Origin of the sequence: Candidatus Erwinia haradaeae (assembly GCF_900698965.1) — a bacterium.
Classification (GTDB): domain Bacteria; phylum Pseudomonadota; class Gammaproteobacteria; order Enterobacterales; family Enterobacteriaceae; genus Erwinia_E; species Erwinia_E haradaeae_A.
This window is the reverse complement of record NZ_LR217725.1, coordinates 1-57671: the sequence shown is the minus strand read 5'-3', so window position 1 is coordinate 57671 and position 57671 is coordinate 1. Positions and strand designations below refer to the sequence as shown.

Here is a 57671-nt window from a genome sequence, read left to right as displayed (position 1 = left end):
GATAAATATCGCTTTTCGCCTCTATATGTGCTTGCGTCCATCCTGAGATAAAAGCATACTTTTAAGGCACTTACAATTCCCGATCTTTACAATATTTTCTTGTTATACTATAATTAACGCTCTATACAATCTGACTCATACCTGTCTTATAATAATACAGTCAATTTTTATAAACCGACTACCTTCAAAGTTATAGCCAAAGTTTCGATGCAATGTCATTAGTGTGATATGCCCACACAAAATCTTTAAATATAACAACATATTATATGTTCAATATATAATAATGTATAAGCAAAAAGAGCTACATAAATAAGTTTTTATTATACTCTGAGTCTTATTGTCAAACTCTATCGCTTCATCAGATAATATAAAAATCTAATGCAATCTGCTAGTATGAGTTAATCATTAGTGTTTACCTAAACCCCATAGCACCATAATCAATATAGAAGTACTGAATCTTTGTTAATTTTTTCTTTATTCTGAATGTTACTTATTTCATTCCTTGTAAGAAAAAACACCCCATCACCACCATTATTCAACTCTAGCCAGGTAAAAGTTACATCTGGATATCTAGTAATAAGAGCTGTCTTGCTATTACCAACTTCACAAATAAGAACCCCATTTTTGTTTAAATACTGAGCTGCATCGTTTAAAATACGAAGCAATAATGTTAGTCCATCATTACCACCAAACAAACCAAGTATAGGTTCATGATGGTATTCTTTAGGTAAAATCTTTATATCATGAGCATTAACATATGGTGGATTTGTTACAATTAAGTCATATTGCTTGATAGGTAAGTCATCAAATAAATCAGAACAGATAGATGTAACACGTTTTTTGACATCGTGCGTATAAATATTTTTATCAGTTACAGCTAATGCATCTCTAGAAATATCTACTGCATCAACCCTTGCATCCGGAAATACCAATGCAGAGGCAATAGCTATACAGCCGCTACCGGTGCACATATCAAGAATGAACTGAGGTTTATCGTGAAGAATCCCAAAAAATTTTTGACTAATGAGTTCAGCAATAGGTGAGCGTGGAATCAGTACACGGGCATCAACATAAAACTCATAACCACAGAACCAAGCCTTATTTGTTAAATAAGACACCGGAATATAATCATTAATTCGACGTACTACAAGATCAGCAATACTTTGTCTTTCACTATATGTTAATCTACAAGACAATATCGTATCTGGAACCTCTAAAGGTAAATCTAGCGTAGGAAGAATCAGGCGGATCGCTTCATCCCAGTAATTGTCAGTGCCATGACCATAATATAAATCAGAAGACGCAAAGTAACTAATTGACCATCGCAACATATCACTAATCGTTCGCAGTTCGTTCACTGCCTCATTCATAATATACTTTTCCATAGTTCCCTTCATCAAAGATGATACACTAGTGCATGTAGTTTATGATTATGTCCAGAGTCTCTATTCTGAGCGCCATCAGTGATAACATGAAATAGATTTAAAATTAACACTACAAGGTGAGAGCGCTATGATATACACCATACGATTTAACATTAAACCATCAGCCATGAGAACACCATATATATAAATAACAATCTATTTTCTCTATAAATAGACCGAATATATACATAAAACTTATTGTTTCAGTAATTACAGCTAAAACCCTACCAATAAAAAAGCACTTAACCCTAAGCTGAATCCAGCAGATTAAACTACATATCAAAACCATATATATCAAACCATAGTATATAGCTATTGTTCTTGATTAGCCTTAATTAGAGTAATTTCTGCATGTACTATTATCAATATTATAGTTTGTCCCATCTTTCTATAAATTTAAATACAGGAAAATTCTAAAAAATCCTGATAACACTATTAGTTATCAAAGATTGAGCAGGAGTGAACCTACTTAAGGTATGAGCGAAATACAAAATTCATATAGATATTTTTTCATATATATCATATTCTAATACATGCAACTCAATACGGTTATCGCCACCACATAAAAACACTAAGCATAGGATCAAATAGATTCAGTATCTAATCAAATAACAACACAGAAAAGTACTAATCAAAGATTTAAAACTAGCAGAATACTCATATATATTCGTCTATATAGTAAAGCATATACTAAGAACCTTATAGTAAAGCATATACTAAGAACCTTATCGCCTATAATTTACTAGTACTTTAAATATATAATACAATGTTTTTATCTAAAATAGATAAACACACCTTGTATTAGACTTTTTACAAAACCTTTATAAAACCTTGTTATGTACATTCAATATTTTCTAGAGCTAATTACAGGTATGGATTATCAATCCTGATGGGGCTTTTATTAAGTATTAGGGTATTAGGGCCCAGCAGCGTAGAGATAATGCCTGCTACTCCACTGAGAATTTTTTCTACTGCAGAGAACCAGTAATAATGGAGGTAGATAAATAACGTTTAGAAAAGTATTATCTATCTATTGATTGTAGTTGAGGGTAAAGCATACATCATGGCTAACTACCTGTTGCTTTTTATTGGTACAATTTTAGTAAATAACTTTGTGTTAGTAAAATTCCTTGGTCTATGCCCTTTTATGGGGGTTTCTAAACAACTAGAGACCGCAATTAGTATGGGGCTTGCCACAACATTTGTAATGACCCTTGCCGCAATTGTATCCTGGATGGTAAATCTTCTAATCCTGTTACCACTGGATCTAATATACTTACGCACCATAACATATATTCTTATTATTTCTGTTGTTGTCCAATTTACTGAAATGGTAATGCGTAAAACTAGTCCTCACCTATACCAACTTTTAGGTATTTTTCTTCCATTGATTACCACAAACTGCGCTGTTCTCGGTGTACCTATTTTAAGCATACACCTTCATCATACATTTATGCAGGCTGCTCTATATGGATTTAGTGCCTCTATTGGATTTTCACTAGTGATGGTTTTATTTTCTGGTATACGAGAGCGCTTGTCTCTGGCGGATACACCATCGCCATTTAAGGGCTCATCTATTGCTTTGATTACCGCTGGGTTAATGGCAATGGCATTTATGGGTTTTACTGGGCTAATTAAAATATGATTACTTCTCTCTGTATATCAGTAGCTGTGTTAAGCACAATTAGTTTTATTTGCGGTTCTTTACTAGGGTACACAGCATACCGTTGTGCAGTCACGAAGGATATCATTGTTGATCAAATTGATGCGGTTTTACCACAAAGTCAATGTGGGCAATGCGGTTACCCTGGCTGCCGACCTTATGCAAACGCTATTGGACACAATCATGAAATGATAAATAAATGCGTTCCTGGTGGAGATCAGACAATGCTAAAAATAGCCAAAATAATTAATGTGCATCCACAACCCTTAGATAATCCAAATAGGAGCCAACCGGAACGTACAATTGCATGGATTAATGAGGACCATTGTATCGGTTGTACTAAATGCATTCATGTTTGTCCGGTAGATGCTATAATTGGGGCAAAACGAACCATGCACACAGTCTTAACCGCGATCTGTACTGGCTGCAATCTATGTCTCGCACCATGCCCAACGAACTGTATTGAGATGCGTATAGTTTTCTCGACTCCTAATCTATCTCACTGGGATAAAAACAATAGTATTTCGGAGCGAATAATTTCGGTAAATAGCCATGTTTCACATCTTTAAGAAAAACCTTAAAAAAACCCAACTCTGGGATTTTCACGGTGGAATTCATCCGCTAGATATGAAAAGTCAGTCCAGTCACACCCCGGTGCGTAAAATACCTTTACCGCCGCAATTGATTTTACCACTGCGGCAGCACATTGGAACTGAAGGTGAAGTAAAGATACAACCAGGTGACAGAGTCTTGCGCGGTCAAGCTCTTACACATGGAAATGGTAGTATGCTGCCAGTGCACGCACCTACTTCTGGTATTGTAACAAAAATTACACCACACGTAACAGCTCACGCATCTTTATTAGAAACGTGTATCTTTATTACTCCAGATGGAGAAGACAAATGGCTCGATAGAGAAACATTTAATAATTATCGTTATATGCATCGCTCTGAAATATTAAAAATTATTCATGACGCTGGCATAGCTGGACTAGGTGGAGCTGGATTCCCAACTGCATATAAGCTCAAATCTGGACTCCAAAAGATAAATACATTAATTATTAACGCTGTCGAATGTGAGCCATACATTACAGCTGACGATCGATTGATGCAAGACCACCCTTTAGAGGTTCTAGAAGGAATTCGTATTCTAGCATGGATTCTTCGGGCACATCACATCATTATAGGTATTGAGGATAATAAACCAAAAGCTATTCTGTCATTGCAACGAGCGCTACAACATGATATGAACCTATCTATATCCATTCGTATTATCCCTACTAAATATCCTTCTGGGAACTCTGGACATTTAATAAAAATATTAACAGGCAAAGAAGTTCCACATAATCAGCATTCTTCTGAAATCGGTGTTTTTATCCAAAATGTTAGCACTGCCTTTGCAGTAAAACGCGCTATAATTGATGGAGAGTCACTGACTGAACGCGTAGTAACGCTCACTGGCGCATCCCTAAGTCATCCTGGCAACGTGTGGGCACGATTAGGTACCCCAGTTAATTATCTGCTCAAACATGCTGGTTTTAATCCTGAGGATAAGCAACTTATACTGATGGGTGGCGCCTTAATGGGTTTACCTTTACTGTCAGACGCGGTACCAGTAGTGAAAATTACTAATTGTATTTTAGCCCCCACTTCTAAAGAAGGTGGGATAAATAGAGTAGAAAAAAACTGTATTCGTTGTGGCATATGTTCTGATGTTTGTCCAGTTTCTTTGTTACCACAACAACTATATTGGTTTATCCAAGGCGGTGATCACAACAAGGCTCGTGCGCATAATGTCATCGACTGTATTGAATGTGGCGCATGCTCATACGTTTGTCCAAGCAATATTCCGCTCGTACAGTATTATCGAAAAGAAAAAGAAATAATTCAGGCGCTTGATGCCGATAGTCAACGCTCTCGTATTGCTAAAACTCGTTTTGAAGCTCGGAACAAGCGATTATTACAGAAAAAGAATCACACTCAGAAGAAGCTTAGTCCAACTGTAAATCACCAGCCTAATGTGATTTTCTCTCAATCTTTAGCTGGGTCAGCTGAAATTACACACGATTCGGATACCCAGACATAACAGTTAGACGCCAGAAATCATTCAATATATAGATTCTATTTACATCGTTTGTACTCGAGCAATGTATAGATTTTTTACCAAAATTATAAAACTAAAATGCTATCAAAGACAAGAAAACTGATGACAGAACAAATTAGAGAAAGGATCTCACGTAATGCATGCACTAAATACCAACATATATAGGAGTAAGACATGTAAAATTATGCAATCAGATGCATGACAATACTATAGAGATGATCAAGTGAATATATTCCTATACCTTAACTACAGTGTTAATCTAATTTTTTGTATTTGATGCATCAGAAGATATAATCTATACCTAAAATACTGGAGTAACGGTCATATGACTGTTTATATTGCGAATTACCGCGGTTTGAATAAACCGCGAAACACTAATCGAATTATGTTTTTAGTCTTAATTGCAACCATACCAGGTTTAATTGCACAATATTACTTATGCGGCTGGGGAAATCTCATACAAATCTGTATCGCTATTAGCGTAGCTCTTGCAACTGAAGCTATCGTTCTATACTTGCGTCACTATCCGATATTAAGAACTTTACAAGATAACTCAGCGCTACTTACTGCGGTATTACTAGGTGTTAGTATTCCCGCATTATCTCCTTGGTGGGTAATAACAATTAGTACATTATTTGCTATTATAATCGCCAAGCAATTGTATGGAGGTCTGGGACATAACCCATTTAATCCGGCCATGGCTGCCTATCTATTGCTACTAATATCCTTTCCAGTACAAATGACTACATGGTTTTCTCTTAATGATTTTAAAAACGTTAGACCTAGTTTTTTGAATACTTTGGAGATAATTATCCACCCAGAAGTTCAGTGCAACTTACCCCTGAGAGCAAAAATCTCACCAGATATTGATGCTATCACGCAAGCCACCCCGCTAGATCATTTCAAAACCAGCCTACATGAAGGGTTTACAACAAACTATATTCTTACGCAACCGATGTATAATAGCATGCTTATATATGCTCCTAGTTGGCAATGTGTGAATGCTAGTTTTTTGCTTGGCGGAGTCTTCCTCTTAATGACGCGTATAATTCGTTGGCATATTCCTTTAGCATTTTTAACCTCTCTAGTAACCTGTGCAAGCATAGGTTGGTTTTTCTCGTCTGATCACCTACTGCCACCTATCGTACACTTATTTTCTGGCTCTACCATGTTAGGTGCGTTTTTTATTGCCACGGACCCTGTCACTTCTGCAACTACTAATCATGGTCGTTTGGTTTATGCTGCACTCATTGGATTTCTGACATGGCTAATTAGAAGTTATGGTGGCTATCCGGACGGTTTGGCCTTCGCAGTGTTATTAGCCAATATGTGTGTACCTGTAATTGATTATTACACAAAACCACGTGTTTATGGGCATGCTACTAAGAGAAGACCATAATGTTGGATATTATACGGAAAAATGGGATAATCCTTGCTATATTTGCTGCCATAACCACAGGTTTGACGGCAATGATTCATGAAGTGACAAAACCTGCAATTCAAGCTCAAAAAGCCCTAACACAGCAAAATCTCTTAGATCAAGTACTACCACCAACACTATATAATAATGCTCTTCAATCATCATGTTATATTGTCTGTGATCCCGCGCTAGGAGATAACAAAGAGCATCGATTATATATAGCAAAAAAAGATACACAACCTGTAGCAGTAGCGTTAGAGACTACTGCCCCAGATGGTTACTCTGGAAATATTCAAATAATTGTTGGAGCTAACTTTAATGGTCTAATTTATGGTGTACGAGTCATCGAGCATCATGAAACACCAGGACTAGGTGATAAAATTGAATTACGCCTGTCCAATTGGATAAATGACTTTTTTCATCAAAAAGTAGATAAATACTGTAACGGTAACTTTGCGGTAAAAAAAGATGGAGGAGATTTTGATCAATTTACGGGCGCAACAATTACTCCAAGAGCAGTAGTGAATGCAGTAAAACGTAGTACATTATACATTCAAACTCTACCCGGACACATCTCTCATTTAAAAAAATGCAACAACAAGATTGAAGAATAACACTAATTATGAGCTATCACAGACTTAAAAATATTTAGTTTGAGTTAATAGAGAGAATAATTCGATACTTTCTATAATTACTATACGATAACTACATAAGAAAAGACCGATCAAACTCAAAAGTATAGAGTTCTACATGGAAATTATGGAGTGCCTCATGAATTGAAATCTGTTCAATCACATGAATAATTAAATAAATACAAATACAGCCTATAATTACTTCAAGTCATCCACACAAATTATATAATATCATATATATGTGATATGAAGGATATTAAAAAGCTTGTTATACAGGCTATACACTAGTATAGCTGACATCTGTATAGCGCATTATCCATGTCGAACACAATAGAAAACTATAGTAATAGTGTAAAATATTGGTTTTGATAACAAATTTTAGACAAAAAGCATATGATTATCATCAGGATCACTGCATCTTAGTCTATAATTTATACAGTAACGCTATAAATATCACCAGAGATCTTTTGATATTCAGACTAAAAACCTGATAAATACTGGTCTATATCATATATTTTTCTTTTGCAAATTCTGCAGAGAAAAATCATCATATAACACATCTATACCGGTTCCTGCTATTCCTAATATATTACTATCTATTATAATATCTGATTATAATATAATCTCATTATGACTCTATACGCTACCAAGTTATCCTCTACGTCTAACCACTATATTAATTAACAAAATTAAAGACAAGACATTATCTTTATTCAAGACTAAATACATAGAAAATTCCACTAGCTATACTGAACTAAAAATTATATCATTAGACCCTATAGAATTAAATTGTCCGCCTGAAACAATATTATAATTTTTTCTTTTAGCAATATGCTAATAGCTTAAAAGCTACAATCCCAATTACACCCCCTACACTGCCTAAAATAGTTTCCATTACAGTCCATGTTTTTAATGTCTGAGATTCTGTAGCAGCAGTAAAACGACTGAATAACCAAAAACCAGCATCATTCACATGACTTAAAATAATTGAACCACCAGAAATACACATTGATAATGCTGCTAATTGTGCTCCAGAATAATGCATCGGCTCAATGATTGGAGTTACTAAACCAACTACTGTTAAACAAGCAATAGTAGCTGATCCCTGAATAATACGTACAGCACCAGCCAGTAAAAAACAAGCTATTGCAATTGGCAAATCTGATCCTATTAATAAACTTCCCAAGGTTGAGCCAATACCTGAATCTACTAAAACCTGCTTAAATACGCCGCCAGCACCAATAACTAAAAGGATAATCCCTGCTGGATGAAGTGATGAAGCACAAATCTGCATTACTTTTTCTTTATCCATGCCATAAGGACGCGCTATACCATAAATAACTAATAAGCAAGAAATGAGAATAGCAATAAATGGATGACCAATTAACTCTAAAAATCTATACATGCTCGTATCTGGGGAGGTAAAGCATTCACCAATTGTCTTAAGACATACTAAAAGCAGTGGACATAGAATTAACGACAGACTCACAGGAAATGATGGAAGATAGCTCGCTTGAAATTGAGTCGAAACATCTTCATTAATCTTCGGAAATTGCACATATTGACTAATAAAACCACCAAATATAGGGCCTGCAATCAACATTCCTGGAATAGCTGAACAAAGCCCTAATAATATCATCCATCCAAAATCTGCATGCATCTGCAAAGCTAACAGCATAGGCGCTGGACCAGGCAACAGAAAAGCAGAAGCGGCTGCCATCCCGGAAAACAATGAAAGCAATAACTTGACTAAATTTTCTCCAGTGCGATGCCCTACCGCAAAGGCAATACTAATCAATAAAACTACTGCTACCTCAAAAAATAATGGCAGAGCACAAATTAGTCCGGCAACCCCCAGAGCATAAGACGCATGACGTTCACTAAAGGTTTTTAACATAAAAAAAGCAATTTGATTTACTACACCAACTTCTTGAAGTATTTTACCAAACATTGCCCCTAGCCCAACAATAATAGCAAGAAACCCGAGTGTCCCGCCCATTCCCTTTTGCATAGTAGCAGCAATGCTTTCTAGTGGCATACCAGACATGACACCTGCGCAGATAGAAACTAAAATTAGCGCTATAAAAGCATGCATACGTTCTTTCATAACCAAAAATAACAACAGAAATACTGAACCAACTGCTGTTAATATCAGCGTTATGATATCCATTAAGACCCCCCTGTATGATACTGAATAATATTCTCAATAGTTTTGATACTGGTATCGATGACACACTGTAATGATTGGTTAACATTAACCAGACAGATATCTTTTTCATCATTTCCTGGATCTTCTAAAGTCAAAAACTGTGCTCTCAACATTTGAGATTGAAAAAAATGCCCTTTACGCTTTTGCAGACGTGCCTGTATAATCTCAAAATCACCTTTAAGATAAATAAAAGATAGACTGGGATGACCCATGCGCAAAATATCGCGATAACTCTTTTTAAGCGCAGAACATACAATGAGTGATAGCTTATTTGTACGTTTCATAGCAAATATCGCATCATTAATAGCTTGTAGCCACGGACGACGATCACTGTCACTTAACGCACGTCCCGATGACATTTTTTCAATATTATCACGCGGGTGCAAAAAATCCCCATCCAGAATGGCAGCATGCAAGCGACATGCAACTGAATTAGCAATAGTTGACTTACCACTGCCAGATACGCCCATGAATATAAAAACATGGTAAAAAGGAACAGAGTAATTCATCATTGTTACTCCATCATAGATCAGAAATCTACAGTGTTATGACTATGAAAATAACAGCCTAAAATAAAATGAATATGTTGATAACAATTAAAATAGTATTTATTAGGTAAATTCATTACTGGAATCTCTTATCTAAATTGCTCATATCTCTTGTATTAGATAATTAATCATATAGATAATTAATCATATTGAAAATTTTATTGCCAACATAAAAATAGCCTGACCTTAAATAACACCTATTGGGATATATCTTTTTGATCTCAAGTAATGACTAAATTCTGACAATTAAATAAAGAAAATCATAATAAAAAAGCGCAAGTATCATATGTTCGCTCAACATTCTATGTTATAATCAATTATATGTTATAATAACCAACAATTAGTTCAATAGGTTGTTAGAGGTTGTTAGGTTATGAATGATAAAGGTTGTTAGGTTATGAATGATAATTAGTTGATCATTAGTTAATAATTAGTTGATAATTAGTTTAATATTCAAAAGTTTCATATTCAAAGTTTCAAAGAGGTTTAGCAAATCGATTAATGTAATAAACAAATCTACTATAACTATCATTATAGTATAGCGATAGCAATAAAAACTCTATATAATTATAATGGTTCTACGTGCCATGAGATACTCGTCTTGGTCCTCTGAGAGTGCATGTTATTGACACATTGCAATCTCTAAAAGAGTATAAATATCGATATTATTCAATAAACTAGCGAACCCGTTCTGGGTTATTCTTTTAAGTGATATTTAATCTAAATTACAATCTAAGTTACGTCTGTTTATTATATGATAATGTGTTTATTCTGTTTATATGATAATGTGTTTATTTAAAATAATTGATTACAAATCTTCAATTTACATTGAAGAACAGTAACTGTAATTAAAGATTTATATATCGTTTTAAAAATAATGCAGAAAGCATGATGACAGTTTTTAAATTTTTTGACATCCGCTCACTCTCAAGTTTTGACAAGTTTTGTTATTAACATCATAAAATAATAAAATTTCAGAGATATTTAGATACACTGGCATCACACAATATGTGGCGATCACTGATATAGTTTTATGTTTTAATTGTAATTTTTAGAGCAAATATCGTAAATATTTTATGTATTTCCACAAACTGACGCAATCGAATACCATGTAATCAGCTGTACTTGACAAACGATCTAAAGGATCTCGATCAATGTTTTAATATTATAATCACAACAAGTTACTTTATACTTACGCTTGTAATAGCGTTATTTTGTCAGGATAGAAAATCCTATGGTTATATATTGTAAAGTATTCAAACTACTATATAAAATATTTAGTAGAACTCTATTTCCAGTAGTTTTTAGAATAGCTTGATTCTTAAGCTGACACTATTAGGAGCTACTAAGTATCCAAATCACTACTATCACTACTAAGCATTAAATACGAAATGCTCAGACAGAAACATTCTGATAATTTATCTGTTTCATAGTTTCATATCTGTATATGTATCTGTTTAATATCTGTATAAAAGCTCAAGAAAATTAAATAATAATTCAATTGTATATATTTCGTAATGTTAATTGCCTAACTCCACTACTAGTAGTAGCAATCTACTATAGTTTTTACTATACTGTAGAATTTTAAAATTTCTGTAATTATTACATGCGCATTATAACATAATGATCAACATAGTGCGTAAACCAATTATAGACCTGTTTATTATTTGAATATATTAAGGGTGATATATACTATGGCCGTAGGCGAAACATCGACACTACAAGAGTATATTACTCATCATCTGCATAATCTTCAGATTGATTTGAGAACTCTTCAGTTCGTCAATCCAAATAACCACCCAGAAACATTTTGGATTTTAAATATTGACTCTATATTTTTCTCTGTCGTACTAGGCTGTATTTTTTTAACTTTATTTCGTGTAGTTGCGCAATCCGCATCTAGTGGTGCTCCTGGGAAATTACAAACCGCCATTGAACTAGTGATTCAGTTGGTAGATAATAATGTTCGTGAGATGTATCATGGAAAAAGTAAAATCATCGCGCCTCTAGCCTTGACAATTTTTGTGTGGGTTTTTCTGATGAACCTTATGGATATTATTCCTATTGATTTTTTTTCATATATCGGAGAACATTCTTTATTTAAATTCCCATCCTTACGAGTAGTGCCATCTGCTGATGTGAACATTACGTTGTCTCTGTCTCTTGGGGTATTTATTTTAATACTTTTTTATAGCATTAAGATGAAAGGAATAAGAGTATTTAGCAAAGAGCTAATACTTAAACCATTTAATAATCCTATATTTATTCCAATTAATCTTATTCTAGAAAGTGTTAACTTGTTATCTAAACCAGTTTCTCTCGGTCTAAGATTGTTCGGAAATATGTACGCAGGCGAATTGATTTTTATCCTTATTGCTGGTCTATTACCATGGTGGTCGCAATGGATACTAAGTGTTCCATGGGCTATTTTTCATATCTTAATTATCTCTCTACAAGCATTTCTTTTTATGGTATTAACAATTGTCTATCTATCCATGGCCTCTGAAAAACATTAAGATTTTCTTACGGTCATTCTTTAATAACTGAGTAATAATTGAGTAACTTGCATTTATATTTTACTAAAACGGAGAAAATCATGGGGCATCTCAATATAGATATACTTTACATGTCTGCTGCCATAATGATGGGGTTAGCAGCAATTGGTGCAGCAATTGGGATTGGAATTCTAGGAGGTAAGTTCTTAGAAGGTGCCGCGCGTCAACCAGATCTAGTACCTCTGTTGCGAACACAATTCTTTGTTGTGATGGGTTTGGTCGATGCAATTCCTATGATCGCTGTCGGGCTAGGGCTATATCTCATGTTTGCCGTTGCATTATAAATAACCACTAACTGTTTATAAATTTACAAAATAAGATAAACAAAAACATATATACCTTTTATTTATTAAGTAAGAGTAATGAACGTTATATTATAATGAGGTATCGTATTATGAGCATTAACGCAACTATTCTTGGACAAGCTATTGCATTTATTCTGTTTGTCTGGTTTTGTATGCACTACATATGGCCCCCACTGATAGGTGCCATTGAGAAACGTCAAAGGGCAATTACAGACAATCTTGTTTTTGCAGAAAACACCCGAAAAGAAATTGAAATTATCAGATCTAATGCAAATAATTTCTTAAAAGAAGCAAAAAAAGATGCTCAAGCTATTATTGAGATAGCTAATACCCGTTACTCGCAGATCCTAGAAACAGCAACAATCGAAGCTGAAAAAGAACGCAAAAAAATAGTAACTCAAGCCATTGCTCACATTAATATTGAACGTCAAAGAGCAACCCAAGAGTTATGCGCACAGCTCGCAATATTAACTGTATCAGGTGCTGAAAAAATTCTTGAGCGCTCCATAAACGAATCTGATCACACAAATATCATTAATACGTTGATTACTAAACTCTCGAAAGGCATCGTTTAATGTTTTCAACTATAACCATTGCTCGTCCCTACGCACGAGCGGCTTTTCATTTTGCCATAGAGAAACAAAATATAGACCACTGGCAAAACATGTTAACACTTGCTACTTTAGTGTCACGCACTGCACAAATACAACATTTAATTAACAGACCTCTCTCACCGACCTTGCTTTCTGAACAATTCATAGCACTATTGAGCGACCAAATTGACCATGAAACGCAAAATTTTATCAAGATAATAGCTTATAATAGGCGCTTACCTATATTGCCCGTAATTCTCAATCAATTTATTCAATTACGTGCTATGCATGATAATGTAATGAAAGTAGAGGTTATTTCCTCGACCATGCTAAGTCAGAAGCAACTTGATAACATAACAATCGCTATGGAAAAACACCTTTTATGCCAGATTACACTGGACTGTAAAATTGACCAATCTATAATAGCAGGCGTTATTCTTAGAGTAGGAGATATGACAATTGATGGAAGTGTGCGGGGTCAAATTAAAAAACTAACCGGTGCCATACTATCTAAAGGATAAAGCAATTATGCAACTGAATGCCACTGAAATTAGCGAAATCATTAAACAACGCATTGCGCAATTTGATATAAGTTACACAAATGATAATCAAGGTACGATTATTTCTGTAAGTGATGGCATTATTCGGATATACGGATTATCTGATGTTATGCAGGGCGAAATGATTGCCTTACCTGATAACCGTTATGCTATTGCACTAAATCTAGAACGTGATTCCGTTGGCGCAGTTGTGATGGGTCCATACACAGATCTGACGGAAGGAACGACAGTAAATTGCACCGGTCGTATTCTTGAGGTTCCAGTTGGAAAGTCTTTACTAGGTCGCGTAGTAAATACTTTAGGATCCCCAATTGATGGTAAAGGCATAATAAATTATGAGAAGTTCTCTCCTATAGAGGTGATTGCACCAGGCGTTATTGATAGAGAATCCGTAAATCAACCTATGCAAACAGGTTATAAAGCAATTGATGCTATGATCCCCATTGGTCGAGGTCAACGTGAGTTAATCATTGGTGATCGTCAAACTGGTAAAACAACTCTGGCAATAGACACCATTATTAATCAAAGACACTCTGGTATTAAATGTATATATGTAGCTATTGGGCAAAAAGCTTCTACCATTGCTAATGTTGTTTTAAAGCTAGAAGAGCATAATGCGCTATCTAATACTATCGTAGTTGTTGCCACTGCATCTGAACCAGCAGCTCTTCAATATCTAGCGCCTTATGCTGGATGCACAATGGGTGAATATTTCCGAGATCGTGGAGAAGATGCGCTGATTGTATATGACGATCTATCTAAGCAAGCTGTTGCATATCGACAAATTTCTTTACTGCTCCGTCGACCACCCGGTCGAGAAGCATTTCCTGGTGATGTTTTTTATCTACACTCTAGGTTACTAGAACGTGCTTCTCGCGTAAATAAGAATTACGTGGAACGCACCACCAACGGAACAGTTAAAGGAAGAAGCGGTTCGCTTACAGTTTTGCCAATTATAGAAACTCAAGCAGGTGATGTTTCTGCATTTGTGCCAACGAATGTTATCTCAATTACTGATGGCCAGATTTTTTTAGAAACTAATCTATTTAATTCTGGTATTCGTCCAGCCGTAAACCCAGGAATTTCTGTATCCCGAGTAGGAAGCGCGGCTCAAACAAAAATCATCAAAAAACTATCTAGTGGAATCCGTACTGCCTTAGCACAATATCGTGAGTTAGAAGCATTTTCTCAATTCTCTTCTGACTTAGATGAAACCACACGCAAACAATTGAATTACGGCGAAAAAGTTACAGAAATTTTAAAACAAAAACAGAACGCACCAATGTCTGTTGCAGAACAAAGTATAATATTATTTGCTGCTGAAAATGGTTTTTTAAATGATATTGAACTCGTCAATATTAACACCTTTGAATCAGAGCTATTATCTTATGCTCAGAATCATTGCCCGGCTCTTCTCACAGAAATTAACACGTCTAATGAGTACAGCAATGAGATTGATAAACAACTAAAAGAGCTCTTAGAGACATTTAAAGCCACACATCTTAGTAATATTTTACATTAAAACCTATTAAGCTATTAAGAGATATAATATTACGGGGAAGCTTATGACTGATGAAAAGGGGATACGTAGGAAAATTCTCTGTATACAAAATACGCAGAAAATCACTAAAGCGATGGAAATGGTATCTGCCTCTAAATTACGCAAATCTCAGGATCGCATTGCAATTAGTCGACCATATACAGAAACATTACGTCAGGTCATTAATCACATGGCTATAGGTAACTTAGAATATAAGCACCCCTATTTAGATCAACGTCACGTTCATAATATTGGATGTCTAGTCATCGCAACTGATCGTGGGCTATGCGGAGGTTTAAATTTTAATTTATTTAGAAAAGTGTTAAAAAAGATGCAAACCTGGTCTAATTTAGGGATGAGAGTTGATCTAGCCATTATAGGTTATCAAGGAGTTCTATTTTTTAATTCTATCCGAAGCAATGTAGTAGCACAGGTACATGGTATAAAGAATCAACCAACCTTATCAGATATAATAGGACCCATTCAAGTGATGTTGCAAGCATATGATGAAAATCGTATCAGTCAGCTTCACATCGCTAGTAATAAATTTATTAATACTATGTCTCAATGTCCTATAATTCAGCAACTTCTACCTTTTATACCTGAACATGATCCCGCCAATACTGCTATAATGCACAATTGGGACTACTTATACGAACCGGATCCAAAAACAATTTTAAACTTAGCACTAAAGCGCTATATTGAATCGCAGGTATACCATAGTGTTATGGAAAACTTAGCTAGCGAACAAGCCGCCCGCATGTTGGCAATGAAAATGGCTACTGATAATGGTGGTAATTTAATTACAGAACTACAGTTAGCATGCAACAAAGCTAGACAAGCTAGCATTACTAGAGAATTAACTGAAATAGTAGCAGGTGCCTCCGCAGTTTAATTATTATAGCTAAGCGATATACATGAATTTTATCTATAACATCCCAACGTAAGATACTCACTGCAAAAAACACATTCAATGATCATTGGATGCCAAAAGTAGTGAGATGCTAACAATGAGAATTCAGGCCATGCTAGGATAATTTGATAAAAAATCTAGGGTGGCCATATAGGAGCAGACATGACTATTGGAAAAATTATTCAAATTATCGGCGCTGTTATTGATGTTGAATTTTCTCAGCATGCTATACCAAAAATCTATCATGCTCTTGAGGTAAAACATCAAAATATTAATCTCATCCTGGAAGTGCAACAACAGATAGGTGGCGGTGTAGTGCGCACTATTGCAATGGGCTCTTCAGACGGCCTAAAACGTGGTTTAACAGTATATAACTTACAGCGCCCTATTACAGTACCAGTAGGACTTAAAACACTCGGCCGAATGATGAATGTTTTAGGTGAACCAATTGATATGAAAGGCGAGATTGGCGAGAAAGAGCGTTGGGCTATTCATCGCCCCGCCCCTTCTTATGAAGAGCAATCAAGCTCAAAAGAATTGCTAGAAACTGGTATTAAAGTTATAGACCTCATGTGTCCATTTTCTAAAGGAGGTAAAATTGGCTTATTTGGCGGAGCTGGTGTAGGTAAAACCGTTAATATGATGGAGCTCATCCGTAATATTGCTGCTGAACATTCTGGCTTTTCAGTATTTTCTGGCGTAGGTGAACGCACTCGTGAAGGGAATGACTTATATCATGAAATGATCGAATCAGGTGTTATTGATAAAGTTGCTTTAGTGTATGGGCAGATGAATGAACCACCTGGAAACCGCTTGCGTGTTGCATTAACCGGTCTAACAATAGCCGAAAAATTTCGCGATGAAGGACGAGAAGTTCTATTATTCATTGATAACATTTATCGATATACCCTCGCAGGGACAGAGGTGTCAGCTCTTTTAGGTCGAATGCCTTCTGCAGTAGGATACCAGCCAACTCTTGCAGAAGAGATGGGTGTATTGCAGGAACGGATTACTTCTACAAAAACTGGATCTATTACTTCTGTACAGGCTGTATATGTTCCTGCAGATGACCTATCTGATCCATCTCCAGCGACTACTTTTTCTCACTTAGATGCAACTATTGTACTCAGTCGGCACATTGCTGCCCTTGGAATCTACCCTGCGGTAGATCCATTGACTTCAACGAGCCGTCAATTAGATCCTAATATAGTGAGTCAGAGCCATTACGCTACAGCACGAGCCGTGCAATCTACCCTGCAACGTTATCAGGAACTAAAAGATATTATTGCTATTCTTGGTATAGATGAGCTAGCAGAGGAAGATAAACTCGTTGTTACTCGAGCTCGTAAGGTGCAACGTTTTCTTTCTCAACCATTTTTTGTTGCAGAGGTATTTACAGGATTTCCTGGAAAATACGTACCATTAGTTGATACTATCCGTGGTTTTCAAGGAATTATTAATGGCGAATTCGACAAGATTCCAGAACAAGCTTTTTACATGGTTGGCTCTATTAAAGAAGTAATGGAAAAAGCTCAACAACTAACATAGAGCTCAAGAATTAACGTAGTAACTAATAGAGTGATAACAGTGTCAATCTATAGGAAGAGGTAACTATACCATGACTTTCCACTTAGATGTTGTTAGTTCTGAACTGAGAATATTCTCTGGAAACGTAAAAAGTATTCAAGTCTCAGGTAGCGAAGGGGAATTAGGTATCTATCCAAAGCACACCCCTCTTTTAACTACCATCAAACCTGGTATGGTGCGTATACTAAACACAAACAATGACAACGAAATTATTTACCTCTCTGGCGGTATTCTAGAAGTGCAACCTTTCGTAGTTTCTATTTTAGCTGACACTGCAATTCGTGGTAAAGATCTTGATGAAAAGCGCATTCTACAGGCAAAGAGCGCAGCCATAGAGCGTGTAAACAATACACATAATGCAATAGATTTTGAAAAAGCATCTGCGGAATTAAAAGAACTGCTTGCTAAGCTACGTGTTATTCAGTTAATACGAAATATGCAATAGACTCATATTCTCTTTAATTATATTTTTATTAAATATTATAAAATTTAATATTATAAAAATGTTTTTTTATAATATTAATTGTTAATGATGATATAAAAATATACATAAAACTTGGTCCTTACATAAAACATGTCTATGCACTAGTTAAGGACACACACATCCTAATAATACAAAAGTAACTTAAACTAAAATGCACTACATAAATAATTTTTTTAAAAAGCTATATCATACAGTTCCAGCTCTTATTACATATTAGAATAAAACGAAGAATTATCTACTGAATCAATATAAAACACCAGTACAGAAAATTAAGAAAGTGTTATAGCATTAATGCATGCTCTATGTTTTCTATATAACGTAAGATTCTCATTAAAACTCTAAAAAGACCCTGAGTAGCATAGTTATTCAGACTAAAAATCTTTTGATGTGCTTTAAATAAAATTTAAAATAACAAACTAGAGACCACAGATATATCAAATAACGTAGAATAAGTTTATAGACTTATCTAGAACGATATCTTAATCTTTATTAAACTAAGTTGAGATACCTATTCTACTAACAATCTCTAATATAGAGATATCGTAAATTCTACTGAATATGGCAAAATATTAAAGTTAACGCATAAAAATTCTAAATTGCGAAAATAGGACAAGACTCTTTTTATGTATCTATCTTGAAAAACTAAAAGCATGATCATTATTTCAAGTATGAATGCCTTGTAATAAAAACAGAGAAGGAAGTATATATAATATTTTAATCATCATTATGATGCTAAAAGTACCATAATCCATCGTATCAGGTAACCTGGTCTTTAACGTTATCTAATGCGATATACTGTAAAACATACTATACATACTACCCATTGAAAAAAGGGGGTATTACGAAAAATATTCAGAAATAAAGCTAACGCTTTAGAATCTACTATAAGATTTGTAAAAGAATCCAAAAGATATCACTCTTCACCTTACAAGCATTATGCAATCCTTTCACAAATCAATTACGTATCTATATATTTTTTGTGGTAGAGATTTTTAAAAAATTAACTGTAATTTATATTATTACTAAGTCTGTCGTTCGCTCTTATCATAGATAACTATTAAGTTCAAAATAACCTTATATTAATTCATAGTAGTAATCAGTTGCTAATTATCATAGTTAATTACTTAGTTATTTAACTTAAAAAGTGATGTGAATAGTGAAAGCTCAAACAATAAAAAAGTATTTATATTTTAAAATTTAAGATAACAGAAGATATACGAACCTATATATATAAAGCTATTCTTTATAAGAATATAGTATCAATCTTCAAAAGATATAATTTATTTTATTAAAAAGAATATTAAGATATTATTAAGATATTATTGAGTATTAACAAGTTAACGGATTTTATAACCATAATACTAAAACTAAGAACTCTACATGCAGTGTCTTGATTCAGCATAGATAAAACTTGTAGATTGCTACATATCACTGAAGTTACATCTATATAATATATAATAATGAACTAGCAATAAACTTGAGAACATACAGAATAAAAAATGACAAAGTAGTTACCTCTAAAGTTCATAATATATATGGTACAAGCCAGACCGCTACCGTCGTATTTATCTTGTCTATAATAAAATACTGCTTCTAAAACAACCATTTTAGATTTACAGGACAAGATTAATCAAAACTTGTTCCAGCTGTTGAACTTTGAAAATACAAAATACTTTATTTTGATGTAAAAGTTTTGCGTAACTTGAAATGACCACCCAACAGCATAATATACTGCATATTAATTACTAACAAGAATGCACAAGACGGAAAAGATCTTGTTTCTCCTGCAAAAAACCTACAGCAAATCATATCTTTAAGACAAAAAGAGAGATAATAGAAGATATAAAAACAATCTTAGTGAGATCGCCTATCCAATACATCTATTTAACTAATTAAATCTCTAATAGAGATGTAAATCTCTATTACTGCTATCATCTAGTCCACTATGCTTAATCATTTCCAAGAGTGCTAACGAAACATATTAACTGTTTGTAGTGAGTAATATATGCCGTATCCTTATGTGGCTGTAATAAAAACACATATACATGTTAAATCATTATAGGAAGATACTCTAAAATATAAGAGCACTCACTGATGCTACTATTAGTTCGGAAGAAATTAGGATATAAGCAACATGCATTGTGAAAAGATACGCGCAAGGTAAAACATATGTTAATTAGTTGACGAATTCAGCGATTATTGATAGTACCAATAAAGAATCTTTTGTAGACTCAGTTAAATAGATTTTTTTAGTTTTCTAAAAAATCTATTTTAGATATAACTGTAACAACTGAACAGTATAGACAACTAGTAGACACATAACGATTCTAAAAAATCTAGCACTTTAAATAAGATCTAATAAAATCAGATACAGAAAAGAATTCTATTCTTATACACCAATAATTAAATACAAGAGAATGATTATTAAGTGCAATTTTATGATAGTAACATTTGTCTTTTAGACAGAAATAGCCTTTAAACATCGCCAGGCAAACCAAAATATAAAAAATAAGAGTACCTAATTTCTAATGTATCGAGTCTATGAAAATAATTTATACTATTTTTTAGTAGATTGTTTTTGATGGATAGGATGATAATCACAATGAAATAACACCTTTCAGCTTTAACAATACAAATATCAAGAGCATTGATACAGAATTTTTTATAACTAAAACAAGTAAAAATTTAGTATATAAATAAAATTACATAAAAATTACTACTAACAAATAAAAATAAACTCATGACGTCTCAATTAAACTAAAATAAAACTATGTACGAAAACTTGATATGCGTACCAGCCGCAACAATTAATGTTTTTAGCTAAAAGACTAGATATAGCAGTTAAGATTTCGTATTAAAAATATCATAAAAGGTTAGTATTGAATGCCTCAGAACATGAAAACTCAAAATATCTTTAGATCGATACAAACAAAACGGCTGGGAATATCATTAAATACGACATAAAATCTTAGCAAAAACAACTAAATGCGATATTTTAAATTTTTAAATTTAACGCAGCATAACATAAGAAATATACTGAGCAAGCAGTAGGCATTTATTAGACATTAATTTTCTTCATCGATAGTAAGTTCTCCGCGTAAATTTTTCTGCATAAGATGACCTACATTCTCAGTACTAAGATTCTGACTCAGAAGATAATATAACTTAGTTAGAGCTGTCTCAAAAGTTAGATCTGCACCACCAATGACGCCTAAATCTGCTAACGCATGACCAGTAGTGTAACCACCCATATTGACCTTACCAGACATACACTGTGTTAAATTAATTACAATAATATCTCGTTTTATAGCAGATTCTATCTGCTGTAAAAAATTATGATTCTGTGGTGCATTTCCAACTCCGTATGAACGAAGAATAAGGGCTTTAAGAGGTTCTTGAAGAAAATTATTTAATAATGTATAGGGAATGCCTGGATAGATTGTTAATAATCCTATGCACTGGGGAGTAAGATGGTGCACTACTAATTCACCGCCGCGTCCGGTAGACGCTGACTGTGTATTTAAGCATCGAATATGTGTGCCTACCTCTAATAAAGGTGCTAAATTAGGTGAGGCAAAAGCATTTAATCCATTTGCATGAACCTTTGTGGTACGATTACCACGATATAAAGTATTATTAAAGAATAAAGTTACCTCGTTAATTGGATGCTGAGCTGCAATAAAAAGTGCATTTAGTAAATTTTGCTGACCATCTGAACGCATCTGCTCTAGTGGAATTTGTGATCCTGTAACAATAACAGGCTTTGCTAAGTTCTCTAATACAAAAGAAAGTGCTGAAGCAGTAAACGCCATAGTATCTGTACCATGCAAAATCACAAAACCGTCGTAAAAATCATAATTTTTTCCAATATCATCTGCAATAACTTGCCAATCATCTGGCGTCATATCTGCAGAATCAATAAGCGGTTTATATTCATGAAGAGTAAAATTAGGCATTTCTTCTCTGTGAAACTCTAAAATGGTAGCTAACTGATTCTGTAAATAACCTGAAACAGGAATAAAACCATTACAAGATCTTTGCATTCCAATTGTGCCGCCAGTATACGCAACATAAATAGATTTTTTTTGCATTGGTAAGCTCAAAGTAATATACGACATCATGCGTAGTCAGTAAAATCTAGCCTGGGTTAAATAAAATATAACCGTGCTGAATAAACACGGCTATATAGTATTGCTATTGCATAGATTTAGATTGTGTCAGATCACTACAATTCAGACATAAAGCATAGAGATGCTGAGGATCATTCATAGACAGCCCTAAGCCGGGCTGTTTCTTCATATCTGCTATTGTATTCACTATGGATGTTGGTAAAAAAACCTCAGAAGCAGTTTGTAATAAAGCGAGATCTATAGAACTAGTAACCTGATTACACAAAAGATTTAAAAAACAAGGCTCATGATCATACCATTTAAGCTGTATATTGCTAATATGTGCAAGCTCTGCAGCTTTTGATAATGCATCATCAAAATCACCTAAGGCATCTACTAAATCATACTTCTTCGCATTACGACCACTCCATATTCGCCCTTGTGCTATTCTATCAATCTGATCTATAGTTTTATTGCGAGAACTGGCCACTAAATGAATAAAATCCTGATAACCATGATTAATACTCAATTGCATCATTTTTTGAAAATCTTCAGAAAGTGGCTGAGCATTACCCATTCCCGATAATGTAGACATTGCTATGCCATCAGAATGAATACCAATGGAATCTAGCGAATCTTCTATAGTATTGATGACGCTAAATATACCAATTGAACCTGTTAAAGTATTTTGATTGGCAATAATGTAATTCGCTGGCATTGCAATCCAATAACCACCTGATGCAGCCATACCACCCATAGAAACAACTATAGGTTTGCCTGAAGCTCTTGCAGCTTCCAATTCTGAACGAATTGCTTCAGAAGCCGTTACGCTACCTCCAGGACTGTTAACACGAACGATAATAGCTTTAATGGTGGGATCTAGACGAGCAGAACGAATGTCTAGAATCGTAGAATCAGTAGATGCTTGATCAGGAGTAAACTGACTATTTACGATAGAACCTCTCACCGTAATTACCGCTATATTCCCTGAGCTATTATCCGTGCTTTTTAACGGGTAGTCATAAAGACTAACACCATAATAATTTTTGGTATTTTCATTCCATCCAAAAAAATCAATTAGATCTTTTTCTATTAGAGCTGGAGTAGATAATTTATCAACTAATCCACTGCCTTTAGCATACTGTGCTAAATCGCCATGAAAAGCTTCTAATTTCTCTATAAATTTTTTTGCACCGGGAAAAATCTGTGTGATTTCAGTTTTTCGATTCTTTGCTAATGTTTGTAGATAGTTATTCCATAACTCCATAACCCACAAACGATTAGCTTCACGAGCTTCTGGTGACATATTATCTCGTGAGACAAGCTCTACAGCAGACTTATAAGCACCGACGCGAAACACATGAGAGTGAACCTTTAATTTTTGCAAGAAGCTTTTATAATAAAAATTATTTAATGAGAACCCTCGGATATCTACCGATCCGCGTGTAGAAAGATAAATTTTATTAGCAAAACTTGCTAAATAATACTGTATCTGATTATAATTTGACCCAACTGCGTAGATCGGCTTACCGCTATTGCGAAATTCACCTAACGCTTTTCCAATATATTCTAAGGACGGTTGATCTGCACTTAAAAAATCAGCTAAATCAAGCACCATACCAGTGATTTCAGGATCATTTTTAGCTTGACGTATAGTATTTACTACCTGAAATAAAGAAGTTTCCTTCACATACTCGCCATGATTACCTAGTACTTTACGACAAATTTTTATCAACAAGCTATCGTTATTAGCCGGTTTATCGACTACAGTTCCCTTGAGATTAACGATTAAAGCACCTTTGTGTCTCTCACCACCTCCAGGATGAACTCGTTCATTTTGAAACCAAAGCCCTACACAAACCGCAACTAATAGAATAAACATTATATTTAAAATGAATTGACGAACTAAAGTTAATGTTCGCCATGTTCCGTGCAAAATTGTGGTAATAACTTGCAATAATACGTACATAGATTCTCCATGAATAACATAATCTCTAGACTCCGAGCTCTAAAATCTAACAGCATAACGGCCTGGTCTCTCGGATCAAGAGTGTATTATACAATACAAACTCTTACTAGTTTGTTATAAATATAAATATAATTATAATTATATTATTATAATTATAATATAGTGCATATTTTATAGATTACTTTTAGACTTTCAGACATAAAACTTCAAATTAACATCATTGACATATCACTAATAAATTTACAACAAAAAATTATTTAAATCTTACGTCTTAAATATAAAGAGAGAATACTTTGCTAGATCTTCATTAAGATTAAACCTACTCCGATGATCAATCCCTAATCAATATCTAGTATTTTCTATAATTCCGTACTATAATATTACTATTACGGAATATATAACTCTAATAATTCATAGATAACATAAAATTCATAGATAACATAAAATAAGATAATCATAAAACCAATCCTATGATTATAACTTAAGACGACTACATCTAGTATTTTTAAAATACTTGTTCTATATAGGTTCTATACTGGGTTCTATCTGGAACATTATTATTGTGCATAATGCATAATAATGTAATCTAATTCTAGTCTGCCATCTAATTATTAATAAGTTACTAACATCCTAATCAATTTTGTTATTTTTTATTTAATAGAATTTAATACAATATATTATATTTATTAATACATAATACATATAAGTATATTTAACATCTTACGAAGAATAAAAAAATTACAAAAAATCATTCAAGTTCTATCATCAGTATATCATAATCATACTAAAATAAAAAAACTAAGATAAAGCAGTTTGATAACTCATAGCATAGGTCTTATAACCCAAAGGTCATCGGTTCACATCCAGCTACTGAAACCAAAATATCACCCGATATACAAATAGTATACAGTAAAATACTACATACATGCCTTATTCGATTAAATACGATATATAATATGCATATTTTGTATAAATATATCATTAATATATCATTATATTGATAAAACAATAAATAAATGTGTTATTATCAACATATAATACACCTATTCTTGTCTTTGTTTAAATTTAAAAATTATCCAGTCTATGCCAGCTACATCAAAAATCATAAACTATCTAAAGATTTTCTGAAGCGAACATTTTTACCTTAAATCTGGCTTTTGTTCTAAACATACAACATAAAAAATACAAAAAAATACATATACACGATATAACAACTTTATTCTACTATGAAGAACGAAAATTAATATGTATGTAAACTCCATGTGCTATTTTTCTTTAATATGAGAATAGCACTAAAAATATATAAAATATCAATCAATCTAAATAATTTCATATCAGGCTGTATATCATATCAAACTATATGTAGTATACGAATCGTTACTGAAATTTTAGATCAATCTCCTGCTTATGATAAGTCAAGTTTGTAAAAGTCTGTATTCTCAAATCAATAAGAGTGATCTCACAATACTAAATAATGTATCTAAATGTAAGATAAACGTTAAAAACATTAAAGAAAAATCTATCAAAAATGGAAAGAATCTAAACTCGAGCGCTAGGTATGAGGTAGACAGCATTCAGTGATAGTATATTGAGATGGATGCAAAGGGTCAAGCGAACGACAATACGCAGGTGACACTAGAGTTACACCAGATAACACCTGATAGCAATATATAAAAATATAAAAAATATAAAAAAATAACTCATGCAATTACACTAATTACTAGTCCAAATAAACATCTAAAGATCTTTAATGTTAGGTGAACGAAGAACTATAAGTAATAGAGCTTAAGGTTAGATTAATTAATAGGTATCAAATCTTCTAGGTATCAAATCTTCTAGGTATCAAATCTTCTAGGTATCAAATGGTTCTTTTCCTAGACAAGCTAGTTATATTTTAGCATCTATTTTTTAGAAACGCAACATAAAATTTACACTATGTATACCTATATATGAAAGCTATCATTTTTTCTTAACATACTTCATAGTAGATTTCTATTTTTTGTAAGAAAAACAGGAGGATAGTCTTCAGATAAGATCTGATGCAATAAAATCTATTCAAGAAGAATTTTTATGTAAAATCGATTGTGATTTACAATACGCACAATTATTGCTTTAATATTAGTTTTAGTGAATTTTAGAGCTTATTTCTTTTTTTATTCCATATTAAGTGATATTCTGTGTCAGAATGGACTTAGGGTTGATATAATAAAACTATATTTTATTTAGTAAACAGTATATACAAAAATAAAAACGTAATATATCTTATGTAATTGTATTTTAAAAAGGAAAATTTTTTACTATCTAAGATAGTATTTTGTGTGTATTTTCTATATCTTCTGAATCTTCTGAGTTTTCATCATAGCTTTTGATTAAAGAGTTATATGTACTGTAGATACTTATCATATAGGTTGTAATAGTTTAAGCACTATTTGAATAGGTTGCAATCGATAATGTTAGTTAGCACAGATGCTGTCTGTATTATTGATCTCAATTATTAAAAATTTATATAATTAAATAAATTATATTAAATTTCATATTCGGTTCTAGAATAATGCATTTTAAGCATTTTTTATTATCTGTAACATTTGTTGATTAATGGTTTTTTCTGTATAACAATTTATAGTATTTGTATTACTATTGCTAATTTTGTATTACAATTGCTAATTCTAGATTAGTAGTACAAGATATTGATCTTAGAGATTTTAGAAAAAATTAGTCATTTTCCAATATTCTGTAATTACATTACAGGTGGTTTCTGCTAGTAATATTCCTTAATGATTAGACTTAATTAAGCCAGAAGGTTATGTGTGAAATACACTGTGCAGATCTTTAAGTGGATAAATAATATAGAAGATTTAAAAATAATTTTGCATAGTAAAATACAAAATATGCGCTCTAGAAATTCATGATATTGCTTCTCAAATCCTATGTGTGAGTGGTAAATACATGCAAAATTTGTTAGGTGAGTAAGTATATTAACACATGTCTTAGGGATTAAGACTGATATCTTGCAATGCTGAATGGGCCATCTAGACTAAGGCTATATAACAGTGGTTAGTGTTATACTTGTATTTTTTTATATAAATATCAAAATATATAACATGTTTTTAACACACAAATCTTTGAGTGAGATACAGAGATCTGTATATAAATTATATTTTTTGAAAGAGATAGAAAATATCAAGAATCATTTTTGATGATCTTATGATTTAATAGTTTTTTGTTTTTTAAAAAACTTATATTGCAGTATTGATTTACACATTATACTTCAAAAAGATTTTAACTCTAGCATAGACCGTTTTTCTAGTAATTTTTTTGATAAAACCCTTTCGTTATATAAAATAATTCTTAACTCTATATTCGCTGTTGTTTATATAGCCTATTTTTAGTTATTTTAATTATTTAGCCTATGCACTGTTATGTGAACATAATTCTGAATAGTAAATTATTCTATAAAGTTTTCTAAAAATTAAAGATATTGTATGTCAACATAACACTTTTCTGTAGAATATTTTTGTGAAATCCCAGGGTATTGATATTCATGGAGCATGGGCGAATCAATTAGAAATTAATATAGAATATATTTCTGTTTTTAGTATGAAATCAATACAACATCCACCCTAATTTATGCATCATGGTCTAATTTTTGTCCATTAGAAATGTATAATTATAATCTTGATTTTGTGTTTGTTGAATATCTATAGCGTTTTATCGTGTTTACTTTTCTTAACTTCGTCAATCCTTGTAACCTGTATTAGGTAATTTTTTTCCATCTAACCAAGCTGAACTGTTACGCATTTCTAGACGGTCATCAATAAACCATTTAATTACGCGTGGATAGATAATATTTTCTTGATATTTAACTCGCATTTCTAGGGTATGTTCAGTATCAGTATAAAAGATTGGCACTGCTACTTGTAAAATGATTGGGCCATCGTCTACTTTTTCGGTAACAAAATGTACAGAAGCTCCATGCTGCTTTTCACCATGCTCTATAGCACGACGATGCGTATTAAGGCCCGGATATTTTGGTAGTAAGGATGGATGGATGTTAAGTATCTTTCCACAATAGCATGTAATAAATTCTATATTTAAGATACGCATATAACCGGCTAGCACTATTAAATCTGGATTATAAATTTCTACTGTTTTGAGTAATGTCTTGTCAAATAACTCTGGTTTTTTGTATTTTGACCCTGCTAGTACATGAGTTCTAATCTGAGCTAATCGGGCTCGCTTGATAGCAAAGGCGTTAGAGTTATTGCTAATAACAGCTACGACTCTGCTAGAGATCTCTGTAGCGTGATAGGTATTTAATATAGCTTGTAAGTTAGTACCATCTCCAGATACTAATATAATTATTCGTTTCATGGATTAATTACTACACGATCATTAGAGCTTGAGGTTTTAATCATTCCAATTTTCCACGCTATCTCTCCAGAATCAGCCATTGCCTGTAATGCTTTATCTACTAAGGAAGGATGTAAGGCAATGATCATACCAACACCACAGTTAAAAGTGTGATACATATCAAAACGACTAATATTTCCAGATTTCTGAATCCATTTAAATATTTCTGGCCACTCCCAGGTAGATTCTTCCAAAATCGCTTGAGTATGATTGGGTAGTACGCGGGGAATGTTATCCCAAAATCCACCTCCAGTGAGATGGACAATAGCATGTACATCTATATCTTCAATTAAAGTTAAGATATTTTTTACATAAATCCGAGTGGGCTGCAATAAGCATTCCATTAGAGGTCTGCCTCTGATTAAGGTTTTTTGTAGATCAGTCTTACTATCATTGATAATTTTATGAATAAGAGAGTATCCATTAGCATGCGGTCCGCTAGAGCCAAGTGCAATTAAGACATCACCATCAGTTATCTTTCTTCCATCAATAATTTTTGTTTTTTCTACCACTCCAACACAAAAACCTGCTATATCATAATCCTCATCATTATATATGCCTGGCATTTCAGCTGTTTCACCTCCCACTAGCGAACAACCTGCTTTTAAACAACCTTCAGTAATACCATTTATAATAGAAGAAACGGCGTCAATCTTAATATAACTAGTAGCATAGTAATCTAAAAAAAAGACCGGTTCAGCACCCAATACGATTATATCGTTTACACACATAGCAACTACGTCAATACCAATTGTATCGTAGCATTTAAACTGCATGGCCAGTTTAATTTTAGTACCAACTCCGTCTGTACTAGATACTAAAATTGGTTCGTGATATTTTTTTGGTATAGAACATAAAGCTGCAAAACCCCCTGGTCCTTGTATCACCTCAGGGCGAAATGTTGTTTTTGCAATTTTTTTTAGGCGTTTCACGAACATATTACTTTTATAGACATCTACTCCTGAATCTTTATAGCTAAGAGAACTCTTATTCATAGCGACATCATCCTAATTTTTGATATGCGATGCATGTTTAGATCTAAAACCAAGCTAGTATAATTGTATCTTCTGTTAAAATAATTTTTGTATAGTAATCTACTGATCGTGTTCTATAGAGCACAGGAGTTTTATCTATTGTGTGATTGTGCACAGTTTATATAGATCATCTATCAAACAGAAAAAGACAGAAATGACAGTACATTCATTAAACAATCAATATAAAGATATACATTAACGATATATATTAGGAAGTAAACTAATCATATGAGTTTTGATGTTTAATTAATTATCAAAGCTAATGTGCTTGGTCCCAATTTTTACCTACTCCAATATCTACACGTAATGGTACGTCAAGATTTCCGCTGCTCTCCATTATGGAGCAAATTTTTATAGAAGCCTCTTTGACAGCATCTGTCCGCGCTTCAAAAACTAATTCGTCATGTACCTGCATAATAATTTTAAATGATGGATGTTTTTGTTGTAAGAGCCACTGATCAATATGAATCATAGTACGCTTAATTATATCCGCTGCCGTTCCTTGCATAGGAGCGTTAATAGCTGCGCGTTCTGCGGCCTTGCGACGCATAATATTTTTATCTTGAATATTAGGTAAATACAAGCGGCGACCATATAGTGTTGAAACATAACCATTTTTTAAAGCTTGTTGACGAGTGTCTTGCATGTATTGAAATACTCCCGGATATCGATCAAAATAGCGATCTACATATAGCTTAGCTTCTTTAACGCTAATATGTAACTGACGCGCTAAACCAAAAGGACTCATACCGTACATTAAACCAAAATTGATTGTTTTGGCGCGTTGCCGTTGTTCTTTGCTAATTTCTGAAAAAGCAATGCCAAACATTTCTGAAGCTGTAGCGCAGTGAATGTCTTGTTCTTTAGCAAATGCTGATAGTAGCCCTATATCTTGTGAAAAATGTGCCATAATGCGTAATTCAATTTGTGAGTAATCCGCAGCTATAATGCAGTGTCCATGATCGGCAGTAAATGCTTGTCTGATACGACGGCCTTCATTGCTCCGAGCTGGGATGTTTTGTAAGTTTGGGTTACTAGAAGAGAGACGCCCAGTAACTGTCACTGCCTGGTGATAAGATGTATGTACTCTTTGAGTCTCTGGGTGTATCATACGGAGCAGCTTATCCGTGTAGGCTGATTTAATTTTAGATAAACTACGATATTCTAGGATCACTTGTGGTAATGGATGCTCTATTGCTAGCTTGGATAACACTTCTTCACTAGTGGATAAATTTCCATGAGCTGTTTTTTTAAGTGATTTTAAGCTATTTTTATAAAATAAAATATTTTTTAGTTGTTTTGGTGAGGCCAGATTAAAGGATTCTCCAGCTATCCTGTGTGCTTTTAATTCCAACTTAACCAGACGATCACCAATTTCTTGAGAGTACTTCGATAACAAACGTTGGTCAATAAAGACTCCATTCTGTTCTATGCGTGATAGCACAGGAACGAGTGGCATTTCAATTTGTTCAAATATGTTTTTGGGACCTTGCTCTTTCTGTAATTCTTTCCACATTTTGTAATGTAACTGTAATATAATATCAGCACGGATTGCTGCATAATAAGTTGCTGCTTGAATAGACACCTTATTAAAGGTCATCTGATTTTTGCCTTCTCGAGCAATGTCAGGAAACAATGTCAAGTCATAACCTAACCATCTTTGTGCTAATGTGTATATATCATGTCCATTGTTTATACTATTTAATGCGTATGACTCCAGTTTTGTATCAAAACACATGCCTTTTAGGTCAATATTATATCTTTGTAACACCCCGCGATCAAATTTAAGGTTTTTTCCAATTTTTACAATTTGTGCATTCTCTAAAAGTGGTTTAAGAGCTAAGAGAACATCGAGACAGGCCAATTGACTAGGTGCATTTTCATAATCATGCAATATTGGTAAATAGGCTGCTTCACCTGGTATCGCTGAAAAAGAGAACCCAATAATACTGGCTGTGAGCGTATCTATTGAATTAGTCTCCAGATTTAATGCAAAACATTTGCTATGTTGTAATTTATACAACCAGGACGAAAAAGTTACTTGATCTAGAATAGTAAAATAAGCATTTGCAACTCGTGGACTGCATATCTCTGATCTGATTACACTATCCTTTTTGATAATTGCTTTTTCTGTACGAAGGTTTACCCTTTTATTCCGGTGCCATAATTTTTGATTCTCTAGATCAGATATCCATTTATTTAATTCGAAAGTTTTAAATAGTAATAGAAGATTATCTATGTTTGGGTCTTCTTGGATCAATTGATTACTAGTAATGTCAAGTGGCACATCAGTCTTAATCATAGCCAGCTTATAGGAAAGGAAGGCTATAGCTTTGTATTTTTCTAATTTTTTTATGATATTTTGAGATCGATGAAAAGCGAGAGGTGATATTCTTTCTAAATTTTTATAGATAGCCTGAATGCCACCCAATTTTTGCAGTAACGCAATAGCTGTCTTATGTCCAATTCCTGGAACTCCTGGAATATTATCAGACGCATCACCCATCAAGGCCAGCAAGTCAATTATTAATATCGGTGGGACACCGTATTTCTTTATCACTTCTGATGGTCCAAGTATTGTATTATTCACGGTATTCAGCAAGTGAATCTTTTGTGTTACTAATTGAGCCATATCTTTATCACTTGTACTAATTAACACGGTGCGGCCTAATTTTTCTGATTCTAATGCTAGCGTACCTATTACGTCATCTGCTTCAACACCAGGGATGGCTAATATCGGTAAACCCATAGCTCTGATAATGTTATGTAAGGGTTCTACTTGGATGCGTAGATCCTCTGGCATTAATGGGCGATGACTTTTATATTCTGTAAAAATCTCATTGCGAAATGTTTTTCCCTTAACATCAAATACAACAGCAATATGAGCAGGCTGATATTGAAACAGTAAACTACGGAGCATATTTAACATACCGTAGATAGCACCAGTCGGAAAACCAGACGACGTAGTTAAACGGGGACAAGCATAATAGGCACGATATAAATACGAAAAGCCATCGACCAAAATGAGAGAATTGCCTAAAAGATTAGCCATAAGTAGTGCTCACGCTATTCTGAGCGTTGAATTGGATGTCAATCATGCTACACCGAGCCATTAGAACTGATAATGAGGTATTATGGGTGTTGTGTTGATGACCATTGACATTTTTAGTTATATAGTATTCGTAAGATCTGTTTTTTAAGTACACGTGAAATTAGTCTATTCTTCTTTTTCTAAAGCACATATACTAACGTTTTAGCTATCTCTTTGTTATTAGCTATCTCTTTATTAAAGGATTAGTTTTTTGATATATCTAGATCATAGGTTATCTATATTGGATAACATCATAGCATAATTTCAAACATGAAGGGCTATAGTTTCATACTCACAGTCATCGTTCTATTGATAGTTCATGCGAAATATTTTATTGACGATTGTTCTTATACCTTCTTTCTAAGAACTAAGTATTGCTATTCACACATAACTGAAATATTACACTGTACTGTATTTTTATAAAAGAGATCAATAACAATATTGAACCTATTTGAAAAAATAGAAGAACCATTTTTATGGAATAAGGACAGCTTGCACTTTCACACTCTCAGTTAGAGAGAGGTGATAAAACTAATAAATGCACTTCGTCTATTAGCTCACATATGTATACTAGAGTATGTTACGAGAAAGATACAATCTGATCGAATCACAAATATTTGATACTCCTTGAACAAAATGATACTTGATAAGCCTAAATGATCGAGATAGCCCTCATGATTATATACTATCCCTTATAAGAAAAATATTTTTTATATTAAAAGCTAATTAGCATTTTAGGAAGAGCACTTCTACTAGTTTAAAAGACTTTCGAAAACAAGATTTTTTAAACTAGTAGAAGTGAACACAGATTCGGATCATAACTCAAATAAGATCTCTAATATCATTAGATAGCAAACTAGATATGGCATTTGATATTAATCATATGTTAGAAACAGTGGGTGTATTTCAAGTAGTCTGTTTTGTGGTAGATAGGCATATGTGCTGTGGGTGATACATGCTAGGCGTATATACGCTAGAGTTAATACAGGATTATTAGATGCTTAGTGGTCATCTGTTGTTATACGATGATAACGATATGCCCAAATCATAATTAGAATCCCTGCAATTGTCATGGGCATAGAGAGAACTTGCCCCATACTAATACCATAAAATAAACCAAGTTGCGGATCAGGTTCTCGAAATAGCTCTACAATAATTCGAGATACACTATAGCCAATCAAGAATAATCCAGACACGGCACCAAGAGGGCGAGATCGAGTAAAAATAAATAAATTTAAAATGAGAAATAACAAAAGACCTTCTAATATGGCCTCGTATAACTGAGAGGGGTGACGTGGTAGTACTCCATAATTTAATATTAGCTTCTGCCACTCTGGATGAGTAGCTGCTATTTTAATGTCTTCATTATAGGATCCAGAAAATAGCATAGCCCATGGTAAATCAGGGCTCACTCTTCCCCACAGTTCACCATTAATATAGTTTCCTAGTCTTCCCGCACCTAAACCAAGGGGAATGAGAGGTGCGATAAAATCAGATACTTGAAAAAAATGACGCCGTGTTCGATTAGAGAATATCCACATGCCTATTATGACTCCTATTAAACCCCCATGAAATGACATACCTCCATGCCATATTTTCAGGATAGATATAGGATCACTGAGTAAAATAGGAAGATTATAAAATAGCATATACCCCAGTCGACCACCAATCAAAACCCCGAAAAAACCAATATATAGCAGATCATCTATGTTCTTTTTAAGCAAAAAATTTTTGTATTGAGTCACTCTTCTAAATGCTATAAATCGAACTAATGTAAAGCTTATTACATACATCAATCCATACCAGTGCAGTGACACTGGTCCAAGTGCGATAATTACTGGATCAAAATCAGGAAAAACTAAATAAGGATTATTCATTGGAATTACTATAATAGTTGGGTTATCACTCTTTTTTGGTTATACTAAAAACCTTTTTGGTTATACTATAAACCATTTATCATTATCAATAATAGTGGATAACAAAACAGAATGTTTTGAATAGCTATTACTGAATAGCTATTACTGTATAAAGAAGTTGATCTATGTAAGGTAGTATACATTTATCTTTAACTATAAACATATATAAGCAGTGGCACATGAAATAGCAATCTTGTGCTTTATGATAGCACATTCTTAATGTCATTAGTCTTGAGTGTTCTGCAAAAAAATCTTCTGGAGTATGCTAACTCCATGGGTAGTGCCAATAAGGGCTACATCAGCTCCACGTTCAGCAAATAATCCGACTGTAACCACACCTGTCAAGGCTTTGATTGCTTTTTCTAACTGAATGGGATCACTCATATCTAGGTGATATACGTCAAGAATAACATTACCGTTATCAGTTATCACGTTCTGTCGGTGTTTCGGCCACCCCCCAAGCCTTATGAGTTGACGAGATATATAAGAACGCGCCATCGGGATCACTTCTATTGGAAGAGGGGCTCGACCTAGTTTCTCTACCCTCTTTGAAGTATCTGCAACGCAAACAAAACAATCAGCAACAGCTGCAATGATCTTCTCTCGCGTTAATGCTGCTCCGCCTCCCTTAATCATTTGTAACTGATCATTGATTTCATCTGCACCATCAACATACAGAGGTAGCAGGTGAACATCATTAAGATCAAAAACAGGGATGCCGTATGATTTAAGTCTAACGCTTGAAGACTCTGAACTAGATACTGCACCAGCAATCTGATGCTTTATAGATGCCAAAGCATCAATAAAGTGTGCAGTGGTTGAGCCAGTACCTACGCCAACAATAGTTCCAGATCTAACGTATTTTAGTGCAGCCCAGCTAGCGGTCTTTTTTAGTTGATCACGCGCCATGGATAGATGTCCCATTTCTACTACTACACGATACGTATTTAGTACTCTTGCATTAAATATACGTATTTAGTGCTCTTTAAATATACGTATTTAGCACTCTTTGCATTAAATGAACAGAATATTGCACAATCTAAAGAACGTCTAATGAGTTTAACTAATGAGATGAACGAATACGGAAGATAATCAAAGCATGTATCTTTATTAACTCAGAATATACAATATGTGCTTAATATTTTATATATACAATATATACAATGTATGCATGATCTATTTTGATGTTTATTAAGTATATTAAATATACGCAGAATATTGAAATGGGTTAACACGCCTCTTTTAACCCATATAAGCACGAGTATCCTAATTTATCTTAACTAAGATTAAGATCAATCATAGTTATAATAGCATGTATTAAAATGTTTCACGTAAGTTGGCTATAGTTGGCTATGTTTGAAATTTTCTCTGAATTAGTATTGCGTATATAGTTAATACCTATAGAACTTACCCTAATAATGCTTAATATAGATATTATCTATGTATACCCATAGGGATTAACTTCAGACACTTTAATTTTAATAACACCCTAGGTTTTAGCAAAAGAACACACCAAACATAGGCATGTTAGCCAGGTTTTCTTGTATAGAAAACATCTGGACAATCTTAAATAGAGTAGTATTCTGTTTTGCTTAAAATAACACATCATAAGATAAAATTATAGAACCTCATAGAAACTTAGACACAATACTAACTAACTATATACATCAAGATTAACCAATTATTACCAACTAACATCAATGTATTGCTAACTAACTAACTAACTATATATAGAAGCGCGGCGCTATATAATTCCAGTCGATAAAATTATACAAATAAAATCGTTTAAACTTCATGGGTCTTGACCATTCATACTTTTTGATGAGCCGCTAAGAATAAGAGTAACTATGATGTACTGTATTACTACAGTATCTGCGATGTTTCTGGTAATAATCGCTGTTGCTACCAGAGACGTGGAAGATACTGTAGGGCTAGATTACATGCTCTATGTATTATTATAAAATAAGGATATTGTATATAACATATATATAACAATGTATAAAGAAATTGACTGTACATGTGATTATGTTAACGATTATAGATAGTTTCAGAAATTCTACAAAATATACGCTTAGAATAAAATCATTGGCTATTATGAGTTTTTCTCGTTCATCGTTTGATTCTTGTCATAGCTACTACCTAAAGATAGCAATTAATTATTTTTGCTTTAATCTTTGATACGCTTACATAGGAATTCTTACGCCTAGTATTATCTTATATTATTCAATTAGTGCTAATGTTACTAAGACTATTTGGTGTTTTGTGATGACTAGGTTAAGTATATATATGATCAGCTGTCATTCTAGCATTTAATGAGTGTACTAGAGCTATTTTGTGGTTGTATATATGCTTTATCGCATGAGAAAACCATAGCATTGTCTAGGTGTGCTAAATATGTTTATGCCGCTCAAATGATATCATCAATGCTGTATACACTGCTATGTGTGATTTTCAAAATCCAGCAGCACTATGTTTATAGCAATAATGTAAACATTGGATTTTCTCGTGCAAGCAGTTTTACCTAGACCCCAGGTCTCTATGCATGAGATGATCTAAAAATTTTTGGAGAATCAGAGTTGGCCTATTATCCTGATGAATACTGGATGAAGCGTGCTATCTTGCTAGCAAGCGAAGCGAAGAATCAAGGTGAAGTTCCCGTTGGCGCTGTGCTAGTACTATACAATCAGATTATCGGTGAAGGATGGAATCAGCCCATTAGGTCTAATGACCCAACAGCGCATGCTGAAATTATTGCGCTAAGACACGGAGGCAAAACCCTGCAAAACTATCGTCTCCTAAAGTCAACTCTATATGTCACCCTGGAGCCCTGCATAATGTGTACTGGTGCAATAATTTGCAGTCGCATTAGTCGATTAGTGTGTGGAGCTTATGACACAAAAACGAGTCCGTCTAGTTCCTGTTTTAAAATTTTAGGATCCCCCGTGATAAATCATTATGTTCAAGTTACCTATGGCATATTATCAGAACAATGCTCAAGCATGCTACATGATTTTTTTGACCAGAGAAGAACAGAAAAGAACCCAAGCAATAAAAATCCTATTTAGCTTGAGAGTATCTCCTTCTTAAATGCATGGGTTAGAAGGATAGAGTAGCAAGTAGTACGCGTAGCACACTTAGATGATACGGATGTCATTATTAAGATAATTTGATATCGTGATACACAAACTTGATATTAAGAGCCACTAATGATTATTATTTCAGAATATTTTCTGTAAGGCATTAATTGGTATAAAGTGAATCACTAGGTTGTGATTGAGACGTTGTTATAGAGTAACATTTTAAGTATAGTATTAATATGCTATCTCTCTAAGAAAAGCATATTTAGATTATATAGATGCGTTACTTATTTAAATTATGTCAATTACAATTTATTAATCCGTAAGCTCACATAGCTAAACGTATGTCTGCGTGTTCAGTGAGATGCCATTATCGTGATATAATATAATTATATTATGCGACCAATGGAAATCACAAGGCGCACTAAGAGATTCGTTAATCTAAGCCTATTCTAAATGCTTCAGTACGCAATTTATATGTAAACCAGTTTATGGTGAAATCTATTACAGCTATGGCACTATCCTTAGTATATACTTATTAAGTCATGCTAAAAAATATTATGTATGCATATTTACATGTATATGGTCTAGATGTGTATGCAGATATGCATAGAGATTGAAGATATGTAGTATTTTTTTTGCTTGAATTGACAATGTCATAAAAGACTATACGATAAATTATAATTTCATTACCATTGTGCTCTGGCTTAATTGAGATCAGATGTCACTTGACCTTTTATATCGTAATCTATACCGCATGGTATAGATTACGATATAAGTATGTAATAGGCATAGATAGTAAGAATAAAAAAAAATTTATACAACAATCTGAAGGTACTGCGTAATAATACTGTGGTACACTATATGATGCATCAAGCATTAGATAATGATACAGATCTTATCTTCTTGATACTGTATAACGTCTTTCTCTCAGAGTAAATATTAGTTAGCTTATTAAAATGAGCTTACTACTTACTAAAAATTGAATAATAGCTATTGTGTGATGCATATTATGATAACATTCGCCACGAGAGTTTTAACATCATGAGGACAATTAGTTATTGATGCTAATCAGCAGCTGAGCGTTACTGATCACGCTGTAATAGTTGTGCAATAATTTTATTGGATGATATTCATTTAATATAATTAAAAATTTTCATAACAGTTATTACTTATATGTAATACATATTATGTACTGATATGTAATACATATTATGTATAATTTATATAAAAAATTTTTACTCTATGAAATGTAAAAAATTAGATTAACATAAATCTCGTTCTAATTAGAATCAGTTACAATTATTACTACTGAATATCAATGCATTAAAGATAACTCAAATATTGTAATACCTTTCATATTACATAGTCTGAAAGGTATATTGAAGTAGTAATCAATGCATTGAAGTAGTAATCAATGTTTTGAAGCCTAGTGAAAATTCTATAATATAACATGCTTTGTTCTATGCACCAGTCTAGACACTAGACAGCTCTGACATACAAGAGATCGTTCACTATGATGGAAATTCTACGTGGCCCTACCGCTCTAGCGGTAAGTGGGGTAAAAAAATTACTTCGAGACTGTCAGGAAGCCTGTCTCCCAATCAAAGAGATTCATACTGAATATATTCATTTTATCCATGTAAGTGAGCCACTTACTATAGATCAAAAAACACTCCTGCAGCGCCTTTTATGTTATGGACCTTCTGCAGCTCAGAAGAGCCTGCAAGGGCATATGATTCTAGTCACTCCACGCCCAGGAACTATTTCAGCATGGTCTTCAAAAGCTACTGATCTTGTTAAAAACTGCTCCTTAACTCAGATTCTACGTTTAGAACGCGGTAAGGCTTTTTATATTCAATCTCCTAAATTGTCACAATATCAGTGGCGCGAGCTATCGATATTATTGCATGACCGCATGACAGAAACTGTTTTAACTGATATGTGTCAAGCCGAATGTTTATTTTCAAGGCCCGCTAAAACCTCGTTAAAAATTATCGATATTCTTAGCTTAGGGCGAGATGTTTTAGTAAAGACCAACATGAGGCTTGGTCTTGCTTTGTCCGATAGTGAAATCGATTATCTAATGGATGCGTTTAATAAACTAGGCAGAAATCCGACAGATATTGAGCTATATATGTTTGCTCAAGCTAATTCTGAACACTGTCGTCATAAAATCTTTAATGCGAAGTGGATTATTGATGGTACAAAACAGGCTAAATCATTATTTCAAATGATCAAAAATACTCTCAAGAAAACCCCAGATCATGTTATATCTGCTTACGAAGATAATGCAGCAGTTATGCAGGGGTACGACATTGGTCGATTTTATTCTGATTCAGAAGGGTTGTATCGCTATCATCAAGAAATGACACATATTGTCATGAAAGTAGAAACGCATAATCACCCTACAGCAATTTCTCCATGGCCAGGAGCTGCAACTGGTTCCGGTGGTGAAATTCGTGATGAAGGCGCTACTGGGCGAGGGGCAAAACCTAAATCTGGACTTTTAGGATTTTCGGTATCAAATTTACGCATTCCAGGATTTGAGCAGCCATGGGAGGAGAACTTCGGTAAACCAAATGCTATTTTTAGCGCATTAGATATCATGATTGAAGCTCCACTTGGTGGGGCAGGATTTAACAATGAATTTGGTCGACCTATACTTAATGGCTACTTTCGCACTTATGAGGAAAGGGTTGATAGCCACAATGGCAAGGAAATACGTGGTTATCACAAGCCTATTATGCTAGCGGGGGGTATGGGGAATATTCGCGCAGACCATGTAGAAAAAGATATAATTACGACGGGTGCTAAGATCATCGTCTTGGGTGGACCGGCAATGAATATCGGATTAGGTGGCGGTACAACTTCTTCAGTGACCGCTGGACAATCTAATTCAGATCATGATTTTTCATCTGTTCAGCGTGAAAATCCGGAAATGGGGCGTCGATGTCAAGAAGTGATTGATCGTTGTTGGCAATTAGGACCAGATAACCCAATTTTATCGATTCATGACGTAGGAGCGGGCGGACTCTCTAATGCTGTGCCAGAAATGATGCACCATGCTCAATGTGGTGGAAAATTTAATTTACGTGCAATCCTGAATAGTGAACCCGGTATGAGTCCATTAGAAATCTGGTGTAACGAGTCACAGGAACGTTATCTTATAGCGATTCATAGTCAAAGCATCTCACTTTTCGATGCAATATGCAGGCGTGAACGTGCACCATACTCAGTAATTGGAGAGGCCATTCAAGAGAGACACATATCGCTGTTTGACAGCTATTTTGGTACTACCGTAATTGACATTCCAGTTGATCTTTTGTTAGGTCATACGCCTACGATGATACGTACTGTTTCAAGTTTTCAAGTAATAGGTAAACAACTTATTCGCGATGATATATCTATTCCTGATGCAGTATACCGTATATTACATTTACCTGCAGTGGCAGAGAAGACGTTTTTAGTTACGATCTGTGATCGTTCTATTGGTGGTATGGTTACTCGTGATCAAATGATAGGCCCATGGCAGATTCCAGTAGCTAATTGTGCGGTAACTAGCGCTAGCTTATCACGAGATTGTTATTATGGTGAAGCAATGGCGATTGGCGAACGCACTCCAGTTGCCTTATTAAACTTTGTGGCTTCTGCTAGATTAGCCGTTGGTGAGGCTATTACTAATATTGTTACAACATACATCGGCTCTATGTCGCGTATAAAATTATCGGCAAATTGGATGGTTGCTTCTGGTCATCCAGGTGAAGAGGCGGGGCTCTACTCTGCAGTACAAGAGATTAGCGAGAAATTATGTCCAGAGCTTGGCATTACCATTCCAGTAGGTAAAGATTCAATGTCTATGAAAACTTACTGGAATCAGGACAATATAGAGCATGAGGTTACCTCACCTTTGTCCCTAGTCATTACTGCTTTTTCTCGTGTAGAGGACATACGAAAAACGGTAACACCACAACTCAAGATTTGTGATAATACACTGTTACTTATTGATCTAGGAAATGGTCATAACGCTTTAGGTGCTACGGCTTTATCACAAGTTTACCGTCAGTTAGGAGCTCACACTGCAGATATACGCAATGTACAGCAATTAGCAAATTTTTGGACTGCCGTCCAGGAACTTCTTTTCAAGGGGTATATTCTTGCCTATCATGATCGATCAGACGGCGGACTATTCATGACACTTGCAGAAATGACCTTTTCTGGACATTGCGGGATGGAGATTGATATTGCCAGTCTTGATCACGATAATTTGGCGGTGCTCTTTAATGAAGAGCTTGGCGCAGTCATTCAGATAGCTACTACTGATATACATTCGGTGAGAAAAATTCTAGCGGATCATCAATTGAGCTCTTGTGTGCATCTCTTAGGAAAAGCTACAAGCGGTGATTGCTTCAGAATTTCTCGAGGTTCATCAATAATTTATAGTCAAAGTCGATCTACTTTACGTGCTTGGTGGGCGGAAACGACCTGGCAGATCCAGCGTCTTCGTGATAACCCGGACTGCGCGGATGAAGAGCATACAGGTAAACTGAATACTCAGGATCCAGGACTCAATGTTGTACTTACCTTTGATCCGCAAGAAGACATTGTCTCTCTATTAATTTCTACTGGGATTAAACCTAAAGTAGCAGTTTTGCGTGAACAGGGTGTTAATTCTCATGTTGAGATGGCTGCTGCGTTTTATGAAGCTGGATTTGAGGTAATTGATGTTCACATGAGTGATCTGTTGTCAGGTCGTCACCGTTTACAGGATTTTCACGTTTTAGTCGCGTGTGGAGGTTTTTCATATGGCGATGCACTTGGTGCAGGTGAAGGATGGGCTAAGTCAATTTTATTCAATAATTTTTTGAGAGACGAATTTACAGCATTCTTTCAGCGCCAACAAACGTTGACGTTAGGTGTATGCAATGGCTGCCAAATGCTCTCTAATCTTCGTGAACTTATACCAGGCAGCACAGCCTGGCCTCGTTTTGTTCGTAATCAATCAGAACGCTTTGAAAGCCGATTTAGTTTAGTAGAGGTTGAAAGTACTGTATCACTTTTATTAGATGGTATGAGTGGCTCACGAATTCCTATTGTAGTAGCGCATGCTGAAGGTTATGCAGAGATGGGCAGCGCGCTTCAGCTAAAACATTTAGAAAACAAAAGGTTAGTAGCGTTACGTTTTGTTGATAATTTTGGTAAAATAACTGAGAAATATCCAGCCAACCCCAATGGTTCGCCACGCGGAATCACTGCGGTAACTAACGAGAGTGGTTGCGTTACGATTATGATGCCGCACCCAGAGCGCGTATACCGTACCATTACTCATTCGTGGCATCCACTAGAATGGGGAATCGATGGACCCTGGATACGTATTTTTCGTAATGCTCGTAAACAGCTAGGTTAAGAACCGTACATATGTGAAATATTCATTTCAATGGATATTAGAATTAGAGATTTTATATATCTATATATATTTTATATACCTATCGTGCAAGGCCAGGTGTAATGTAGATTACATTAAGACTGAATAAAATTGACTGTTATTAATAATAATTAATATGTAATTTTGTGTAATATAAGGTTTGAGATAATGCATCAGTCACTCAAAATTTATACGAGTAGAATATAGTTCTATGCCTTATTATGTATAATAATAAGGCTAAATCATTGTCTCAGTATGGAGAATTGTTATGGTAATAATTCGTTTAGCACGTCATGGGGCAAAGAAGCGTCCATTTTATCAAGTTGTTGTTACAGATAATCGTAATGCACGTGATGGTCGCTTTATTGAGCGGGTAGGATTTTTTAATCCCATTGCATCGGGTAATGCCGAGCCATTGCATTTAGATTTAGAGCGTATTCACCTCTGGATCAGTCAAGGCGCACGCTTATCTAATAGGGTGTATAAACTAATAAAAAAAATAAAAACACAGGATGATCGCGTCAAGCGCTCAACATGACACAACCCATGAGTGTCCAGCCTCCCTTCAACCCATTAAGCATAGGAATGATGGGTCCCCCTTATGGTGTTTATGGTTGGTTAAAAGTTTCTTCTTATACCGAGGTGGTTACAAGCATGATCCATTATCAACCCTGGTTTATTCAGAGAGGTGGTCAATGGCATCTACTTGAGCTAGAAAAATGGAAGAAGTATAAAAATCAATTAATTATTAAAGTAAAGGGAATTGAGAATCGTAATAACGTAACAGAGAGACTCACTAACTATGAATTAATTATAGATTCAGAAAGCCTACCAGTACTGCAGGATGGTGACTTTTACTGGAAAGATCTTGTTGGCTGCCAAGTTATCAATACAGAACGCCATGCATTAGGTAAAGTTGTACAAATCATTGAAACCGGTGCAAATGACGTGCTTATCGTGCATGCCAATTTACAAGACAATCGCCATACAAGAGAGAGATTGATTCCATTTATTGAGAGAATAGTAATTAAGGACGTTAATCTTATGACTCGCATAATTTCTGTAGACTGGAGCACAGAGTGTTAATGAGACAATTTTTATCATCTTATACCAAGATTGCATTCTAGAGAAACATATGTGGATTGGTGTGATAAGTCTTTTTCCTGCAATGTTTTACGCTATTACCGAGCATGGAGTAACTGGTCGGGCAATTAAAAACGGTCGTATTAGCTTTAAGAGCTGGAATCCACGTGATTTCACGCATGATAGGCATTGTACTGTAGATAAACGCGTTTATGGTGGTGGTCCAGGGATGTTAATGACAGTACAACCATTAAGAGATAGCATCCAAGCTGCCAAAGAAGCGGCAGGCGTAGGTGCAAAGGTGATCTATTTATCACCTCAGGGTTATAAGCTTGATCAGTACGGGGTATCAAAACTCGCAAACTATCAAAAATTAATTTTAGTCTGTGGTCGCTATGAAGGAATTGACGAGCGTATTATTCAAAGCGATATCGATGAAGAATGGTCTGTTGGAGACTATGTACTAAGCGGAGGGGAATTACCAGCTATGACGCTTATTGATGCAATTTCTCGTCTTTTACCTGGTGTTTTAGGTAAAAAATCTTCAGCCAAACAAGATTCTTTTGTTAATGGTTTGCTAGATCACCCACACTATACCAGGCCAAAAATATCAGAAGGTCAGGAAGTGCCGCCTGTTTTATTATCAGGAGATCACGATAATATTAAACGCTGGCGGATGAAGCAGTCAATACTACGTACTTGGCTGCGTAGGCCGGAATTGCTGGTAAATCTAGAGCTTAGTCAAGAGCAAGAGTCTTTACTGAGGGAATGCCAGGGTGAGCACCTAAAATTAAAAAAACTATAATATAAGAACAATCCTATGTTAAACGATTCACTAACTTAAAATTATGGTGACATAATGAGTGGCATACTGCAACAAATCGAAAAAGAACAGCTTAAGAAAAATATACCTTCCTTCCGTTCTGGCGACTCTGTAGAAGTTACAGTATGGGTGTTTGAAGGCATAAAAAAACGTCTACAAGCCTTCGAGGGCGTTGTAATTGCTATTCGCAATCGTGGATTGAACTCTGCATTTACAGTTCGCAAGATAGCTAGTGGAGAAGGTGTTGAGCGCGTTTTTCAAACTCATTCTTCTATGATTCACGGCATTATCATTAAACGTCGTGGTTCTGTGCGTAAAGCAAAATTATACTATCTCCGTGAGCGTACTGGTAAGGCAGCACGTATTAAGGAGCGTCTCTGCTGATTGGTAAACATTATTAACCTTTTGCGTAATGTAAGGTTTTAGCAAGCATAAAAGTCTTGTTTATTTCCTGTAACGAGTCACAGCAGATCTAAGCGCAATAAAAATAAAATAATACATCCTTATTATGAGGTATGTGAAAATCTCTGCATTATTATGAGGTTTGATGTATACCCAGGTTTTATTTCTTGGCAGCGTTATCACTATAAATCGATACATTTGAGAATAAAAATCTAGAGATCAATGACGTATAGTAGATCGTAAAATAAAAGCATAATCTCTTCTCGATATTGCCTGGGTACTTTTTGAAGATCTTGGCATGTAGGTCAGGTAATATTTGTGCCTATTGTATCGATCAGAATAAACCATCCAACAACCGTTACATGTAATTATTAGAAAGTACTAATATTAGATAATATCCAGGCAGTTATCCTGTTTTCTACAGAATATTTACTATAGATATACCAACATACAGCGCTATTTAATATTGCTCAAGCTGAGTGCAATACTATAGATAGTTTTTAAATACTCATATTTTAATCATACAGTACTAGATTTTATCTTAGAAGTCTTGAGTATCTCTAGAGTAGAGCAGATTTGTTTGGATATTACTTTTTTGTTATGAGGGCGTGCTGATTCTCATAACTCCAAACCAAATGTTAGAGGTTGTTGTTTTTAAAAATTCAAAAACATAAGATTCTAGTAGATTTTCAGAAACAGCATGCATGCACACACATAACCAAATAGTAATTGCTATAGTATGTATGGACCATTCAATGCAAGTGAAATTTTTAAATAATACAACACTAGATTAATAAGTCGATATTGATATGATTTATGGTTATTTTGTCATAAACTCTATTGAGCAAACAAGGTATAACTTACCTAGTTACACATATTTTAGTCTGCTGGTTAATATATGAGCACTTACTTTATTGGTGATATTCATGGTTGTTATAATGAGTTACAGTTATTACTAGCTCAAGTAAAATTCAATCCTGATACCGATCAGTTGTGGTTAACCGGCGATTTAGTTGCCAGGGGTCCGAATTCTCTTGAAGTATTGCGTTTTGTGAAAAGACTAGGTCAGTGTGTTAAGCTAGTTTTAGGTAATCATGATCTACATCTTTTAGCAATTTATGCGGGAAAACGTCGTAATAAACCAAAAGATTGTCTCAATACATTACTGGTATCTAATGATATTAGATCACTAATTGATTGGCTACGATGTCAACCTTTAGTACAGATTGATGAAGAACGTAAGATCATCATGTCTCATGCAGGAATTACACCTCAGTGGGATCTTAACACAGCCAGGACGTGTGCAAACGAAATTGCATTGATACTGAGCTCTAACAGCTATCAGCTATTTCTTGATGAAATGTATGGGGATTTTCCAAATTATTGGTCACCACATTTAACTGGAATGGCACGATTACGTTTTATCACCAACGCCTTAACACGTATGAGATATTGTTTACCTAGTGGTCAGCTAGATATGATTTCAAAAGAATTGCCTCATCGGGTAATGCCCTCGTTAAAGCCATGGTTTGGGATGCCAAGAAATATTTCAAAAGACTATACTATCATCTTTGGACACTGGGCGGCGCTAGCGGGTAGAGGAGTACCTAAAGGAGTGATTGCGTTAGATACTGGTTGTTGCTGGGGCGGATGTCTCACGATGTTGCGTTGGAGCGATAAGAAGGTATTTACACAAGCTGCACTTCGCGCTTAATAACTTGATATCTTATTTTGGTTAGGAGCCTGTCTCAAGACACATCTGTCTTGTATAACACGGTATGCTTGTTGAAGCTAGATACAATAAAGTATCGCTTGATGGGTCCAGAGAGATGTTTTGTCTTAATGATATATTGGTTCGCATCGTCATAAATTTTATTATATGATATATATGTTAAATATAAAATTATTCTAATTTATTTTTTAATGCAATTAATCTAAGATGGTTAACTGAAGTAGTATATACCCTAGCATTAACTAAGAACTGTTAATAATGCTATATTTTCTGCACTTTCAAAATAATATAATGATAGAAACTTACCAAACCTTAGAACTTTCATAGGGCTAAAATTATGTATTTTACCAGAAATAAGAATGATTTTCATATATTTTATTTAACTTATATGGTATTAGATAGATCTGTTCAGTGATCTCTAATTTCCCCCTACTATATAGGGGTCATTACATAACCTCCAATAGCATACAAGTATCAGTGAGTGATATGTAATCACATGAACTCAAATGATTAATGTGATTAATATGCTTTTTTGTTTAGTTATGCGCGAGATGTTTAAAATTTAATACAACAAGGATTGGCTACTCTTCTTACAATATGCATCTATGCTGCATATGTGTGTCTATGCCCTGACATTAGAGAGCATTGGGATTTTTATTCTAAATCAACAGATACTCTTGTAATATTTATCTATCTATAATCATTAATATATCAATAATAATTGATATATTAATGATGTTGATATCAATCAACGGTCTCCTGGCTGTACAAATACATGATCAGTCAAGAGATATACAGATTGATCATGTATAATACTATTGATTATGCATGTTTTTTATGAACATATTTTGGAGTTAACTGATAGCTGTGTCAATTTTAAACTGTATCGAGTCGATTATTGAACTTAAACATTATCTTTGAACTGGAACTGAAAATTTAAGGAGCTTATATATTATGAACGCTTCATCATATCAAAAAATTCATCATTAGTTTTGCTCATAGATAACTTGTTCATGAGGAACTCCATAGCATCAATTTCACCCATTGGGTGAATAATTTTACGTAATATCCACATTTTTTGCAACTCTTCCGCAACCGTAAGTAACTCCTCTTTACGCGTCCCAGATCGATTATAATCAATAGCTGGAAAGACACGTTTCTCAGCAATCTTACGTGCTAAATGCAATTCCATATTCCCAGTACCTTTAAATTCTTCATAGATAACCTCATCCATTTTAGAACCAGTATCCACTAAAGCGGTGGCGATAATAGTTAGACTACCACCCTCTTCTACATTACGTGCAGCGCCAAAAAAACGCTTTGGTCGATGCAGGGCATTGGCATCAACTCCTCCAGTTAACACCTTGCCGGAGGCAGGCACAATAGTATTATAAGCGCGTGCTAGGCGCGTAATTGAATCAAGTAAAATTATAACATCTTTTTTATGCTCAACTAAACGTTTTGCTTTTTCAGTGACCATTTCAGACACTTGTACATGACGTGACGCAGGTTCATCAAAAGTAGATGCTATCACCTCGCCTTTTACTAATCGTTGCATTTCCGTGACTTCTTCTGGGCGTTCATCGATCAGAAGCACCATTAAAACACACTCAGGATGATTATAAGCAATACTTTGTGCAATATTTTGAAGTAATATTGTTTTACCAGCCTTAGGTGGGGCAACAATTAAGCCACGCTGGCCGCGCCCAATAGGAGCAGCTAAGTCTAATACACGAGCAGTTAAGTCTTCAGTAGAGCCATTGCCACGCTCCATACGCAAACGCGAATTGGCATGCAATGGTGTGAGATTTTCAAATAAAATTTTATTTCGTGCGTTCTCTGGTTTTTCATAATTCACTTCATTTACTTTTAATAGCGCAAAATAACGCTCCCCTTCTTTTGGTGGGCGAATCTTTCCAGAAATCGTATCACCAGTGCGAAGATTAAAGCGTCTAATTTGGCTAGGGGAAACATAGATATCATCGGGACCAGCAAGATAAGAGCTGTCGCTAGAACGTAAAAAACCGAATCCATCTTGCAATATTTCCAGGACCCCATGTCCGAAGATATCTTCGCCACTTTTTGCGTGTTGTTTAAGTATAGAAAAAATAATATCCTGTTTACGCATACGTGCTAGGTTTTCAAGACCTATATTCTCACCGAGAATGATGAGATCGGAAACCAGAGTATTCTTTAAGTTGGTAAGATTCATAATGGTGGGTTCTTAGTTCTTAATCTTGAGGTAGAGATCGAATAATTAATAATAAAACAACATACGGATTAAAAATCTACTCCTGTTTATATTAGTACCTAGATTTGAAGTGCGCCCAAAGATGGCATTTAGAAAAGTACATAACGTACATAACGTACATAACGTACATATATAAAATGAGGCAACGGTCAGAAAACACAAACCTAAGCAAACTTAACCATCAAATTTCTGAATATTGGTTAAACTTAGATGACTTGCTGCTAAAACTGGAGCGCATCCTACACGTGGAATAAGGATAAGGGTAGTATAATCATGTTGTATGATTCACCATAACACGCTTAGTCCTGACCGTCTAGCTGTAAGAGAAAAATTTACACTTTTAGCTACAGTGTTGGTTTAAAAAATCATTAAGGTTGCCTTTAGATAGCACTCCAACTTTAGTGTCAAGCAAAAGACCGTTTTTAAACAGCAGTAAAGTTGGGATGCTACGAATACTATATTTTAGTGCAGTATCAGGGTTTTGTTCAACATTAAATTTCGCAACTATTAGTTTTTTTCTGTATTCAACAGCTATTTCATCCAGTATAGGAGAAAGTATTTTACAAGGACCGCACCACTCTGCCCAGAAGTCAACTAGTATCAGACCCTCTGTATTTAAAACAATGGTGTCAAAATTTACATCAGTTAAATGAATCATTATATTTATCCTATAAAGTTTAAAAATATCTGTTTCGATCATACTGTATACCGATTATACTACATGAGTAGTATTAAGCGTTATATATATTATTGTTTATGACAGCCTCACATTCTATAAAAAGTAATTATGAGAAATCTTAAATAGTGTGTTCATATCTTGTCTTATTGAAGGCAGGCCACGCATAGATTCTGCGTTGGCAATTTACAAGAATTAGGTATTACCTTACATATTATCCTTTGCATATTAAATATGTATGAAGGATATGGTATCTATAAAACTTATATGGTATAAAACAACCCTTATAAGATATATCGTCTAAAGCTTGTAAAACACTCAAATAAATAGTTCATTTATCAATATTTAGTTGCATTACGTATATTATTAATACATAAACGTAACATTATGTAATCATAATTATCGATGTTTTACTTCTTTAAGGCCATGAAATGGTGCGCGATTACCCAAGGCTTCTTCAATTCGGATGAGTTGATTATATTTAGCAACACGATCAGACCGACTCATGGATCCAGTTTTAATTTGCCCTGCGGAAGTACCAACCGCAAGATCTGCAATAGTTACATCTTCAGTTTCACCAGACCGATGAGAAATAATGGTACTGTACCCTGCATCTTTAGCCATCTTAATAGCCGATAATGTTTCAGTTAATGAGCCAATCTGGTTTAATTTTATTAGAATAGCGTTTCCAATCCCTTGCTGGATACCGCGTTGTAATCTAGTAGTGTTAGTTGCAAATAAGTCATCACCTACTAGTTGAATTTTATCACCTAATACTTGTGTCTGATACAAAAATCCAGCCCAATCAGATTCATCCAGGCCATCCTCAATAGAACCAATAGGATATTGTCTAGTAAGATCAGTTAAAAAGTGTGTAAACTCTGCTGCAGAAAACACTGTATGATTTTCTCCAGGTAAGATATACTTACCGTCTTTGTATAGTTCGGAAGCAGCACAGTCTAATGCTAAAAGGATGTCATGACCCAATTTGTAACCTGCTGCTTGAATTGCTTCAGAAATCAACTCTAGCGCATCTACAGTGGTTTTGATATTAGGAGCATAACCACCTTCATCACCAACTGTGGTGCTCATATTTTTTGAACGCAATATCTCTCCAAGCGTGTGAAAAATTTCAGATCCGACACGCACTGCTTCTTTGAATGTTTTTACACTAACGGGTTGAATCATAAACTCCTGTATATCTAAATTATTATTAGCATGTTTTCCACCATTAATGATATTTATCATGGGTAAAGGCATGGAGAATTTTCCTGCAGTACCATTAAGCTCTGATATATGCTCGTATAAGGGGATCCCTTTGGAAGCTGCGGCAGCTTTAGCAGTAGACAAGGAAACAGCTAGAATTGCGTTAGCACCAAACTGTGATTTATTCTCTGTGCCATCTAGATCGATCATTATCTGATCTATATGAGCCTGGTCTCTAGCGTTTTGCCCCTTGATAGCTTTAGCAATAACACCATTAACAGTATCTACGGCCTTCCTTACACCCTTTCCAAAAAAACGTAGCGCATCGCCATCACGTAACTCTAGTGCTTCATGTGAACCAGTAGACGCTCCAGAAGGCACGGACGCAAGACCTACAAAGCCTCCCGCTAAGTGAGCTTCTACCTCTACTGTTGGATATCCACGAGAGTCAATAATTTCTCTAGCTAGTATTTGAATAATCTTAGACATTTCTAAATTCCCTCTTGGTTTTTTTATAGCGATGTTATACATAATAGATTATTAATCCTCAATATAGATGCAATTAAAAGCATTAACAATACACAATATCTGCATGATTATACAGATGGCATCTATTCAGAACACATCTGAGCTTACTTTTGATCGGTTTTATTTTTTAAAATTTTTTTGATATCGAAACGCAGCTTGTATAAAACCTATAAACAGTGGATGACCATCTCTGGGTGTAGACGTAAATTCTGGATGAAATTGACATGCCAAAAACCAGGGATGACTGGGGATTTCAATAATCTCAACTAACTGGTTATCTCCGGAATGACCGGTCACACGCAAACCAGCTTCTTTAATTTGCTTTAAAAAATTCTTATTTATCTCATAGCGATGACGATGACGTTCTATAATCATCTTTGAGCCGTACAAGTTATGAGCCAAGCTATGATGGGTTAATTGACATTGCTGACTTCCTAGTCGCATAGTACCACCGAGATTGCTTTGTTCAGTGCGCTGTATAATATTACCTTGTGAGTCATGCCATTCAGTAATCAAGGCAACTACTGGGTATTGACATGCAGGTGAGAATTCTGTTGAATTTGCATCTGCCATATGCACCACATTTCTAGCAAATTCGATTACCGCCAGTTGCATACCTAGACAAATGCCTAGATAAGGAACTTGATTTTCACGAGCATACTGCACTGTGAGTAGCTTACCATGTATACCTCGACAACCAAAACCACCAGGAATTAGGATAGCATCTAAATCTTTTAAACGATCTATACCACGAGATTCAATATCCTGTGAATCAATAAGGTCAATGTGTACTGTTACACGATTTTTTAACCCAGCATGTTTTAGAGCTTCAATAACCGATTTATAAGCATCTGGTAGTGCAACATATTTTCCTACCATTCCTACATGCAGCTCACCGCAAGGATTAGCTTCTTCATAAACAACTTGTTCCCACTCTCCTAAATCTGCTTCTGGTACATGTAAATTAAAATGTTTACAGATGTAATCATCTAGTCCTTGTGATTTCAACATGCCCGGAATTTTATAAATAGAATCAACATCTTTAAGAGATATTACCGCTTTTTCAGCTACATTACAAAATCTTGCAATTTTTCTGCATTCATTTACTGGTACACTAAAAGTAGATCTACAAATGAGCACATCTGGTTGAATACCAATGGATAGCAGTTCTTTGACTGAATGCTGTGTTGGTTTGGTTTTTACCTCACCTGCTACCGCCAAATATGGAACTAGAGTTAAGTGGATGTACATGGTATGCGCGCGATCTAGATCCACTGCCATTTGACGAATAGCTTCTAAGAATGGTAATGATTCAATATCACCAACAGTGCCTCCAATTTCTACTAAAACTACACCATAACCAACACCTCCTTCAGTAATTTGTTCTTTGATGGCATTTGTAATATGCGGGATAACTTGAACCGTTGCCCCCTGGTAATCTCCACGTCGTTCTTTATGTAATACATCCGCATAAATACGACCAGTGGTACAGTTATTGCGACGACCCATTCGGGTTCGAATAAAACGCTCGTAGTGTCCAAGATCTAGATCAGTTTCCGCGCCATCACCAGTAACGAATACCTCGCCGTGTTGTGTTGGGCTGATTGTTCCTGGATCAACGTTAATATATGGATCTAGCTTTATAATTGTAACAAGCAAACCACGTGCTTCTAGAATAGCAGCTAAAGAACCAGCAACAATACCTTTACCTAGAGACGAAACGACCCCGCCAGTAATAAATATATAATTTGTTGTCATGCTTGATCTGAACCTGAGAATAATAATGATGAGATTTATATCTAGACAAGTTTAAAAGTATTTCTAAAATATGGGGATTCTTATAACTGCTTTCTACGTCTAACGTCATCGCATTTCAAGTATGTTCGATTATAGGTTATACAACCTGAATGCTTATGATACAATACTCATGCACTCATGAAATAGTGCATTATTACTGGGGCGTTTGATTTAGTAATTTTTAACAGAACGCGCAATAGCTAGGCTTTAAATCTTTTTTACGTTCTGTAATGGTCAATAATGATCGTTGTTAATTCTTGCGATCATTGTATACAGAAATTTTTTCTATGATCTCTAAAATAGAAAATATTTAGAATCTTTTTCTATTCCAAAACTTAATTAAGTAAGTATATACGATGTATAATCTTGTATAGATTAAAAATTTAACTTTATGAGGATATTTTATGAGGACATAGTGAATTTTTCAATAGAATACTTTTCATTTGAATGAAGATTATCTTGTTAAAGATATCTTTCTAGTTTAGGAGTAAGCATTATTCTAATAAATAATTAGCATTACCGATAATACTATCCAATCATAGCATAATTTGTTTTTGAATACTACCCATTTATTTTTATCAAACCTGCTTAAATGTGAGCTAAACGGGTAATATATAAAATATATAATATATAAAATATATAAAGATATATATGCAATCATCATGCATTTAAGTTACATACCGATGTAGATTAAAATGCATTATCTTAAGTACTTTGATTGATGATCTGAATGATTTATAATATTAAAAATTTTTTATTGATTTCTTTAAATCTATTATGTTATAGGTTCAACTAGACTGATATATTTAAAATCAGTAACGTAATAGATATCTCTGTTTCAGATATCAGTCACTATTACTGATGGTTTCGTGCTGAAAATACTCTATCCTAATTGTGGGTTCCTTAAACATTTTGGATTAAAAGTTTGTAATAGACCTCTTTTTTTTAAAAAAATAAGTAGAATAGAGATAATCGCTGGCGTAATACCAGATATGCGTGATGCTTGACCAATTGATTCTGGTTTGTGGCGCATAAGCTTAACTAATGCTTCGTTAGATAGTCCTTTTATTTGAGTGTAATCCAAATGAATGGGAATAGGGGTGTTTTCATTTTGTATGTGCTTATTGATTTCTTGTTGTTGACGAAGAATATATCCTTCATATTTTATCTGAATCTCTACCTGTTCGGAAGCTTGAGCGTCAGATAACAAAGGCCCAAATTGATCTAACTGTATTAGTTTTTGATATGTAACTTCTGGGCGTCGTAATAGTTCTTCACAATTAGTTGCTTTTATGATCTCTCCATTAATGATAGCATTGATTTGAGAGATGTTTGGTGCGTCAGGAAATACTCTGGTCTCTCTGAGCCTCTGGCGCTCTTTTTCAATGTTTTCTAGTTTTTGATTCAAATGCGTCCAACGAATATCATTAACCAAGCCAAATTTACGCCCAATGGCGGTTAGCCTTAAATCAGCATTGTCTTCTCGTAACATGAGACGGTATTCAGCACGGGCTGTAAACATACGATAAGGCTCAGTAGTTCCTCTAGTGCATAAGTCATCTACTAGCACACCTAGATAAGCCTGATCACGTCTTGGAACCCAGCCATTGTGACCATCTATAAACTGTCCTGCATTCAGACCAGCTAGCAATCCCTGTGCTGCGGCTTCCTCATAACCAGTTGTGCCATTAATCTGACCAGCTAAAAATAGTCCGTGAATATATTTGCTTTCTAGAGTTTTTTGAAGATCACATGGATCAAAAAAATCATATTCTACAGCATACCCAGGACGAATAATCACTGCATTATGCATTCCATTTATAGAGCGAATCATATCCATCTGAACATCAAAAGGGAGGCTAGTAGAAATACCATTTGGATAAATTTCATTACTAGTTAAACCTTCTGGCTCTAAAAATATCTGATGTGCATGACGATCAGGAAAACGTATGATTTTCTCTTCTATCGATGGGCAGTAGCGCGGACCAATGCTCTCAATAGAGCCATTGTACATCGGACTACGATGAAGATTTCGACGAATAATATCATGAGTTTTTTCATTAGTATGTGTAATATAACAAGGAATTTGTTGAGGGTGTTGATTGATATTGCCTAAAAATGAAAAAACAGGCAAAGGGGTATGACCGTGTTGTGGTTGCATGATATTAATATTAATACTTTTCACATCAATTCGAGGTGGTGTTCCTGTTTTAAGGCGACTCACATGTATAGGCAGTTCTCGTAAACGACAGGCTAGTGCATTAGATGGAGAGTCTCCTGCGCGCCCCCCTTGATAGTTTTTTTTGCCTATATGAATCTTACCATCTAGAAAAGTGCCAACAGTTAGAACTACAGCTTTAGCTCGAAATTTAATACCTATTTCAGTACATACACCAATAATGTAATTATCTTTAATTAACAAATCTTCCACTGCTTGTTGCAGTACTAATAAATTCACTTGATCTTTTAATGCAGCATAGATTACTTGACGATATAGCAGGCGATCAGCTTGAGCTCGAGTAGCACGTACCGCGGGCCCTTTGCTAGCATTGAGTATTCTAAATTGAATACCGGCTTGGTCAATAGCTTCCCCCATCAGGCCTCCTAATGCATCTATCTCTCTCACTAGGTGGCCTTTTCCAATACCACCAATGGCAGGGTTACAAGATAATTGACCTAATGTCTCGATATTCTGAGTTAGTAATAATGTTCGTTTCCCTATACGTGCAGCAGCCATGGAAGCTTCCGTTCCGGCATGGCCACCACCGATAACGATAATGTCAAAGGGTTCTGGATAAAACATGATATTATATCTCGTGGTTTATAGCTAAATATGGATACACGTTGCTAGTACGACATGTGCATGGAGCTTATAGGTTACATAAATGTCAAATATTTATCTAAAATAAAAATCCTTCATTAAAGCCTAAATTAATCTCTTTAGTATAACAAGCGCTGTTTTGTCTGCAGCAATTTTAGGCAGTCACTAGCCTTAGTAATAAATGCTACTTTATGGCTACTAATAGTGCAGTGAAAAATTAGTAAAACTAAATAATATTAGTACTTAATCACTCTAGTACCTTATCAAGTTTCTAAAAAGTTTTTGATGTGATTACAATCACACTGTATTAATATCATAATGCTGCTTTTGTAAAAAATATATTTTTCAGTTGCTCAATTAATTGCTTAAAAATGGTTCTCTCTGAATAAATTATGATGGCATGAATAGCATTAACTGTGTGTTTTATTATAAACTATCAGTACTGTATATATCTCTATGAAATATGTCTCCATAAAGTCTATTGTATACTGTATATGAAGTATCTATTTTTAGAGTGACGCAGCATTACCCATGGATAACACATCATACAACCATAGAGACGCTTCTAAGTGCGCGGCGCGAAGGATGCTAGAAGTGATCAATATAAATATAGAAGATAGAAGAAATATATATAGTAATCTTTGCTTTAAAAGGGTACTAAATGAAAAATTACGACTGAATCATGCCAAAACGATTACAAATCTCGACACATGTTTGCGCATGATGAAACTGATTAATCTACATGATACGTAGCTATACAATGAATGCTATTAATATATTGATAA

At 34.6% G+C, this 57671-nt stretch carries 34 protein-coding genes and 1 pseudogene; 20 read left to right on the top strand and 15 right to left on the bottom strand.

The features are described from left to right. Positions 1–437: 437 nt before the first annotated feature. The gene (prmB, locus tag CIPSTX3056_RS00175) at positions 438–1385 is read right to left on the bottom strand and encodes a 50S ribosomal protein L3 N(5)-glutamine methyltransferase (protein ID WP_072665966.1); all 948 of its coding nucleotides are present in this window, start codon (positions 1383–1385) and stop codon (positions 438–440) included. A gap of 1102 nt (positions 1386–2487) precedes the next feature. On the opposite strand from prmB, the gene rsxA reads away from it, so the two are divergent. From rsxA to rsxG, 5 genes and pseudogenes are all read left to right on the top strand, one after another. Further along, positions 2488–3069: an electron transport complex subunit RsxA gene (rsxA, locus tag CIPSTX3056_RS00170; protein ID WP_072665965.1), complete on the top strand. Its 582-nt coding sequence runs from the start codon at positions 2488–2490 to the stop codon at positions 3067–3069. Next, the gene (rsxB, locus tag CIPSTX3056_RS00165; RefSeq protein ID WP_072666508.1) at positions 3069–3656 is read left to right on the top strand and encodes an electron transport complex subunit RsxB; all 588 of its coding nucleotides are present in this window, start codon (positions 3069–3071) and stop codon (positions 3654–3656) included. The genes rsxA and rsxB overlap by 1 nt, the downstream gene beginning before the upstream one ends. Then, positions 3640–5082 (top strand): annotated as a pseudogene (rsxC, locus tag CIPSTX3056_RS00160) (electron transport complex subunit RsxC); the annotation flags it as partial. The gene rsxB and the pseudogene rsxC, both read left to right, overlap by 17 nt. 433 nt (positions 5083–5515) lie before the next feature. Beyond that, entirely contained in the window at positions 5516–6589 is a 1074-nt protein-coding gene (rsxD, locus tag CIPSTX3056_RS00155) for an electron transport complex subunit RsxD (RefSeq protein ID WP_072665963.1), read from the top strand. Beyond that, the gene (gene rsxG / locus CIPSTX3056_RS00150; RefSeq protein ID WP_072665962.1) at positions 6589–7224 is read left to right on the top strand and encodes an electron transport complex subunit RsxG; all 636 of its coding nucleotides are present in this window, start codon (positions 6589–6591) and stop codon (positions 7222–7224) included. The genes rsxD and rsxG overlap by 1 nt, the downstream gene beginning before the upstream one ends. Before the next feature lie 841 nt (positions 7225–8065). Here the strand turns inward: rsxG and gntU are convergent. Together gntU and gntK are read right to left on the bottom strand one after the other, a co-directional pair. After that, positions 8066–9412 carry a gluconate transporter gene (gene gntU / locus CIPSTX3056_RS00145; protein WP_072665961.1) on the bottom strand — a complete coding sequence of 449 codons (1347 nt, stop codon included), beginning with the start codon at positions 9410–9412 and terminating at the stop codon, positions 8066–8068. Continuing rightward, on the bottom strand, positions 9412–9960 hold the full coding sequence (gntK, locus tag CIPSTX3056_RS00140) for a gluconokinase (protein ID WP_072665960.1): 549 nt from the start codon (positions 9958–9960) through the stop codon (positions 9412–9414). Before gntK ends, gntU begins: the two co-directional genes overlap by 1 nt. A 1733-nt stretch (positions 9961–11693) precedes the next feature. Here gntK and atpB point away from each other — a divergent pair. The 8 genes from atpB to CIPSTX3056_RS00100 all read left to right on the top strand — a co-directional run bounded on the left by atpB (position 11694) and on the right by CIPSTX3056_RS00100 (position 18497). Further along, on the top strand, positions 11694–12515 hold the full coding sequence (gene atpB, locus CIPSTX3056_RS00135; RefSeq protein ID WP_072665959.1) for a F0F1 ATP synthase subunit A: 822 nt from the start codon (positions 11694–11696) through the stop codon (positions 12513–12515). Between the two features lie 80 nt (positions 12516–12595). Continuing rightward, entirely contained in the window at positions 12596–12838 is a 243-nt protein-coding gene (gene atpE / locus CIPSTX3056_RS00130; RefSeq protein ID WP_072665958.1) for a F0F1 ATP synthase subunit C, read from the top strand. Positions 12839–12948: 110 nt separating this feature from the next. Beyond that, a complete protein-coding gene (atpF, locus tag CIPSTX3056_RS00125) occupies positions 12949–13434 on the top strand; it encodes a F0F1 ATP synthase subunit B (RefSeq protein WP_072665957.1) in 486 nt (161 codons plus the stop codon). Next, complete coding sequence (locus CIPSTX3056_RS00120) at positions 13434–13973, top strand: F0F1 ATP synthase subunit delta (protein WP_072665956.1); 540 nt, start codon at positions 13434–13436, stop codon at positions 13971–13973. The genes atpF and CIPSTX3056_RS00120 overlap by 1 nt, the downstream gene beginning before the upstream one ends. A gap of 7 nt (positions 13974–13980) precedes the next feature. Then, positions 13981–15534 (top strand): F0F1 ATP synthase subunit alpha, encoded by a 1554-nt coding sequence (gene atpA, locus CIPSTX3056_RS00115; protein ID WP_072665955.1) that lies wholly within the window; start codon positions 13981–13983, stop codon positions 15532–15534. 43 nt (positions 15535–15577) lie between these two features. Further along, on the top strand, positions 15578–16447 hold the full coding sequence (gene atpG / locus CIPSTX3056_RS00110; protein ID WP_072665954.1) for a F0F1 ATP synthase subunit gamma: 870 nt from the start codon (positions 15578–15580) through the stop codon (positions 16445–16447). Between the two features lie 180 nt (positions 16448–16627). After that, on the top strand, positions 16628–18013 hold the full coding sequence (gene atpD / locus CIPSTX3056_RS00105) for a F0F1 ATP synthase subunit beta (RefSeq protein WP_072665953.1): 1386 nt from the start codon (positions 16628–16630) through the stop codon (positions 18011–18013). A 70-nt stretch (positions 18014–18083) separates the two neighbouring features. Then, positions 18084–18497, top strand: a complete 414-nt coding sequence (locus CIPSTX3056_RS00100) for a F0F1 ATP synthase subunit epsilon (protein WP_072665952.1) — start codon at positions 18084–18086, stop codon at positions 18495–18497. Positions 18498–21601: 3104 nt separating this feature from the next. Here the strand turns inward: CIPSTX3056_RS00100 and ansA are convergent. The 7 genes from ansA to rpiA form a co-directional block, all read right to left on the bottom strand. After that, entirely contained in the window at positions 21602–22627 is a 1026-nt protein-coding gene (gene ansA, locus CIPSTX3056_RS00095) for an asparaginase (protein ID WP_072665951.1), read from the bottom strand. A gap of 103 nt (positions 22628–22730) precedes the next feature. Then, positions 22731–24614 (bottom strand): signal peptide peptidase SppA, encoded by a 1884-nt coding sequence (sppA, locus tag CIPSTX3056_RS00090; RefSeq protein WP_072665950.1) that lies wholly within the window; start codon positions 24612–24614, stop codon positions 22731–22733. A gap of 3735 nt (positions 24615–28349) precedes the next feature. Next, positions 28350–28985: a phosphoribosylglycinamide formyltransferase gene (purN, locus tag CIPSTX3056_RS00085; RefSeq protein WP_072665949.1), complete on the bottom strand. Its 636-nt coding sequence runs from the start codon at positions 28983–28985 to the stop codon at positions 28350–28352. Continuing rightward, positions 28982–30019 (bottom strand): phosphoribosylformylglycinamidine cyclo-ligase, encoded by a 1038-nt coding sequence (gene purM, locus CIPSTX3056_RS00080; protein ID WP_072665948.1) that lies wholly within the window; start codon positions 30017–30019, stop codon positions 28982–28984. The genes purN and purM overlap by 4 nt, the downstream gene beginning before the upstream one ends. 298 nt (positions 30020–30317) lie before the next feature. Next, positions 30318–33110, bottom strand: coding sequence for a DNA polymerase I (gene polA / locus CIPSTX3056_RS00075; protein ID WP_072665947.1), 2793 nt, complete (start codon positions 33108–33110; stop codon positions 30318–30320). Positions 33111–34150: 1040 nt separating this feature from the next. Then, positions 34151–35026, bottom strand: coding sequence for a prolipoprotein diacylglyceryl transferase (gene lgt, locus CIPSTX3056_RS00070; protein WP_072665946.1), 876 nt, complete (start codon positions 35024–35026; stop codon positions 34151–34153). A 264-nt stretch (positions 35027–35290) separates the two neighbouring features. Continuing rightward, on the bottom strand, positions 35291–35974 hold the full coding sequence (gene rpiA, locus CIPSTX3056_RS00065) for a ribose-5-phosphate isomerase RpiA (RefSeq protein ID WP_072666507.1): 684 nt from the start codon (positions 35972–35974) through the stop codon (positions 35291–35293). Positions 35975–37641: 1667 nt separating this feature from the next. Between rpiA and tadA the strand changes: the two genes are divergently transcribed. The 7 genes from tadA to apaH all read left to right on the top strand — a co-directional run bounded on the left by tadA (position 37642) and on the right by apaH (position 47589). Next, positions 37642–38130 (top strand): tRNA adenosine(34) deaminase TadA, encoded by a 489-nt coding sequence (gene tadA / locus CIPSTX3056_RS00060; protein ID WP_125918796.1) that lies wholly within the window; start codon positions 37642–37644, stop codon positions 38128–38130. 1528 nt (positions 38131–39658) lie between these two features. After that, positions 39659–43549 carry a phosphoribosylformylglycinamidine synthase gene (purL, locus tag CIPSTX3056_RS00055; RefSeq protein WP_072665944.1) on the top strand — a complete coding sequence of 1297 codons (3891 nt, stop codon included), beginning with the start codon at positions 39659–39661 and terminating at the stop codon, positions 43547–43549. 286 nt (positions 43550–43835) lie between these two features. Then, the gene (rpsP, locus tag CIPSTX3056_RS00050; protein ID WP_072665943.1) at positions 43836–44105 is read left to right on the top strand and encodes a 30S ribosomal protein S16; all 270 of its coding nucleotides are present in this window, start codon (positions 43836–43838) and stop codon (positions 44103–44105) included. Then, positions 44102–44653 (top strand): ribosome maturation factor RimM, encoded by a 552-nt coding sequence (gene rimM / locus CIPSTX3056_RS00045; protein WP_072665942.1) that lies wholly within the window; start codon positions 44102–44104, stop codon positions 44651–44653. The genes rpsP and rimM overlap by 4 nt, the downstream gene beginning before the upstream one ends. Before the next feature lie 49 nt (positions 44654–44702). Next, complete coding sequence (gene trmD / locus CIPSTX3056_RS00040) at positions 44703–45455, top strand: tRNA (guanosine(37)-N1)-methyltransferase TrmD (protein WP_072665941.1); 753 nt, start codon at positions 44703–44705, stop codon at positions 45453–45455. A 54-nt stretch (positions 45456–45509) separates the two neighbouring features. Further along, complete coding sequence (gene rplS / locus CIPSTX3056_RS00035; protein WP_072665940.1) at positions 45510–45857, top strand: 50S ribosomal protein L19; 348 nt, start codon at positions 45510–45512, stop codon at positions 45855–45857. A gap of 916 nt (positions 45858–46773) precedes the next feature. After that, a complete protein-coding gene (apaH, locus tag CIPSTX3056_RS00030; RefSeq protein WP_072665939.1) occupies positions 46774–47589 on the top strand; it encodes a bis(5'-nucleosyl)-tetraphosphatase (symmetrical) ApaH in 816 nt (271 codons plus the stop codon). Between the two features lie 970 nt (positions 47590–48559). Here apaH and rho read toward each other — a convergent pair. The 5 genes from rho to mnmG form a co-directional block, all read right to left on the bottom strand. Further along, the gene (gene rho / locus CIPSTX3056_RS00025) at positions 48560–49819 is read right to left on the bottom strand and encodes a transcription termination factor Rho (protein WP_072665938.1); all 1260 of its coding nucleotides are present in this window, start codon (positions 49817–49819) and stop codon (positions 48560–48562) included. Positions 49820–50198: 379 nt separating this feature from the next. After that, entirely contained in the window at positions 50199–50516 is a 318-nt protein-coding gene (gene trxA / locus CIPSTX3056_RS00020) for a thioredoxin TrxA (RefSeq protein ID WP_414835982.1), read from the bottom strand. Between the two features lie 417 nt (positions 50517–50933). After that, positions 50934–52229 (bottom strand): phosphopyruvate hydratase, encoded by a 1296-nt coding sequence (gene eno, locus CIPSTX3056_RS00015; protein ID WP_072666506.1) that lies wholly within the window; start codon positions 52227–52229, stop codon positions 50934–50936. Positions 52230–52388: 159 nt separating this feature from the next. After that, positions 52389–54026 carry a CTP synthase gene (locus CIPSTX3056_RS00010; RefSeq protein ID WP_072665936.1) on the bottom strand — a complete coding sequence of 546 codons (1638 nt, stop codon included), beginning with the start codon at positions 54024–54026 and terminating at the stop codon, positions 52389–52391. A 922-nt stretch (positions 54027–54948) separates the two neighbouring features. Further along, entirely contained in the window at positions 54949–56868 is a 1920-nt protein-coding gene (gene mnmG / locus CIPSTX3056_RS00005) for a tRNA uridine-5-carboxymethylaminomethyl(34) synthesis enzyme MnmG (protein WP_072665935.1), read from the bottom strand. Between the last annotated feature and the right edge of the window lie 803 nt (positions 56869–57671).

Coding starts and splice junctions, on each gene's coding strand:
- gntU (WP_072665961.1), bottom strand. CDS start 9,412: ATGGATATCATAACGCTGATATTAACAGCAGTTGGTTCAGTATTTCTG.
- rimM (WP_072665942.1), top strand. CDS start 44,102: ATGACACAACCCATGAGTGTCCAGCCTCCCTTCAACCCATTAAGCATA.
- sppA (WP_072665950.1), bottom strand. CDS start 24,614: ATGTACGTATTATTGCAAGTTATTACCACAATTTTGCACGGAACATGG.
- lgt (WP_072665946.1), bottom strand. CDS start 35,026: ATGAATAATCCTTATTTAGTTTTTCCTGATTTTGATCCAGTAATTATC.
- rsxG (WP_072665962.1), top strand. CDS start 6,589: ATGTTGGATATTATACGGAAAAATGGGATAATCCTTGCTATATTTGCT.
- atpA (WP_072665955.1), top strand. CDS start 13,981: ATGCAACTGAATGCCACTGAAATTAGCGAAATCATTAAACAACGCATT.
- CIPSTX3056_RS00100 (WP_072665952.1), top strand. CDS start 18,084: ATGACTTTCCACTTAGATGTTGTTAGTTCTGAACTGAGAATATTCTCT.
- atpG (WP_072665954.1), top strand. CDS start 15,578: ATGACTGATGAAAAGGGGATACGTAGGAAAATTCTCTGTATACAAAAT.
- apaH (WP_072665939.1), top strand. CDS start 46,774: ATGAGCACTTACTTTATTGGTGATATTCATGGTTGTTATAATGAGTTA.
- atpE (WP_072665958.1), top strand. CDS start 12,596: ATGGGGCATCTCAATATAGATATACTTTACATGTCTGCTGCCATAATG.
- polA (WP_072665947.1), bottom strand. CDS start 33,110: ATGGCTAATCTTTTAGGCAATTCTCTCATTTTGGTCGATGGCTTTTCG.
- ansA (WP_072665951.1), bottom strand. CDS start 22,627: ATGCAAAAAAAATCTATTTATGTTGCGTATACTGGCGGCACAATTGGA.
- atpB (WP_072665959.1), top strand. CDS start 11,694: ATGGCCGTAGGCGAAACATCGACACTACAAGAGTATATTACTCATCAT.
- trmD (WP_072665941.1), top strand. CDS start 44,703: ATGTGGATTGGTGTGATAAGTCTTTTTCCTGCAATGTTTTACGCTATT.
- rplS (WP_072665940.1), top strand. CDS start 45,510: ATGAGTGGCATACTGCAACAAATCGAAAAAGAACAGCTTAAGAAAAAT.
- purM (WP_072665948.1), bottom strand. CDS start 30,019: ATGAATAAGAGTTCTCTTAGCTATAAAGATTCAGGAGTAGATGTCTAT.
- atpD (WP_072665953.1), top strand. CDS start 16,628: ATGACTATTGGAAAAATTATTCAAATTATCGGCGCTGTTATTGATGTT.
- CIPSTX3056_RS00120 (WP_072665956.1), top strand. CDS start 13,434: ATGTTTTCAACTATAACCATTGCTCGTCCCTACGCACGAGCGGCTTTT.
- rpsP (WP_072665943.1), top strand. CDS start 43,836: ATGGTAATAATTCGTTTAGCACGTCATGGGGCAAAGAAGCGTCCATTT.
- atpF (WP_072665957.1), top strand. CDS start 12,949: ATGAGCATTAACGCAACTATTCTTGGACAAGCTATTGCATTTATTCTG.
- purL (WP_072665944.1), top strand. CDS start 39,659: ATGATGGAAATTCTACGTGGCCCTACCGCTCTAGCGGTAAGTGGGGTA.
- rho (WP_072665938.1), bottom strand. CDS start 49,819: ATGAATCTTACCAACTTAAAGAATACTCTGGTTTCCGATCTCATCATT.
- mnmG (WP_072665935.1), bottom strand. CDS start 56,868: ATGTTTTATCCAGAACCCTTTGACATTATCGTTATCGGTGGTGGCCAT.
- rsxD (WP_072665963.1), top strand. CDS start 5,516: ATGACTGTTTATATTGCGAATTACCGCGGTTTGAATAAACCGCGAAAC.
- trxA (WP_414835982.1), bottom strand. CDS start 50,516: ATGATTCATTTAACTGATGTAAATTTTGACACCATTGTTTTAAATACA.
- eno (WP_072666506.1), bottom strand. CDS start 52,229: ATGTCTAAGATTATTCAAATACTAGCTAGAGAAATTATTGACTCTCGT.
- purN (WP_072665949.1), bottom strand. CDS start 28,985: ATGAAACGAATAATTATATTAGTATCTGGAGATGGTACTAACTTACAA.
- rpiA (WP_072666507.1), bottom strand. CDS start 35,974: ATGGCGCGTGATCAACTAAAAAAGACCGCTAGCTGGGCTGCACTAAAA.
- CIPSTX3056_RS00010 (WP_072665936.1), bottom strand. CDS start 54,026: ATGACAACAAATTATATATTTATTACTGGCGGGGTCGTTTCGTCTCTA.
- prmB (WP_072665966.1), bottom strand. CDS start 1,385: ATGGAAAAGTATATTATGAATGAGGCAGTGAACGAACTGCGAACGATT.
- rsxA (WP_072665965.1), top strand. CDS start 2,488: ATGGCTAACTACCTGTTGCTTTTTATTGGTACAATTTTAGTAAATAAC.
- gntK (WP_072665960.1), bottom strand. CDS start 9,960: ATGAATTACTCTGTTCCTTTTTACCATGTTTTTATATTCATGGGCGTA.